The organism is Sphaerisporangium sp. NPDC049457, from assembly GCF_055586705.1.
Map to the genome: position 1 here is coordinate 339634 of NZ_JBVJHR010000004.1, position 41035 is coordinate 380668.

Annotated in this window: 38 protein-coding genes, 2 tRNA genes and 1 pseudogene (1 of these 41 cut by a window edge); 19 read left to right on the forward strand and 22 right to left on the reverse strand. The window is 69.8% G+C overall.

The features are described from left to right. The 8 genes from dnaN to ACZ6QO_RS09185 all read left to right on the forward strand — a co-directional run. Window positions 1-1019: the 3' portion of a DNA polymerase III subunit beta gene (dnaN, locus tag ACZ6QO_RS09150; protein ID WP_465849115.1), read on the forward strand. 118 nt of this gene lie to the left of the window's left edge; 1019 of the gene's 1137 nt are visible here — the last part of the coding sequence; its start codon lies off the left edge, out of view; it ends in the stop codon at window positions 1017-1019. A 117-nt stretch (window positions 1020-1136) separates the two neighbouring features. Further along, window positions 1137-2081, forward strand: coding sequence for a phosphogluconate dehydrogenase (NAD(+)-dependent, decarboxylating) (gene gnd / locus ACZ6QO_RS09155; protein ID WP_465849187.1), 945 nt, complete (start codon window positions 1137-1139; stop codon window positions 2079-2081). A gap of 186 nt (window positions 2082-2267) precedes the next feature. Further along, the gene (gene recF / locus ACZ6QO_RS09160) at window positions 2268-3512 is read left to right on the forward strand and encodes a DNA replication/repair protein RecF (RefSeq protein ID WP_465849117.1); all 1245 of its coding nucleotides are present in this window, start codon (window positions 2268-2270) and stop codon (window positions 3510-3512) included. Then, window positions 3502-4020: a DciA family protein gene (locus ACZ6QO_RS09165; RefSeq protein WP_465849119.1), complete on the forward strand. Its 519-nt coding sequence runs from the start codon at window positions 3502-3504 to the stop codon at window positions 4018-4020. The genes recF and ACZ6QO_RS09165 overlap by 11 nt, the downstream gene beginning before the upstream one ends. Before the next feature lie 345 nt (window positions 4021-4365). Continuing rightward, window positions 4366-6309 (forward strand): DNA topoisomerase (ATP-hydrolyzing) subunit B, encoded by a 1944-nt coding sequence (gene gyrB, locus ACZ6QO_RS09170; protein WP_465849120.1) that lies wholly within the window; start codon window positions 4366-4368, stop codon window positions 6307-6309. A 42-nt stretch (window positions 6310-6351) separates the two neighbouring features. Then, window positions 6352-8853: a DNA gyrase subunit A gene (gene gyrA / locus ACZ6QO_RS09175; RefSeq protein WP_465849122.1), complete on the forward strand. Its 2502-nt coding sequence runs from the start codon at window positions 6352-6354 to the stop codon at window positions 8851-8853. Between the two features lie 209 nt (window positions 8854-9062). Beyond that, window positions 9063-9941 carry a DUF3566 domain-containing protein gene (locus tag ACZ6QO_RS09180; protein ID WP_465849124.1) on the forward strand — a complete coding sequence of 293 codons (879 nt, stop codon included), beginning with the start codon at window positions 9063-9065 and terminating at the stop codon, window positions 9939-9941. A 229-nt stretch (window positions 9942-10170) separates the two neighbouring features. Beyond that, a tRNA-Ile gene (locus ACZ6QO_RS09185) sits at window positions 10171-10244 on the forward strand. 144 nt (window positions 10245-10388) lie between these two features. Here ACZ6QO_RS09185 and ACZ6QO_RS09190 read toward each other — a convergent pair. Continuing rightward, window positions 10389-11072, reverse strand: a complete 684-nt coding sequence (locus ACZ6QO_RS09190; RefSeq protein ID WP_465849125.1) for a hypothetical protein — start codon at window positions 11070-11072, stop codon at window positions 10389-10391. Window positions 11073-11208: 136 nt separating this feature from the next. Between ACZ6QO_RS09190 and ACZ6QO_RS09195 the strand changes: the two genes are divergently transcribed. After that, window positions 11209-11592, forward strand: coding sequence for a DUF4260 family protein (locus ACZ6QO_RS09195; RefSeq protein WP_465849127.1), 384 nt, complete (start codon window positions 11209-11211; stop codon window positions 11590-11592). Window positions 11593-12112: 520 nt separating this feature from the next. Next, complete coding sequence (locus ACZ6QO_RS09200; RefSeq protein WP_465849128.1) at window positions 12113-14215, forward strand: S9 family peptidase; 2103 nt, start codon at window positions 12113-12115, stop codon at window positions 14213-14215. A 25-nt stretch (window positions 14216-14240) separates the two neighbouring features. Here ACZ6QO_RS09200 and ACZ6QO_RS09205 read toward each other — a convergent pair whose 3' ends face one another. The 6 genes from ACZ6QO_RS09205 to ACZ6QO_RS09230 form a co-directional block, all read right to left on the reverse strand. Further along, entirely contained in the window at window positions 14241-14897 is a 657-nt protein-coding gene (locus ACZ6QO_RS09205; RefSeq protein WP_465849130.1) for a GAF domain-containing protein, read from the reverse strand. Then, window positions 14884-15759, reverse strand: a complete 876-nt coding sequence (locus tag ACZ6QO_RS09210) for a S8 family serine peptidase (protein ID WP_465849132.1) — start codon at window positions 15757-15759, stop codon at window positions 14884-14886. Before ACZ6QO_RS09210 ends, ACZ6QO_RS09205 begins: the two co-directional genes overlap by 14 nt. After that, on the reverse strand, window positions 15756-18833 hold the full coding sequence (locus ACZ6QO_RS09215; protein WP_465849134.1) for an AAA family ATPase: 3078 nt from the start codon (window positions 18831-18833) through the stop codon (window positions 15756-15758). The genes ACZ6QO_RS09210 and ACZ6QO_RS09215 overlap by 4 nt, the downstream gene beginning before the upstream one ends. Then, on the reverse strand, window positions 18830-19042 hold the full coding sequence (locus tag ACZ6QO_RS09220; RefSeq protein WP_465849135.1) for an aroma-sacti cluster domain-containing protein: 213 nt from the start codon (window positions 19040-19042) through the stop codon (window positions 18830-18832). Before ACZ6QO_RS09220 ends, ACZ6QO_RS09215 begins: the two co-directional genes overlap by 4 nt. Window positions 19043-19304: 262 nt before the next feature. After that, entirely contained in the window at window positions 19305-21119 is a 1815-nt protein-coding gene (locus tag ACZ6QO_RS09225; protein ID WP_465849136.1) for an AfsR/SARP family transcriptional regulator, read from the reverse strand. 35 nt (window positions 21120-21154) lie between these two features. Then, on the reverse strand, window positions 21155-22135 hold the full coding sequence (locus ACZ6QO_RS09230; RefSeq protein WP_465849138.1) for an ATP-grasp domain-containing protein: 981 nt from the start codon (window positions 22133-22135) through the stop codon (window positions 21155-21157). 1117 nt (window positions 22136-23252) lie between these two features. Between ACZ6QO_RS09230 and ACZ6QO_RS09235 the strand changes: the two genes are divergently transcribed. Continuing rightward, window positions 23253-24386, forward strand: a complete 1134-nt coding sequence (locus ACZ6QO_RS09235) for an endo-1,4-beta-xylanase (RefSeq protein WP_465849140.1) — start codon at window positions 23253-23255, stop codon at window positions 24384-24386. Between the two features lie 168 nt (window positions 24387-24554). Here ACZ6QO_RS09235 and ACZ6QO_RS09240 read toward each other — a convergent pair whose 3' ends face one another. From ACZ6QO_RS09240 to pobA, 3 genes are all read right to left on the reverse strand, one after another. After that, window positions 24555-25481 carry a DUF72 domain-containing protein gene (locus tag ACZ6QO_RS09240; RefSeq protein WP_465849141.1) on the reverse strand — a complete coding sequence of 309 codons (927 nt, stop codon included), beginning with the start codon at window positions 25479-25481 and terminating at the stop codon, window positions 24555-24557. A gap of 4 nt (window positions 25482-25485) precedes the next feature. Continuing rightward, window positions 25486-26316 carry an MBL fold metallo-hydrolase gene (locus tag ACZ6QO_RS09245; RefSeq protein ID WP_465849143.1) on the reverse strand — a complete coding sequence of 277 codons (831 nt, stop codon included), beginning with the start codon at window positions 26314-26316 and terminating at the stop codon, window positions 25486-25488. 66 nt (window positions 26317-26382) lie between these two features. After that, the gene (pobA, locus tag ACZ6QO_RS09250) at window positions 26383-27546 is read right to left on the reverse strand and encodes a 4-hydroxybenzoate 3-monooxygenase (protein ID WP_465849144.1); all 1164 of its coding nucleotides are present in this window, start codon (window positions 27544-27546) and stop codon (window positions 26383-26385) included. Between the two features lie 104 nt (window positions 27547-27650). Between pobA and ACZ6QO_RS09255 the strand changes: the two genes are divergently transcribed. Beyond that, window positions 27651-28448, forward strand: a complete 798-nt coding sequence (locus ACZ6QO_RS09255) for an IclR family transcriptional regulator (protein WP_465849146.1) — start codon at window positions 27651-27653, stop codon at window positions 28446-28448. Here the strand turns inward: ACZ6QO_RS09255 and ACZ6QO_RS09260 are convergent. Further along, a complete protein-coding gene (locus ACZ6QO_RS09260; RefSeq protein ID WP_465849147.1) occupies window positions 28418-29395 on the reverse strand; it encodes an acetylxylan esterase in 978 nt (325 codons plus the stop codon). The two genes, ACZ6QO_RS09255 and ACZ6QO_RS09260, sit on opposite strands and share 31 nt — an antisense overlap. A 227-nt stretch (window positions 29396-29622) precedes the next feature. On the opposite strand from ACZ6QO_RS09260, the gene ACZ6QO_RS09265 reads away from it, so the two are divergent. From ACZ6QO_RS09265 to ACZ6QO_RS09280, 4 genes are all read left to right on the forward strand, one after another. Then, a complete protein-coding gene (locus tag ACZ6QO_RS09265) occupies window positions 29623-30015 on the forward strand; it encodes a DUF3224 domain-containing protein (protein ID WP_465849149.1) in 393 nt (130 codons plus the stop codon). A 337-nt stretch (window positions 30016-30352) separates the two neighbouring features. Further along, window positions 30353-30472 carry a DLW-39 family protein gene (locus ACZ6QO_RS09270; RefSeq protein WP_211264163.1) on the forward strand — a complete coding sequence of 40 codons (120 nt, stop codon included), beginning with the start codon at window positions 30353-30355 and terminating at the stop codon, window positions 30470-30472. Window positions 30473-30530: 58 nt separating this feature from the next. Beyond that, entirely contained in the window at window positions 30531-31256 is a 726-nt protein-coding gene (locus ACZ6QO_RS09275) for an HAD-IA family hydrolase (RefSeq protein WP_465849150.1), read from the forward strand. Window positions 31257-31271: 15 nt separating this feature from the next. After that, window positions 31272-31347: transfer RNA gene (locus ACZ6QO_RS09280), tRNA-Ala, on the forward strand. Window positions 31348-31528: 181 nt separating this feature from the next. On the opposite strand, the gene ACZ6QO_RS09285 is transcribed toward ACZ6QO_RS09280, so the two are convergent. From ACZ6QO_RS09285 to ACZ6QO_RS09305, 5 genes are all read right to left on the reverse strand, one after another. After that, the gene (locus ACZ6QO_RS09285; protein WP_465849151.1) at window positions 31529-32158 is read right to left on the reverse strand and encodes a site-specific integrase; all 630 of its coding nucleotides are present in this window, start codon (window positions 32156-32158) and stop codon (window positions 31529-31531) included. Continuing rightward, window positions 32159-32353: a hypothetical protein gene (locus ACZ6QO_RS09290; protein WP_465849153.1), complete on the reverse strand. Its 195-nt coding sequence runs from the start codon at window positions 32351-32353 to the stop codon at window positions 32159-32161. A gap of 136 nt (window positions 32354-32489) precedes the next feature. Then, window positions 32490-33686, reverse strand: coding sequence for a hypothetical protein (locus tag ACZ6QO_RS09295; RefSeq protein WP_465849154.1), 1197 nt, complete (start codon window positions 33684-33686; stop codon window positions 32490-32492). Beyond that, window positions 33683-34204 (reverse strand): SigE family RNA polymerase sigma factor, encoded by a 522-nt coding sequence (locus tag ACZ6QO_RS09300; RefSeq protein WP_465849156.1) that lies wholly within the window; start codon window positions 34202-34204, stop codon window positions 33683-33685. The genes ACZ6QO_RS09295 and ACZ6QO_RS09300 overlap by 4 nt, the downstream gene beginning before the upstream one ends. Before the next feature lie 228 nt (window positions 34205-34432). Next, window positions 34433-34690: an integrase core domain-containing protein gene (locus ACZ6QO_RS09305; protein WP_465849158.1), complete on the reverse strand. Its 258-nt coding sequence runs from the start codon at window positions 34688-34690 to the stop codon at window positions 34433-34435. 78 nt (window positions 34691-34768) lie between these two features. Here ACZ6QO_RS09305 and ACZ6QO_RS09310 point away from each other — a divergent pair, with 78 nt between their 5' ends. Continuing rightward, window positions 34769-35284 (forward strand): P-loop nucleotide/nucleoside kinase family protein, encoded by a 516-nt coding sequence (locus tag ACZ6QO_RS09310; RefSeq protein WP_465849160.1) that lies wholly within the window; start codon window positions 34769-34771, stop codon window positions 35282-35284. Window positions 35285-35341: 57 nt separating this feature from the next. On the opposite strand, the gene ACZ6QO_RS09315 is transcribed toward ACZ6QO_RS09310, so the two are convergent. Continuing rightward, window positions 35342-35491 (reverse strand): hypothetical protein, encoded by a 150-nt coding sequence (locus ACZ6QO_RS09315; RefSeq protein WP_465849161.1) that lies wholly within the window; start codon window positions 35489-35491, stop codon window positions 35342-35344. Between the two features lie 110 nt (window positions 35492-35601). Continuing rightward, the gene (locus ACZ6QO_RS09320) at window positions 35602-36240 is read right to left on the reverse strand and encodes a FadR/GntR family transcriptional regulator (RefSeq protein ID WP_465849163.1); all 639 of its coding nucleotides are present in this window, start codon (window positions 36238-36240) and stop codon (window positions 35602-35604) included. A gap of 84 nt (window positions 36241-36324) precedes the next feature. Between ACZ6QO_RS09320 and ACZ6QO_RS09325 the strand changes: the two genes are divergently transcribed. After that, window positions 36325-37557 carry an MFS transporter gene (locus tag ACZ6QO_RS09325; protein WP_465849164.1) on the forward strand — a complete coding sequence of 411 codons (1233 nt, stop codon included), beginning with the start codon at window positions 36325-36327 and terminating at the stop codon, window positions 37555-37557. Between the two features lie 110 nt (window positions 37558-37667). Here the strand turns inward: ACZ6QO_RS09325 and ACZ6QO_RS09330 are convergent. After that, window positions 37668-37889, reverse strand: a pseudogene (locus ACZ6QO_RS09330) (Imm53 family immunity protein); the annotation flags it as partial. Window positions 37890-38076: 187 nt separating this feature from the next. Between ACZ6QO_RS09330 and ACZ6QO_RS09335 the strand changes: the two are divergent. Next, window positions 38077-38445 (forward strand): hypothetical protein, encoded by a 369-nt coding sequence (locus ACZ6QO_RS09335; RefSeq protein WP_465849166.1) that lies wholly within the window; start codon window positions 38077-38079, stop codon window positions 38443-38445. Between the two features lie 329 nt (window positions 38446-38774). On the opposite strand, the gene ACZ6QO_RS09340 is transcribed toward ACZ6QO_RS09335, so the two are convergent. The 3 genes from ACZ6QO_RS09340 to sigJ all read right to left on the reverse strand — a co-directional run bounded on the left by ACZ6QO_RS09340 (window position 38775) and on the right by sigJ (window position 40726). After that, window positions 38775-39185 carry a PIN domain-containing protein gene (locus ACZ6QO_RS09340; RefSeq protein WP_465849167.1) on the reverse strand — a complete coding sequence of 137 codons (411 nt, stop codon included), beginning with the start codon at window positions 39183-39185 and terminating at the stop codon, window positions 38775-38777. Then, window positions 39182-39502 (reverse strand): type II toxin-antitoxin system Phd/YefM family antitoxin, encoded by a 321-nt coding sequence (locus ACZ6QO_RS09345; RefSeq protein WP_465849169.1) that lies wholly within the window; start codon window positions 39500-39502, stop codon window positions 39182-39184. Before ACZ6QO_RS09345 ends, ACZ6QO_RS09340 begins: the two co-directional genes overlap by 4 nt. Before the next feature lie 330 nt (window positions 39503-39832). Next, entirely contained in the window at window positions 39833-40726 is an 894-nt protein-coding gene (gene sigJ / locus ACZ6QO_RS09350) for an RNA polymerase sigma factor SigJ (protein ID WP_465849171.1), read from the reverse strand. Window positions 40727-41035: the final 309 nt, after the last annotated feature.

Below are 41035 nucleotides of genomic sequence, written 5' to 3' on the forward strand. Positions count from 1 at the left end.
AGCAGCAGCTCAAGCTCTCGGGCTTCGACTACGAGGTCTCCGCCGAGGTGACCCTGGAGCTGCAGACCGGCGACCCGGGGCTGGTGCTGGTCTCCGGCCGCCTGCTCGCCGAGATCACGCGCGCGCTTCCCTCACAGCCTGTGGACTTCGTGGTGGAGGGCGCCAAGGCCGTCGTCACCTGTGGAAGCGCCAGGTTCACCCTGCTGACGATGCCCGCCGAGGACTACCCCTCGCTGCCCGCGATGCCTCCCGCCGCCGGCCGCGTCGGCAGCGACATCTTCTCCTCGGCCGTCGCCCAGGTCGCCGTCGCGGCCGGCAAGGACGACACGCTGCCCATGCTCACAGGCGTGCGCATGGAGATCGAGGGCGACACAGTGACCCTCGCGGCGACCGACCGCTACCGGCTGGCCGTCCGCGAGCTGAAGTGGCAGCCCGACCAGCCCGACTTCTCGGCCATCGCGATGATCCCGGGCAGGACGCTGGCCGACACCGCCAAGTCGCTGACCACGGGGGCCGAGGTCGAGATCGCCCTCAGCTCCTCCGGCGGCACCGGCGAAGGCATGATCGGCTTCTCCAGCGCCGGCCGGCGCACCACCACCCGGCTCCTGGACCCCGAGTTCCCGAAGTACCGCTCGCTGCTGCCGACGGAGTTCTCGGCGCACGCCGACATCACCACCTCGGCCTTCGTCGAGGCGGTCAAGCGCGTCGCCCTGGTCGCCGAGCGCAACACGCCGGTGCGCCTGGCCTTCCACGGCGGCGAGGTCGTGCTGGAGGCCGGCAGCGGCGACGAGGCGCAGGCGGTCGAGGTGCTCCCGGTCGACTTCGACGGCGACGAGATCAACATCGCCTTCAACCACCAGTTCCTGCTGGAAGGGCTCGGCGCGATCGACTCCGACGTGGCGCGCCTGCAGTTCACCACCTCGACCAAGCCCGCCATCCTCACCGGCGGCAAGCCTGTGGACGAGGGCGTCACTCCCGACTACCGGTACCTCATCATGCCCATCAGGCTCTCCAGCTAGGATCCCCTCGTCCACATCGATTGGACGGGGTGGGGCAGGGTAGGGCGGTGAGACGCATCGTCGATGATGGAGTTCTCAGAAAATCGATGATGGAGTTCTCGGCAAGGGGTGGCAGTGATGCAAATCGGCATGGTGGGGCTGGGCAAGATGGGCGGCAACATGGCCGAGAGGCTGCGCCGCGCCGGGCATGACGTGGTCGGCTACGACCGCCACCCAGAGAACAGCGACGTCGCCAGCCTCGACGAGCTCGTCCAGCGTCTTCAGGCGCCCAGAGTGGTGTGGGTCATGGTCCCGGCGGGTGACCCCACCAGGGCGACGATCGACAAGCTCTGCGCGGTGCTGTCGCCGGGCGACATCGTCGTGGACGGGGGCAACTCGCACTACCGCGACGACAAGAAGCACGCCGACCAGCTCGGCTCCCGGGGCATCGGCTTCGTCGACGTCGGCGTCAGCGGCGGCGTGTGGGGCCTGCAGAACGGCTACGCGCTGATGGTCGGCGGCGACGCCGAGCACGTCGGCCGGCTCATGCCGATCTTCGAGTCGCTCAAGCCCGAGGGCGAGGACGGCTACGTCCACGCGGGCACGGTGGGCGCGGGGCACTTCGCCAAGATGGTCCACAACGGCATCGAGTACGGCATCATGCAGGCCTTCGCCGAGGGCTGGGAGCTTCTGGAGGCCACCGACATCGTCACCGACGTGCCGGGCGCCTTCAAGAGCTGGCGCACCGGCACGGTGATCCGCTCCTGGCTGCTCGACCTGCTGGTGCGGGCGCTCGACGACGACCCCGACCTGTCGGAGCTCAAGGGCTACGCCGAGGACTCCGGAGAGGGCCGCTGGACGGTCCAGGCCGCCGTGGACCACGCCGTCCCCCTGCCGGCCATCACAGCGGCCCTGTACGCCCGTTTCTCCTCCCGCCAGGAGGACTCCCCGGCGATGAAGATGGTCGCCGCCCTGCGCAACCAGTTCGGCGGCCACGCGGTGGCCTCGGCCGAGGGCCAGCGCGCCAAGGGCGCCGACGCGCCGGGGGCCGACGTCACGCCTCCGGTCGAGGCGCAACGCTGACAGCGCCCATCGCCTTGCGGTGTCGGCGCGCCTGTCCGCGCCCGGCGGGCTCGCGGCGCCTCTGAGGCGGCACTTCGCCGGTCGGCGGGCACCGGTCGCGTGCAGCCGCTTCCGCGCCGGGTGCCCGGGAGCCGCCGTTGAACGAATGTGCGGATGTTGTCGTAGGGGCCCACTAACCTTCGTGGGGTGCATGTCGCCCACCTGTCGCTGACCGACTTCCGGTCCTACTCCTCCGTGGAGCTGGCCCTGGAGCCCGGCGTGACCGCGCTCGTGGGCCCGAACGGCCAGGGCAAGACCAACCTCGTCGAGGCCCTGGGGTATGTCGCCACGCTCGGCAGCTTCCGCGTCGCGACCGACGCGCCGCTCGTCCGCCAGGGCGCCACCCGGGCGATCGTCCGGTCCGTCGTGGTCCGCGAAGAGCGCCGCGCCCTGGTCGAGCTGGAGATCAACCCGGGCCGGGCCAACCGTGCGCGGCTCAACCGCGCGCCCGTGCCCCGGCCGCGCGACATCCTCGGCCTGCTCCGCACGGTGCTGTTCGCGCCCGAAGACCTAGCGCTGGTGAAGGGCGACCCCGCCGACCGGCGCAGGTTCCTGGACGACCTGCTGGTCGCGCGGGCACCCCGCTTCGCCGGCGTGCGGGCCGACTACGAGCGCGTGCTCAAGCAGCGAGGGGCCCTGCTCCGCAGCGCCATGCAGACGCGGCACGGCCGCAGGCAGAGCCCCCGCCGGCAGGAGGCCGAGGCCGGGTTCGCCGCGTCCGGCGCCGGCGACGCGCTCAGCACGCTGGAGGTCTGGGACGCCCACCTCGCCCGCCACGGCGCCGAGTTGCTCGCCGCCCGCCTCCAGCTCGTCGCGGCGCTGCGCCCGCTGGTCGCCCGCGCCTACGCCCTGCTCGCCCCCTCCTCCGCCCCCGCCGGCATGGAGTACCGCCACTCGTTGTCCACAGCGGTGGACGGCCTGCCCGCGGCGTCGCCGGAGCACCTCCCCGCGCCAGAGCCGTCCACAGAGCCGCGGACGGCGGTGCCCGGCCGTTCCGCCTTGGAGGAGGCCCTGCGCGCGAGCCTGCTGGAGGTCCGGCAGGCCGAGCTCGAACGAGGTGTCACCCTGGTCGGCCCGCATCGCGACGACCTGCTGCTGCGCCTCGGCGAGCTGCCTGCGCGCGGCTACGCCAGCCACGGCGAGTCCTGGTCGTTCGCCCTGGCGCTGCGCCTGGCCGCGTACGACCTGCTCAAGGCCGAGGGGGGCGACCCCGTGCTCATCCTCGACGACGTCTTCGCCGAGCTGGACGCGCGCAGGCGGCGCAGCCTGGCCGAGATCGTCGCGCCCGCCGAGCAGGTCCTGATCACCGCGGCGGTGCCCGAGGACGTCCCCGCACAACTGTCCGGCGCCCGGTTCGACGTCGCGGAAGGGAGCGTCACCCGTGTCAGGTGAGCCATCCGGAGTGCAGTCGCCCGACGTCGTCGCCGCGCGCGGCGCGGCCCTCGCGCGCGAGAAGCTCGCCCAGGCCAAGGCCGACGCCGCCAAGCGCGGGCAGCTTCCCCGGCGCGAGCCGCGCCGCCGCTCGGCGGCCCGGCGCGACGCCGGAGATCCACAGCTCTTCGGCCGGGCCATCCGCGACCTGCTGGCCGACCGGGGGTGGGAGGAGCCGCTCGCGGTCGGCGGCGTGTTCGGGCGCTGGCACGAGATCGTCGGCCCCGACCTGGCGGCGCACACCAAGCCCGAGACCTTCGCCGATGGCGAGGTGCTGGTCGTCGCCGACTCCACCGCGTGGGCCACGCAGGTGCGCCTGCTCGCTTCCACGCTGGTCAGACGGCTGAACGAGGAGCTCGGCGACAACACGGTCCAGCGGGTGAAGGTGCGCGGGCCGCAGAACGGTCCCCGGCCGTCAGGTGGGCTGCGCGTTACCGGCAGCCGGGGTCCACGTGACACATATGGTTGACGAAGGCCTCACAGCGTCGCCCGGAAGGCGGCCGCGAGGTGCTCATCCCCGGGGAAACCGATCAGAATCACGTTGGCGGCGGTGACCCCCCTCCCTCGTGGGGGGATGCTCACAAGGGCATCCAACGCCCGACAGGCCACCACAGCGGCCGTCAATGCCACCTGATGCGCTTCTGACCGGTAGAATGAACTCGGATTCCGGACACGTCCGCATGCGAGTCACCCCGGCCGCGCGCCGTTCCCCCATGGGTGGTCGCATCGAGGCACTCACGACGGTGACGGGCACGGCAGGGGCAGCCGCTTCATGGGCTCCCCGCCGCGTGTCCGCGGCAGGAGGATTTGGCACTTGTCCTACGACGCTAGCTCAATCACCGTTCTCGAAGGGCTTGAGGCGGTTCGTAAGCGCCCTGGCATGTACATCGGCTCCACCGGCGAGCGGGGTCTCCACCATCTGGTCTACGAGGTCGTGGACAACTCCGTCGACGAGGCGCTCGCCGGATACGCCGACCACATCGAGGTCACCCTCCTCGCCGACAACGGCGTCCGGGTAGTGGACAACGGCCGCGGCATCCCGGTCGGCATCGTCCCCGGCGAGCAGCGGCCCGCCGTCGAGGTGGTCCTCACCGTCCTGCACGCGGGCGGCAAGTTCGACAGCAAGTCCTACGCCGTCTCCGGCGGCCTGCACGGCGTGGGCGTCTCGGTGGTGAACGCGCTGTCCACCCGCCTGGAGGTCGAGATCAAGACGGACGGCCACCTCTGGCGGCAGTCCTACGCCGAGAGCAAGCCGACCGGCCCGCTGGTCAAGGGCGACGCGACCGACGAGACCGGCACCTCGATCACCTTCTGGGCCGACGAGGGCATCTTCGAGACCACCACGTGGAACTTCGAAACGCTGTCGCGCCGCTTCCAGGAGATGGCCTTCCTCAACAAGGGCCTGACGATCGTCATCCGCGACGAGCGGCCCGACCACGTGAACGGCGAGCCGCACGTGGTGACCTACCACTACGAGGGCGGCCTGTCCGACTTCGTGTCGCACATCAACTCCAAGAAGGAGCCGGTCCACAACTCGGTCATCGATTTCGAGGCCGAAGGCGACGGCATCTCGGTCGAGATCGCGATGCAGTGGAACGCCTCCTACAGTGAGTCGGTCTACACCTTCGCCAACACCATCAACACCGCGGAGGGCGGCACCCACGAGGAGGGCTTCCGCGCGGCGCTGACGACGATCGTCAACCGCTACGCCCGCGAGCAGAAGTTCCTCAAAGAGGGCAAGGACGACAACCTCACCGGTGACGACATCCGTGAGGGCCTCACCGCGATCATCTCGGTGAAGCTCGCCGACCCGCAGTTCGAGGGCCAGACCAAGACCAAGCTCGGCAACACCGAGGCGAAGTCGTTCGTGCAGAAGGCCTGCAACGACTTCCTGCGCGACTGGTTCGAGCGCAACCCCGGCGAGGCCAAAGAGATCATCAACAAGTCCCTGCAGGCCTCCCGCGCCCGCATCGCGGCCCGCCAGGCCCGCGACCTGACAAGGCGCAAGTCGCTGCTGGAGGCCGGGTCCGGGCTCCCCGGCAAGCTCGCCGACTGCCAGTGGACCGAGCCCGAGAAGTGCGAACTGTACATCGTCGAGGGCGACTCGGCGGGCGGCTCGGCCAAGGGCGGGCGTGATCCGAAGTTCCAGGCCATCCTGCCGATCCGCGGCAAGATCCTGAACGTCGAGAAGGCCCGCATCGACCGCGTGCTGAAGAACAACGAGGTGCAGGCGCTGATCACCGCGCTCGGCACCGGCGTGCACGCCGAGTTCGACATCAGCAAGCTGCGCTACCACAAGCTCATCCTCATGGCGGACGCCGACGTCGACGGTCAGCACATCACCACCCTGCTGCTGACGCTGCTGTTCCGCTTCATGAGGCCGCTGATCGAGGCCGGGCACGTCTACCTCTCCCAGCCCCCGCTGTACAAGATCAAGTGGGACAGGAAGGGCGAGGACGCCAGCTACGCCTACTCCGACCGCGAGCGGGACGCCATCATCGAGGGCGGCATCGCCCAGGGCCGGCGCGACCCGCGCATGCACGACGGCGTGCAGCGCTTCAAGGGTCTGGGCGAGATGAACGCCGCCCAGCTGTGGGACACCACGATGAACCCGGCGACCCGGGTTCTCCTTCAGGTCACGCTCGACGACGCCGCCCAGGCCGATGAGATGTTCACCGTGCTGATGGGCGAGGACGTCGAGGCGCGCAGGTCGTTCATCATCAGGAACGCGCGGGATGTCCGATTCCTTGACGTGTAGCGGCTGCCGTACAGACCCATCTCCGAAAAGGACGTACCACCCGTGACGGAAGTGAACACCCCGCCCGGTCCTCCCGCCGACCGCATCGAGCCCGTCGACATCCAGTCCGAGATGCAGCGCAGCTACATGGACTACGCGATGTCGGTCATCGTGTCCCGGGCGCTGCCCGACGTGCGCGACGGTCTCAAGCCCGTGCACCGGCGCGTGCTCTACGCGATGTACGACGGCGGATACCGGCCCGACCGCGGGTACTTCAAGTGCTCCCGCGTCGTCGGCGACGTGATGGGGTCCTACCACCCGCACGGCGACGCGTCGATCTACGACACGGTCGTACGGCTCGCGCAGCCGTGGGCGCTGCGCTACACGCTGGTCGACGGCCAGGGCAACTTCGGCTCCCCCGGCAACGACCCGGCCGCCGCCATGCGGTACACCGAGTGCCGGCTCGCGCCGATCGCCATGGAGATGCTCCGTGACATCGACAAAGAGACCGTCGACTTCCAGCCCAACTACGACGGCCGCTCGCAGGAGCCCGTCGTCCTGCCCTCCAGGTTCCCGAACCTCCTGGTGAACGGCGCGGCCGGCATCGCGGTCGGCATGGCGACCAACATCCCGCCGCACAACCTGCGCGAGGTCGCCTCCGGCGTCCACTGGTGCCTGGAGAACCCCGAGGCCTCCGACGAGGAACTGCTCGAGGCGCTGATCGCCCGCGTGAAGGGCCCCGACTTCCCCACCGGCGCGCTGATCGTCGGCCGCCGCGGCATCGACGACGCCTACCGCACCGGGCGCGGCTCGATCACCATGCGGGCCATCGTCGAGGTCGAGGAGGACCCCAAGGGCCGGCAGTGCCTGGTCGTCACCGAGCTGCCCTACCAGGTCAACCCGGACAACCTCGCGCTCACCATCGCCGAGCTGGTGAAGGACGGCAAGGTCAACGGCATCGCCGACGTCCGCGACGAGACCTCCTCGCGCACCGGCCAGCGCCTGGTGATCGTCCTCAAGCGCGACGCCGTCGCCAAGGTAGTGCTGAACAACCTGTACAAGCACACCCAGCTCCAGACCACGTTCGGCGCCAACATGCTCGCCCTGGTCGACGGCGTGCCGAGGACGCTGCGGCTGGACCAGTTCGTCAAGCACTATGTCGCCCACCAGGTCGAGGTCGTCGTCCGCCGCACGCGCTACCTGCTGCGCAAGGCCGAGGAACGCGCCCACATCCTGAGCGGCCTGCTCAAGGCGATGGACCGCATGGACGAGGTCATCGCCCTGATCCGCCGGTCGCCGTCGGCGGCGCAGGCGGTCGGCGGCCTGATGGAACTGCTGGAGATCGACGAGATCCAGGCGCAGGCCATCCTCGACATGCAGCTGCGCAAGCTGGCCGCGCTCGAGCGCCAGCAGATCATCGACGAGTACGAGTCGCTGATGACGCAGATCGCCGACTACCAGGAGATCCTGGCGTCGCCGAGCCGTCAGCGGCAGATCGTAGGCGACGAGCTCGGCGAGATCGTCAACAGGTACGGCGACGAGCGCAAGACCGAGATCATCGCCTACGACGGCGACATGTCCATCGAGGACCTCATCGCCGAAGAGGACATGGTCGTCACCATCACCCGCGGCGGCTACGCGAAGCGCACCAAGACCGACCTGTACCGCGCCCAGAAGCGCGGCGGCAAGGGCGTGCGCGGCGCCCAGCTGCGCCAGGACGACATCGTCGAGCACTTCTTCGTCACCACGACGCACCACTGGCTGCTGTTCTTCACCAACAAGGGCCGCGTCTACCGCATCAAGGCCTACGAGCTGCCCGACGCCGGCCGCGACGCGCGCGGCCAGCACCTGGCGAACCTCCTCGCCATGCAGCCGGACGAGCACGTCATGGAGGTCCTCGACCTGCGCGACTACCAGGTCTCCCCGTACCTGGTGCTCGCCACCCGCAGCGGCCTGGTGAAGAAGACCCGGCTGTCGGAGTACGACTCCCCAAGGTCCGGCGGCCTGATCGCCATCAACCTCCGCGAGGACGACGAGGTGATCGCCGCGCGGCTGGTCTCCGAGGACGACGACCTGCTGCTGATCTCCCGGGGCGCCAAGTCCATCAGGTTCACCGCCTCCGACGACACCCTGCGCCCGATGGGCCGCGCCACCAGCGGCGTCATCGGCATGCGATTCCTGGACGGAGACGAGCTGCTCGCGATGAACGTCGTCAGCGACGGCGCGGACGTGCTTATCGCGACCGAGGGAGGGTATGCGAAGCGGACACCGGCGGATCAATATCCTGTTCAAGGAAGAGGCGGGCAAGGTGTGCTGACTGCCAAGATTGTGAGTGCCCGTGGCAAGCTGGTCGGAGCAGTCATGGTGAGTCCCGAGGACGAGGTGTTCGCGATCACCTCGGCCGGCGGGGTGATCCGGACCAGCGCGGGTGAGATCAAGCAGTCCGGCCGCCAGACCATGGGAGTGCGCCTGATGAACCTCTCAGAGGGAGACAGCGTGGTTGCCCTCGCCCGCAACGCCGAAGCGCTGGACTCCGAGGACAACGGGGGAGATGACGAGGAATGAGCCCTCAGGCGAACTCCGGAGGTTCCGGGGGGTCGGGCAAACCGACCGGCACTTCGGCCAACCGCAAACGTGGCACCCCAAAGGCGGCCCGTCCGGCGTCCTCGGTGAACTCCTCGACGCGCAACCAGGTGACGGAGAGCGTGAACTCCTCGGAAAGTACGGGCAAGGTCCGTTCCCCGGCCGACCAGAGTGATGACAGGGTTGTCGTCGTGTCCAATGACGACGACGCGGCGGTCCCCGCCGCAGGTGGGGAGGGCGGAGACGCGACGCTGCGCATCCGCTCCTCCTCGGTGCCCGACAACTCCTGGTCGCCCGCCGCCGACGGCCAGGGCGCCGGCCCGACCAGGCCCTCGCCCAGGCCGCAGACCGCTCCGTCTCCGGGGCAGCCGGCGGGTCAGAACGCGCGTCCCGCGCCGGCCGCCGCCCCGACGGGCGCGCCCCGTCCGGGCGCGGCCTCGCCGAGCGCGCCCCGCCCCGGCGCCGCCTCGCCGGGCGCTCCCCGTCCCGGCGCCGGCCAGTCGGGAGCACCGCGCCCCGGTGCCGCCCCGGCCTCGGGCCCCGGCGGCCCCGGCACAGGCACCCGTCCCGCAGCGGGGTCCGGCGCCTCCGGTTCCCGGCAGGGCGGTTTCGGCGCCGTGTCGGCTCTGTCCACGCCTGAGCCGATCGTCAGCGCCCGCCCAGAGCAGCGCGACAGGCCCGCGGCGCCCAAGGCGCCCCGCAAGGCCCACCTGGTGCTCCGCCGCATCGAGCCCTGGTCGGCGATGAAGTTCAGCTTCGTCGTCTCCCTGGTCTGCTTCGTGGTGCTCTTCGTGGCCGTCGCGGTCCTGTACGGGGTGCTGTCGGCGCTCGGCGTCTTCGACTCCATCGTGAACACCGTGACGCAGCTCACCGTGCCCGACGGCAAGACCAGCGCCGGCATCGACATCAAGTCCTGGTTCGAGCCGGTGCGCATCCTCGGCTACACCGCCCTGCTCGGCGCGGTGAACGTCGTTCTGATCACCGCCCTGTCCACGCTGGGCTCGGTCATCTACAACGTCGCCTCCGACCTGGTCGGCGGCGTCGAGGTGACCTTCAGCGAGGCCGAGTGACCCCACCCGCGCTCACAGTCCCGGCCACGCCGGTGCCGCCGACAGCCGCCCGGCCCCAGGCCGGGCCCGACCCCCGTTGACGACATCGGCCGCCCGCCGTCCCCACCAGACCGGGCGATAACTGGAGAAAACTGTGGCGCGGGAGGGCTCCAGAGCACGGTAAGCTTTTCCCTGTCGGTGAGACGGTTCGCTTCCGCCCAGCGGAGGCGATAGTCTTCTCTCCGCCAGCGGGGCTATAGCTCAGACGGTTAGAGCGCTTCCCTGATAAGGAAGAGGTCCCAGGTTCAAGTCCTGGTAGCCCCACCCATCTGAACAGCAAAAGGCCGCTACCCGATCTTCGGAGAGCGGCCTTCGTGCTGTCTGCGTGACTACCGTTCCTTGGCGGAACCATCGAAGGGTCGGCGAGGGATCTTCTGACGCGTCAGAGTCGCGCAGAGTGGTTCGCCGCTATGCCTTGTGGTCGGTTACATATGGCGTCAGCGCAAGCAGGCCAGTTCCTCGCACCTGCGTCTTGTGGGTCAAGGTCAACGGACTGACGCCGTACGCGGCGGCGATCTCAGGGGCTAATTCGAAGGCGACCCATTTCCACTCATCGATCTGTTCGCTGCTTGCGGTTCGCAGGTCTCCGCCGGCCGGTAGCCCCAGTTCCAGGCGGCGTGCCTGCTCCAGGGCCAGCGGATCGCCGAGAGTGAAGAGTTCGTCATCGGGCTCGCCGGTGGCCGCGTACCGGCGCACGACGATGCCGTGCTCGGCTATCAGCCACGCCGAGCCGTCCCCTTGTGCGCCGTAATAGTAGGCCTGGGCCGTCCCGTATCTTGTGCTGAGCGCCTTGCACAGTTGAAGCACTTCCTCACGGCGCTCGCTGTCGTAAGGATCGCACCACGCGCCGAGAATCAGAGTCCAGCCGTCCACTTCTGGAGTGACAAAGACCCGTAACAGGTGCTCATGATCATCCACTTCGCTGTGTCCATCGGCGTCGAGCACTTCTTGCGCCTCAGCGAACGTGATCGGCCTGAGCGGGGACAAGCCCAAGATTTCCATGACACCTGTCTGATCACCGGTCGGGACCGCGATCCAGTAGTTCCAGCACGTCCATACCGGCTCCGGCCTGTCCTTCAGCTCTTCTCGCATGGGCCCACTGTGTCAGGGCTGCGAGACAGTCAGCACCAGCCGGCAGCGGCGCTGCTTCCGGGGCTCGCCAGGACCTGTGTCGATGTCGAGTGCGCGCGGTGGCGCGCTTTCCGATCTCTACTTCTACGCTGTAGGTGTGACGACCGAACGCACGCGTGATGACGTGTCGAAGTCCGGTCCGCCGGTGGGCGGTCGGGCGCGAAAGATCGGCTGGGGGGCGCTCGCGCTGTTTCTGGCGGCGTTCGCGGTCTTCGAGAGCGCCAAGTACGGCCTGCCCACCACCGCCGCCGCGTTGATGTTCTTCGCGCTGCCCGACCTGGCAAGGCTCGCGGGGGTTCGTCCGCCTGGCAGGCTCTACCAAGCCGTGCATCGCGTGTGGATTCCGCTCGTGGTGCTGATCGTCTACAGCTTCGGACCGATCCCCTGGCCGCCGTTGTTCACCGCCGCCCTCGCGTGGCTTACCCGCATCGCGGTCGATCGCGCTTCCGGTCGCGGATTGCCGTCCACCGGTAGCTCCTGACGCCCGTCCGATGCCCGGGGCATCGGTGCCTGTCAGCCTTCCTGTCCCTGGGCGAGGGGATGCGAACGCGGTCCGCGGGTGACCGGTCGGCGTACACGCGGAGCGTGCCGGCGGGCGCGCGGCCGTCGTGCTTCTCCGGGGGGAGCATAACTCCGTTGATCCGCGGGCGCGGCGCGGGAGATGATCCGAACTCACATCGCGAAAGAGAGACTGCTGTGAGCTGGACCAAGCACTCCACCGCCGAGCACGCGGCCATTGCCGACGAGCGGAAGCCGGACGGATTCCTGATCGGCCGGGGACGGGACGCCGTGCCCGGCCGGTCGGGTGGATGAAGATCCAGAGGGCGGGGGTGTGGTATGGTTTATGCAGATAAGGCCGCTTTCCCGGGTTCCGGGGGCGGCCATCCTGCTTTTCAGGTGTCCATCGGCGCGCACGCATCGCGCCGGTCGCGCGGCCGCCGTGGCGCGTCCTGTCCTGAGAGCGGGAACGCGGGCGGCCGGCGCCTCGACGAAGGAGAAGCATGGCCATGCCCTCGCTGCCGCGGCAGCTCGCCCGTACCCGGCGTTTCACGCTGGGAGTACCCGGTCACTTCACGGTGTCGCCCGACGGAGGCACGGTGTTCTTCCTGCGCGCCAAGGCGGGGGACGACCCGGTCTCCTGCCTGTGGGCGATGGAGGTCGCCACCGGGCGGGAGCGGCTGCTGGTAGACCCGCTGACCTTGCTGCGAGGCGAGGAGGAACGGCTGTCGCCGCAGGAACGGACCCGCCGCGAACGCGCACGCGAACTGTCGTCCGGCATCGTCTCCTACGCCGCGGACGACTCCTGCCAGGTACTGGCGTTCGCGCTGTCCGGCGCCCTGTACGTCTTCCGGCCCTCTGACGGCGTGGCGCGCCGGCTGCCCGCCGCCGAACCGGTGGTCGATCCCCGGCCGGACCCGACCGGGCGACGCGTCGCGTACGTCAGCGGCGGCGCGCTGCGGGTGATCGAGGCCGATGGCGGCCGCGACCGGGTGGTGGCCGCCCCGGACGGTCCTGAGGTCGGGTTCGGGCTCCCCGAGCACGTCGCGGCCGAGTCGATGGGCCGGCACCGCGGGTACTGGTGGGCGCCGGACGGGAGCAGGGTGCTGGTGGCGCGGGTGGACGACGCTCCCGTCCAGCGCTGGTACATCGCCGACCCCATGGACCCGTCGCGCCCGCCGGTCGCCTTCCCCTACGCGGCCGCCGGCACCGCCAACGCCGAGGTCGGCCTGTGGATCGCCGATGTGGACGGCCCGGAGGGCGAGGCGCTAACGGAGGTCCGCTGGGACGCCGGGCGGTTCGAGTACCTGACCGAGGCCGGCTGGGACGTCTCCGGACCCTACGCCGCCGTGCAGAGCCGCGACCAGCGCCATCTCCTGGTCCTCGGCGTCGACGCCGCCACCGGCCTGACCGAGGTGCTGGCCGAGCAGCGTGACGACGCCTGGGTGGAGCTCGTGCACGGCCTGCCGGCGCGCACCGCGCAGGGCGTCCTGCTGACCAGCGCCGACCGTGACGACACGCGCCGGCTGCTCGCCGGCGGGCGGCCCGTCACCCCGCCGGGGCTTCAGCTCGACGCGGTCCTCGCCGTGGACGGCGAGACGGTGCTGTTCACCGCCTCTGAGGACCCGACGCAGATCCATCTGTGGGCGTACGACCCGATCGAAGGGCTGCGGCGGGTGAGCGGCGAGCCGGGCGTGCACACCGGTACCCGCCGCGCCGGCACCACCGTCCTGGTCTCCCGCACCCTTGACCGTCCCGGCACACGCACGTCCGTGCTGCGCGACACCCCGGTGGAGATCACTTCGTCGGCCGCGCGTCCGGTGCTCGACCTGCGCGTCGAGATGCTGACGCTCGGGCCGCGCGAGCTGCGCGCCGCGCTTTTCCTGCCCTCGTGGCACCGCGACGGCCCACTGCCGGTGCTGATGGACCCCTACGGCGGGCCGGCGATGCGCAAGGTGACCGCCGAGCGGGCGTGGTGGACGTACGTGTCGCAGTGGTTCGCCGAGCAGGGCTTCGCGGTGCTCGCGGTGGACGGGCGGGGCACGCCCGGCCGGGGACCGGCCTGGGAGCGGGCCGTGCACCTGGACCTCGCGGGCCCGGTGCTGGAGGACCAGGTCGCGGCGCTGTGGGAGGCGGCGGAGCTGCGTCCGGTACTGGACCTCACCCGGGTCGCCGTGCGCGGCTGGTCCTTCGGCGGGTACCTCGCCGCTCTGGCGGTGCTGCGGCGCCCGCACGTCTTCCACGCGGCCGTGGCCGGCGCTCCGGTCACCGACCAGCGCCTGTACGACACCCACTGGCGCGAGCGGCACCTCGGCCACCCCGACGAGCACCCGGAGGCCTACGACCGCTGCTCGCCGATCCTGGAGGCGGCGTCCCTCAGCCGTCCGCTGCTGCTGGTGCACGGGCTGGCGGACGACAACGTGGTCGCGGCGCACACCCTGCGCTTCTCCGCGGCGCTCCTGGCGGCGGGACGGCCGCACGAGGTGCTGCCGCTGCCCCGGGCGACGCATCTGCCCTCCGACGAGGCGGTGCAGGAGAACCTCCTGCTCCACCAGCTGGACTTCCTGCGGCGCGCCCTGGGGTTGCCCCGCCCGGCGGCGCGCTGAGCAGGCCAGAAGACCTGGGGGAGCGTCAGAGGAGCTCTTCCGCGACCGCCAGGAGTTTCACGGCGGTCGGATGAGCCGTTCCCGCTCCCCTGGGCACCCGTGCCGAGATGCGCTGCAGCAGCACGTGCACGTCGTCGCCGGGGGAGGCGGAGGCGTTCGCGTCCCGCAACCGCAGCAGCAGCTCCAGCCCGTACGCGGCCTGCGCCGCGATCAGCCCGAGAAGGTGCACGTCGGCCAGCTCGCCGCGCGAGTCGCCGGACGCCCCGGCCGCGCCGGGGTGGCGCGGCGCGGACGCCCGGTCCAGTACCTCCAGCACCCCGATGCACCGCTCGTGCCGGACGAGCGGCGCCGCCATGATGCTGTTCGGGACGTACCCGGTGGACTCGGCCGCGTCGTGGGCGAAGTGCGGCGTCTCGGCCACGTCGTCGGCGATCATCGGCTGGCCGCTCACCGCGACCCAGCCGGCGATGCCCGTGCCCGGTGGGAAACGCGTGCCCAGCAGGTGCTCCTCCCCCGCGCCCGACACCGCTTCGAAGACCAGCTCGCCGGTGTCGGGATCGACGAGGAAGACCGACGCGGCGGCCGAGCCGAACACGTGCCGGGCGACCTCCACGATGGACTGCAGCAGCCGGCGCTCGGTGATCTCCCCGTCATCGGGGGGCCGATGGTCATACAGCGACATACGCATCTCCGTTGCGGGTGACGACATTGTCGGCGGCCAGGTACAGCACCGACTTCAGCTGGAACGGGGTCATCGACGGGTGCTTGCCGAGGATGAGCGCGCAGATGCCGGTGACATGCGGCGCGGCGAAGCTGTTGCCGCTGCTGCGGACGCTCCGGCCGCCCGGCCAGGCGACCGGGACGCGGACGCCGCGCGCGTAGAACTCGGCCGGCGGGGCGGGGTTGTAGTAGTACGTCATCGGATCGGGCTCGTCGTGGCTGGCCACCGAGATCACCGACGAGAACGTCCACGGGAAGCTCAGCACCGGCATGTTGTGCGCGGCGGCGACGAGCAGGCACCGCCGGAAGTACGCGCGGTCGGCCAGCTGGTGCAGCGCCGGCAGGAACTCGCTCCGCGTGGTGGACAGGCTGAGGTTGATCAGGTCGAACCCTTCGTCGACGGCCCAGCGCAGTCCCGCGAGCAGGGCGGCGCCGCTGCCGGACCGTCCGTCGGTCAGCACCCGCACCGACGTCAGGCGCACCGCGGGGGCGATCGACCGGATCACGCCCGCGCACGCCGTCCCGTGGCCCGCCGGGTCGACAGGGGGGCATTCGGTCACTTCCGGCCGCTCGCCGCCGCCGGTGACCACGAGCGATCGTTCGAGGCCGCCGACCATCGGGTGCGCGCCGTCGACGCCGGTGTCGAGCAGGCAGACGCGCACCCCGGCGCCCGTCGCGCCGCCCCACGCCCACTCCCTGGTGACCTGCTCGTGCCGGGTGACCCCGAAGTCCTCCAGGGCCAGCCGGGAGGTGGCGGCGCTCCAGGCGGGCAGGCCGGGGAACTGCTCGCGCCGCTCGCGGCGCCAGGGTGGTGGCTGCGTCACCGGGGTCCCTCCTGTTCGGCGATGAGGGCGCGGATCCGTCCGGCGGGCAGGTCGGCGCCCTTGGCCGTGTAGTCGTGCAGCGCGCGCCCGGCGGCTCCGGCGGCCTCGGCGGCGCGCCCGGCCGCGCGGTAGACGACGGCGAGGTCGGTCAGCACGTCGCCGCGCAGGCACGGGTCGTCGGTGCGGTCCAGCGTCCCCTCCGCCCTGGCCGCGAAGGCGAGGGCGGTGCCGTGGTCGCCGTCGAGGGACGCCAGCCGGGCGCGTACGGCGAGCAGGACCAGTTCGCCGCGGGTCTGCAGCCGGCCGCCGCCCGCCTCCAGCGGGTCCAGCGCCTCTCCGGCCTCGGCGGCCAGGCCCTGCCGCAGCAGCTCGCGCGCCGCGTACGCCTCCAGCGTCCTGGCGGGTTCGGCGTGCCCGGCGCGGTGCAGGGCGGACGCGCACCGCCGGAACAGCTTCTCCGCCGTCGCGTGGCGGCCGTCGAGCGACTCGGCGAGGCCGCGCACCTGGTTCACCGCGGTCGCCGCCATGTCCAGGTGGAGGTCGCTGGTGTGCTGTTCGGCGGTGGCCAGCACGGTGCGGGCGCCGGCGACGTCGCCGGCCAGGGCCAGCAGGCGGGCCTTGGTGAGCAGGACGGGGATGAGCAGCGCCCGGTCGCCGCCGAACCTGGCCGACAGCTCTGCGCACAGCGCCAGGCTCTCCGGCAGCGGCGTGGGGGACCACTGCGCCAGCTCGCACAACCCGCTGAGCAGGCGATCCTCCTCGTACCGGTCGCCGAGCGAGCGGGCACGGGCCAGGCCCTCGCGCAGGGCGGCCTCCGCGGCGCCGGACCGGCCCTCAAGAGTGCTCACCAGCCCCTCGAACTGGTGGAAGCGGCACCAGCCCAGGTCGTCGCCGGGGTCGACGGCGAGCAGGTCGCGCAGCGGTTCGGGCGCGGCGGGGCGGGTGCCGAAGCGCACCGCCAGCGTCTCACGCTGGATCTCGCAGGTGAGCCGGGCGCGCCGGTCGCCGGGCAGCATCCGCTCGGCGGTGTCCAGCGCGGCCGACGCGCGGACGCCGTCGCCGCAGGCCAGCCAGGCGTCGCAGATGCGCACCGCGAGAGGACGGTGCCCGGGGTCGCCGGCCGGCAGCAGGTCGCGGCCGCGTTCCAGCAGGGCGATGGCGGCGGGCAGGTCGTTGCGGTGCAGCGCCTGGGTGCCCTCGCCGATGAGGGCCCGCGCGGCGCGTTCGGTGAGCGCCGGCAGCAGCGGGTCGTCCGGGCGGACCTCCCGGCGGAGATGGCAGGCGGCCTCCAGGTGGTGGGTCAGGTCGCCGTGCGAGGACTCCTCGTACGCCCCGTCGGGCTGCGGCCGCGCGGTCGCGGCCGGGCCGGACAGCCGGTCGGCGAGCGCCAGGTGCCACTCGGCCCGCAGCTCCTTGCGGGTCATGGCGTAGACGGTGTCGCGGGTGAGGGTCTGGGTGAACTGGAACGAGCCGGGGGCGTCGCGCCTGCGGACCATGCGGCGCCGCAGCAGCCGGCGCAGCAGCTCCTCCATCGACGGCTGGCCGTCCAGGCCGTCCTGGCACAGCACGCGGAGCTGGTCCTCGGTGAAGACGTGGCCGATCGTCGCGGCCCGTTCCAGCACCTCGCGCTCGCCGTCGCCGAGGCGGTCCAGGCGGGCGCCGAGCAGGGCCTGGATGGTCGGCGGCAGCGGCGCGTCCTCCCCCTCCTCCAGCAGGGTCTCCAGCATCAGCTCCGCGAACAGCGGGTTGCCGTCGGAGCTCTCGGCGACCCGCGCGCACAGGCCGTCCAGGCCGTGCCCGACCACCTCGGCCTCCGGCGCCCGGCTCGCCGACAGCGCGGCGACCAGGTGCTCCATCTGGGCGGACTCCAGCGCGCCGAGCTCCAGCGACGAGGAGCACGCCATGCCTCCGCCCCAGGTCGGACGGGCTTCGAGCAGCTCGGGTCTGGCCACGCAGACCAGCAGGACCGACACGTCCACCAGCCACGTCGCGAGGTCGTCGATCAGGTCGAGGAGCGTCGGCTCCGCCCAGTGCAGGTCCTCCCAGACGACCACGAGCGGCCGGCGCCGCGCCAGCGCCTCGAAGAGGGTGCGCACCGCCCGCGCGACCTCCTCGACGCCGGCCACCTCGCCGTCCCGCGGCGTGCGGGAGGCGTCCGCGGTCATCAGGCCGCGCAGGGCCGGCACGCTCTCGGGCTCCACCGACGGGGTGATGTCCGCCCAGGCGCCGTTGAGGGATTCGAGCATCTCGGCCACCGGCCGGTAGGTGATGCCGGCCCCGTACGAGCGGCACCGGCCGATGAGCACGGTCACCTCCTCCGGCAGGGCGTTGACGAAGTCGCGCACGAGCCGTGACTTGCCGATGCCCGGCGTGCCGAGCAGCGTGACCACACAGCACCGGCGGCCCCGGGTGGCCCGCCGGTACGCCTGGCGGAGCTGCTCCATCTCGTCGTCGCGGCCGACGAGCGGTACGGCGTCGTCGCCGTGCCGCCCGGGGGCCGGTTCCAGCGACGCGAGCCGCCACGCCCGCACGGGTCCGCTCTTGCCCTTCAGCGTCAGCGGCGGCACCGCCTCAAGGCGCGCCTGCGTCCGCACCATGCGCGCGACCTCGTCCGCGACGAGGATCTCGCCGGTGCCCGCCGCCGACTGCAGCCGGGCCGCCGTGTTGACGGTGTCGCCGATGACGCGCAGGTCGGACCCGGGCATGTCGATGACCACGGCCTCGCCGGCGGAGACGCCGCAGTGCACCTCCAGCCGAAGTCCGTGCGTCAGGGCGAGCCCGTCGCTCAGCTCGCTCACCCGGGTGAGGGCCGTGTGCGCGGCGCGCACCGCGCGCAGGGCGTCATCCTCGCTGCTCAGGGGGATGCCGAACACGGCCATGATGGCGTCGCCGATGAACTTCTCCACGACGCCGCCGTGTTCGGCGATGCCCGACACGCACGCCTGGTAGTACCGGTCCAGGATGTGCCGCAGCAGTTCGGGGTCGAGGCGCTCGGCGAGCTCGGTCGAGCCGACCAGGTCGACGAACAGGACGACGACGTTGCGGCGCGCGGGGCGGGGCGCCCTGGCGCTCATACGAGCTTCAGTTCATGACCCTCGACCTCGGCCGCCACGGCGTCCAGGCGGGTTTTGATGGAGTTCAGCAGCTCGACCTCCGGCCGGCTCAACTCCGCGAAGACCTGTCGTTGCCGTTCGCTGAGCAGGTCGACCGGATGACCGGCCTCGCGCAGGGTGGTCAACGCGTCGAACGGCTGCTGCCCGGTCCGAATCTCGCGGCTGTCCATCGGCCACCTCCTGCTCGCGCCCCCCGCGGCCTGCGGGCCACTGGTGAACCAACACGCTAGACACGCCGGGTTTGGCGGCAGTATGGCGCCGCCATGCCGTCGCCATACTGGCCCCAAACTGGCCCGAAACTGGGCGCCTTTAGCGTGTGGTCCGCCGCTGGGCGGCGGTCTCCCCGGCCGGGGTGGACTGCCCGCCGTGACCAGGCCCGCGCTCAGAGACCCCGGTGCCCGTCCACAGCCTGTGGCCGCCGCGGAGCTCCGTTCAGAGCCCGTGGCCGCCGCGGAGCTCGGCCGCGTACCTGTGCGCGAGCGGTGACATGGTGTAGTAGGCCATGGAGTGGGCCATCACCTGGGCGCCGCTCATCGCCGGCTGCGGCACCGAGAGGATGTTCGCCTCCAGCAGCGACTCGATGGCCCGTTCGGCCGATCTGCAGGTGCCGTTCAGCGCCGCGACCAGCTCTTCGTGGCTGAACGGCGGCCCGGGCAGCGCGCCGAGGGCCAGGAACGCCGCGCGGTGCGGCCACGAGGGCTGGTTGTAGCACTCTTCGAACCGGCCGCGCAGGGAGGTCTCCCCCGCGACGAACTCGTCCAGCACGTTCTCCGAGCGCTCCAGCCGGTCGGCCAGACGTCCGACGGGCACGTGCCGGAGCCCGGCGAGCCTGCCGCCGAGCAGGCGAAGGACCAAGGGGGACAGTCCGTACTGGTCGAAGATCGCCATGACGGCGGGCAGGTCGCCGAGCACGCGGTCGCGTCCGATCAGCCTGCCGAGGAAGTCGATGCCCTCGTCGGGCGACAGCTCCGTCAACCCCACCCGGGTCACCGACTCCAGCCCGCTGAGCCGGCTCCGGCTGGTCACCAGTACCCTGCTGGCCGTCGTGCCGGGAAGCAGCGTGCGGACGCTGGACTCGTCGGGGGAGTCGTCCAGGACGAGCAGGACCTTCCGGTTGGCGAGCCAGGACCGCCAGACCGAGGCGAGCACGTCGTCGTCGTGGACCCCGGCGACGTGCAGGCCGACGGCCTCCAGGATCTCCCGCTGGAGGTCCACGGTGGCCCTCGGCGCGCCGCCCTGGCGGCGCAGCGCGACGACGAGCGCCCCGTCCGGGAAGCCGGGGGCCAGCATGTGCGCGACGTGCAGGGCCAGAGCGGTCTTGCCGATGCCCGGCTCACCGGTGATGAGCGTGACGGCGGCCGCCTCGTCGAGGATGCGCCGTATCTCCTGCTCCCGGCCGACGAAGTCGGCGACGTCGCGCGGCAGCTGGTTGGCGAGGGCCTGGATCGTCCGCGGGCGGGCGGCGACGGCGTTGCCCGCCGCGCCCGCGGGCCGCCGTCCGTCGCCCCGCAGAATCTCCTGGTACAGGTTCCTGAGCACCGGGCTCGGGTCGAGGCCCATCTCGGCGGCGAGATGGCGGCGCAGGACCTCGAAGTGCGACAGGGCCTCGGAGGTGCGCCCGCAGCGGTACAGCGCGGTCATCCTCGCCGCGGCGATGCGCTCGCGCGAGGGGAAGCGCGGGGCGAGGGCGTCCAGGGAGGCCAGGGCATCGACGTGGTGGTTCAGCTCGACCTCCAGCTCCACCCAGTCCTCGTAGACCGACAGGAACAGTTCGGTGGAGCGGCCGATCGCCTTGGCGACCAGCGGCACGTGGGAGAACTCGGCCAGCGGCGGGTCCTGCCACATGCGCACGGCCTCGCCGAGCAGCTCGGCCGCGACCGCGAGGTCGCCGGTGCGGATCGCGGCGCGGCCCGACTTCGCCAGTTCGAGGAACCGCAGCAGGTCCAGCTCCGAGGGGTCGGCGTACAGCCGGTAGCCCCAGCCCTCGAAGTTGAGCCGATCACCGAAGATCTTCCGCAGTCCCGAGACGTACACCTGCAGGTTCTTGCGGGCGGTCCGCGGCGGGCGCTCGCCCCAGAGCGCGTCGATCAGCTGGTCGGACGGGATGACGGCGTTGGCGTGGCAGAGCAGGATCGCCAGCAGGAGCCGCTGCTTGGGCGCGCCGATGACCGCCGTGCGATCGTCCACCCTGACCTCGAGCGGGCCGAGTATCGAACAGTGCAGTCGGAACGAAGCCGCGTTGTCCATACGCTTTCCTTGATTTCGCGCCGCTTCTGTGACGGTCATCGGGCACGGCCGCCGATCGGGGTGCCCAGCATGAGGAAGTCGACGATGTCGATCGGCGGGGGAGCGCCGGCGCTTCGCAGGGCGTCCAGATGCCGTCTTCTGATCATGAACGCGGCGGCGGAGGAGACCGCGGTCCCCCCGGCCCTGGTCTCGAACCAGCGCCAGTCGCCGTCCACGTTGACCTCCAGGAACACCACCTCCGTCCCGCGGAGCAGGAGGTCGAAGGCGCCGTAGGCCAGTCCCCACAGTTCCGCGAGCGTGCCCACGACCTCGGCCGCAGCCGCCGGGACGGCCACCGGCGTGACCGGCACCCGCGCCCCGTCGCGCCACGGCGCGTCCGGGGAGGGCTTGGCGACCGCGTACGCGTGCACGGCGCCGTCCACGTAGTAGACCCGGAGTTCGGCGTCGTGCTCGACGTGCTCCTGCACCATGACCGGGAAGTCGAGTACCGGTCGGCGGGCAAGGTCCTCGCGCGGCACGACCTGGGGGAATACGCCGACCAGGAGGCCGGGCGCCGTCTCGAAGAAGTGCTCGTCCACCACCTTGACCACGAACCGGCGGCCGGCCATCCGCGCGGCCGCCGCGGCGGGGTCGGTGGTGACCACCGTCTCGGGGACGCGGACCCCGGCCCGCGCGGCGCCGGCGAGTTGCTCCAGGTGGCCGGGCCCGTCCGCCGGCAGGCTCCAGGGCGCCAGCGCGGCCAGTTGGCGGACCAGAGCGGCCCAGGAGTCGGCGCGCACCATGGTCACGGCGGGGTCGCCGGCGCCGGGCATCGCGCGGGGGGAGAAGTGCCGCGCCCAGACGACGGTCGGAGCGACGCGGCGCCCGTCCAGCATGAGGGAGCGGTCGCCGACCTGCCAGGACAGGTCCAACGCCGCCACGCTCTCGGCGTCGATCCGCACGCTGGGGACGCCGAGGCGGCGCAACATGGTCTGCAGGACGGCGAACTCGCCGCATCCGGCCCGATCGGCGAGCACGACGCACGGTGCCGCTGTGACGGGTGCCGCTGTCACAGGCGCCGCCGTCACAGCGGCGTCCGGCCGCGGCGGGCACCATGACACCGTGCCGCGCGACGAGCGCAGATCGACGGTGACGGGAGGGCCGTGGAACCGGCTGGGAAGGCCGTCCCCCTGACCGCCGGCGGGGCCTAGCAACGTCCGTCCGCAACCCTGGGTAGGCGCGAAGCGTCACGGGCGTCCCCCGCCGATGCTCCATGTGAAATCACCATGCTGTTCACGTACACACCTCCACCAGTCGCGATGACGGCGAATTATTGACAAGAAGATGCATAAGTGGAAAATAGGCGGCTTTGATCTGCTATGGGGGGAGTTTGATGACTCAATGAGAGCACGAGCGAGCATGGTCCGCAAGCGGTGTTTCCGCAGGTAGACAAATTCGGTGTCCGAGTGGGGCGCGCCGTTCTTATCGGTGCGCCGAGGTCTTCGCCGGGGATTTTTGGGCGGCGCGCCGTGTCCGAAAATTGGGGCCGCCGACCGCTTTGACGGCGCGGTCGATTTCACCGTTGAGAGCGCCGCGGGTGATGGGCCCGGACCGCTCCATCGTCAGACCTGAGCATGGGTCATGTTCTCCCAGGCAGGGCGGGACGCTTAGGCGTGGTGGCCGGACCCACGGCGTCCCCGCCGTCGCCCGGCCGCGCTGACGGGGCGGCCATCGGCACTGGTTGTTCTAGCACATCCGTTATGGCGGAATGCGACAGTCCGAAAGCTTCCCATTTTTCGGGTGTCCGTCACGGGCCGTAGGTGGCGGTCCGGAACTCCTCGGCGTCGCGGCCCCGCGTGACCGCCCGGATGGGGCGGCCGCCCGGACGTCGCACCATCCGGCCGGGTGTCTCGCCGGCGAAAGTTTCACGAGCGCTCCGCGTCGCGACACGCCGACCCGCAGTCGGCGCGCTGTCCGGCCGCTGTCGGCCGGGTGTGCACTCCGGACCGTTGACGATCGCGTTCGTAACATCTACGTTTCAGGGCGTCATCTGAAACATCTCGGGAACAGTCCGAAAGTTTCGGGACACGGTCGACTCGGGACCGTCATCGGGGGGCTTGCGAGATCGTCATCGAAGACCACGAGTGAGGATCCATGAAACGTCTCCTGCTGGGAGTCATCGCCATCGCCGTCGCGCTGGCGCTGCCCACGTCGGCCTACGCCGGCACCCCGGGCGGCCCAGGCGGACCCGGCGGCCCAGGTGGTCCGGGCGGCCCGGGAATTCCGGGCCCGGGTGGCCCGGGCGGTCCGGGCGGCCGGACGCCGGACAATCTGCGCGAACTTGCGCACAAGCTCAAGGTGTACATCGGCTCGGCCGTCGACGTCGCGACCCTGGCGAACGAGCCCGACTACCGTAAGGTGCTCAACGAGGAGTTCTCCCACGTCACCGCCGAGAACGCGATGAAGTGGGAGTCGGTCGAGCCGCAGCGCGGCGTCTACACCTGGGACGACGCGGACGCCGTCGTCAAGAACGCGCAGCGCAACCGCCAGCACGTCCGCGGGCACACCCTCGTCTGGCACAACCAGCTTCCCGCCTGGCTCACCGAGGGCGTCGCCGACGGCAGCATCGACGCCAAGGAGCTGCGCAAGATCCTGCGCGAGCACATTCTGGCCGAGGTCGGGCGCTACCGGGGCAAGGTTCGCGCCTGGGACGTGGTCAACGAGGTCGTGGACGACGAGGGCAACCTCCGCCAGAGCATCTGGATGGCCAACCTCGGCCCCGACTACATCGCCGACGCCTTCCGCTGGGCGCACCAGGCCGACCCGCACGCCAAGCTCTACATCAACGACTACAACCTTGAGTGGAACACGGCCAAGATCAACACCACGCTGGGCATCGTCAAGGACCTCAAGGCCAAGCGCGTGCCCATCAACGGCATCGGCTTCCAGGGGCACCTGGGCATCCAGTACGACTACCCGGGCGACTTCCCCAACGTCATGCGCCAGTTCACCGACCTCGGCCTGGAGGCCGCGGTCACCGAGGCCGACGTGCGCATGGTGCTGCCCGTGACGCCGGAGAAGCTCGCGACCCAGGCCGACTACTACAAGCGCATGCTGTCCACCTGCGCGGGCAACCCGCGCTGCGTCGAGTTCACCGTCTGGGGCTTCACCGACCGCCACTCGTGGGTCCCCGGCTGGTTCGACGGTGAGGGCGCCGCCTGCATCATGGACGAGAACCTGGCGCACAAGCCCGCCTACGACGCCATGCTCGGCGTCCGCAGGACCTGACGGCCACGCGCGGCGGCCGCCCTGCACGTCCGGCGGCCGCCGCGCACGTCCGGCGGCCGCCGCGCACGTCCGGCGGCCCCGGCGCGTTCGGCGACCGCGGCGCGTCCGGACGGCCGTCGCGCGTCCGGGGCGCCGCCGTGCGCGTCCGGGCGGTCGCCGCGGCGGCGTCTATTCGGACGGCGCCGGCGGGGGACGCACCGGTGAGGCCGACATGCCTGCCAGCAGGCCCGCCAGTTGCCGGGCGTTGGTCTGGGCGTAGTCGCGGTAGCAGTTGTTCATCAGCACGTGCGTGCTGCCGGCCTCACCCGCGACCTCGCAGAGCCGCGGCGCCCACTCCCGCAGTTCCTCCTCCGAGTACAGATAGCCGAACTTCTCGTGGATGTCGTGACTCGTCCACTTCGCGCTGCGGCCGTGGAAGCGCACCACCTCCAGGTCGGAGGTCGCCGCCACGAGCGGCGGTATCGAGCACGGATGACCCTGCGGCATGTCCAGGCACACGTACGGGATGGCGTACGAACGCAGGAAGTCCAGCGTCTCCGCACGGTTCTCCTCGGTCATCCACGTCCCGTTGCGGAACTCCACCGAGATGCGCAACGGCTCGCAGCGTCGCTTGCACTCCAGGATGTACCGCTTGTTGCGCGCGCCGATGGGGAACCACCGCGGGAACTGGAACAGCACCGCGCCGAGCCTGCCCGCCTCCCGGAGCGGCAGCAGCGCGGAGACGAAACCCTCCCACACCTGCTCCACGACATCGGCGTCCAGGTCGCCGGGGTACAGGTGCTTCTTGCCGCCGCCCGCCTGGTCCTCGCCGGGCCGCAGCCGGCGCGGCAGTGCCGCCGGACGGGTGGGATGGCCGGTGAGCAGTGAAAACGCCTTCACGTCGAACACGAAGCCCGGCGGGGTTCGCTCCGCCCACAGCCGCGCCGTCTCCTCAGAAGGCGGTGCGTAGTAGGTCGAGTCGACCTCCACGAGCGGGAAGCGGCCCGCGTAGTAGCGCAGCCGCTCCTCGGCCGTGGTGACCTCCGGCGGATACCAGCCGGACGCCAGCAGCGTCTTGTCCGTCCACGACGCCGTGCCGACGAGGATCTCCCCCACCGGGTCAGCGGCTCTCGCGCCTGGCTCCCCGGCCGACGAGGTGGTAGGTCTCGCCGCGGGCCAGGCAGTGCACGCGGTCGGTGAGCCCCAGGCGGTTGACGTGCTGCCGGAAGTCGTCCAGCCCCGAGCTGAACGCCTCGTAGTCGTCGTAGTGGATCGGCACGTTGTGGGCGGCGCCCATCAGCTCCACCCAGTGGGCGCCCTGCATCCCGTCCATCGTCACCAGCAGGGTGCCGAGCAGCTTGGTGCCGCCCAGATGCACGATGGCCAGGTCGATGTCGGGGAACTGCCGGGGAATGGCGTTCAGCCGCTCGTCCAGCAGCGTGTCCCCGCTGATGTGCACGCGCAGGTCCACCTCGCCGCCGTCCCCGCCGAACTCCAGCATGCTGCCCATGACCGGCGGCAGGAACCGCTCGGCCGGGCCCGGCGCGTGCCGGGCCGGCAGCGAGGTGATCTTCAGGCGGCGGCCGTCCCTGAGCATCACCCGGTCCTGCCAGGTCGCGAGGCCGATCGCGTTGCCGAAGTCCTGGCGCCTGAGCCGCCCGGCCGCGTGCGGAGTGGTGAAGATCGGCAGACGCCTGTCCAGGCCCTTGCGCGTCACCCGGTCCCAGTGGTCGCCGTGCATGTGGGACAGCACGACGGCGTCGACGGCCGGCAGCCGCCCGAGCTCCATGGCCGGATCGGTGCGGCGGCGCGTGCTCAGCCCCCAGCCGAGATACGCGCGCTGCCCGCGGTGCAGGAAGTTCGGATCCGTCAGGAGCGTGAAGCCGTGACACCGGATAAGCGTCGTGGCGTTCCCGATGAAGTACACGCTCGCCTCGGTCGGATCAGACATCACGATCCCCCCGTTCCCTGGTATTTCAGGTTATGCAAAGAGGTGGAGACCGAGGCGAGCGGGGGTCTACTCGAAGGGCAGGCCCACGTAGTTCTCCGCCAGCGTCGTCGCCGCCGCCGCGGAGGAGGTCACGTAGTCCAGGTAGGAAAGCTGGAGCCGCTGCTCGTAGGAGTCGTTCGACTCGAAGGTGTGCAGCAGCGTGGTCATCCACCAGGAGAAGTGCTGCGCCCGCCACACCCGGCGCAGGCACGCCCGCGAATACCCCTCCAGCAGTTCGTCCGAACCGGTCTCGTACCACTGGGCGAGACCCTTGGTCAGTACCCGCACGTCCGCGACCGCCAGGTTCAGGCCCTTGGCGCCGGTCGGCGGGACGATGTGCGCGGCGTCACCGGCCAGGAACAGCCGCCCGTACTGCATGGGCTCGGCCACGAAGCTGCGCATGGGGGTCACGCTCTTCTCGGTGATCTCGCCGGTGGCCAGGACGAAGCCGGGGACGGTTTCGAGGCGGGCCTTCAGCTCGGCCCAGACGCGCTCGTCGGGCCAGGCGTCGAGGTCCTCGTCCGGGGCTACCTGCAGGTAGAAGCGGCTGACCTCCGGAGAGCGCATGCTGTGCAGGGCGAACCCGCGCTCGGTGCGCGCGTAGATGAGCTCGTCCGCCGACGGCTTGACCTTGGCCAGAATGCCCAGCCAGGCGAAGGGGTACTCGCGTTCGTACTCCGTCAGCACGCCCTCCGGGATCGACGGGCGCGAGACGCCGTGGAAGCCGTCGCACCCGGCGACGAAGTCGCAGTCGAGCCGCTCGCCGCCGAAGGTGATGTACGGCCGGTCGGTGTCCAGGTCGTGCAGGGCCACGTCGTCCACCTCGAAGCGGACATCCCCGCCGTCGGCGAGACGGGCCGCGACCAGGTCCTTGACGACCTCCTGCTGGCCGTACACGGTGATCGCCCGTCCGGGGACGAGCCGCTCGAAGGCGATGCGGTGGCCGGCGCCGCCGTACCTCAACTCGATGCCCTGGTGGGGAAGGCCCTCGCGGCGCAGCCGGTCGCCCACGTCGGCGGCGGTGAGGGTGTCGACCGTACCCTGCTCCAGCACGCCCGCCCGCACCCTCCTTTCGACGTAGTCACGGCTGTGACGCTCCAGCACGACCGACGAGATGCCGCGTAGATGAAGAAGATGGGACAGCAGCAGGCCCGCGGGACCCGCTCCGATGATGCCGACCTGAGTGCGCATGGGAGGAAGCATCCTGTGCCGGCGGCCCGGGCACGAGCCGATGCTTCCACTGAGCGGAACGATGGCAGAATATCCACAGCCTGTGGACAGCCAGGGGAGGATGTGTGGCCGGAGGGTCCCGCGAGCCGGGCCGATCAGTGACCTCCCGCGTGCTCGCCATCCTCGGGGCCTTCGACGCCGACCACCCCGAGCTGACGCTCACCGGCATCTCCCGGCGCAGCGGCGTCGCGCTCGCCACCGTCCACAGGCTGGTGGGCGAACTGGAAGCCGCTCGGATGCTCGGCCGCGACGGCCAGGGCCGCTACCACGTCGGAAGCCGGCTGTGGGAGCTCGGGCAACTCGCCCCGCGCCGCCTGCTGGAGGTGGCGCACCCCTGGATGCAGGAGCTGTACGCGAGCACCGGCGACAACGTCCACCTGGCCGTCCGCGACGGGCTCGAGGTGCTGTACGTGCACAAGGTGTACGGACGCCGCGCCGTGCCGATCGTCTCCCGCATCGGCGGGCGCCTGCCCATGCACCCGACCGGCGTCGGCAAGGTGCTCCTCGCCTACGAGGCCGAATGGTTCGTCACGTCCTATCTCGCCCGCAAGCTGGAGAGACCGACCCGGCACACCGTCACCGAGCCGGGCCGGCTCGTGCGCGAACTGGCCACCGTGCGCGCGCAGGGGCACGCCTTCACCTACGAGGAGATGACCCTGGGCTCCTGCTCCGTCGCGGCGCCGATCACCCCGCCCGCCGGCGACGGGCCCATCGCCGCCCTCGGCGTCGTCCTGTCCTCCCGCAGGGCCCGCGAGCTGCCCCGGCTGGCCGAGCCGCTGCTGGCGACGGTACGCGAGATCGCCCTCGCGTACGCGGCCGTCGGCGGCACGTCTCAGCCGACGGAGAGCAGCTCCCGCAGGTAACGCAGCTGCGCCTCGCGCTGGCGGCTGCCCCCGCCCTCGTGGCCGTTCCACGGCCACACCATGATGTCCTTCGGCCCCGTCCAGTGGTTGTACGCGGCGAACACCGTCGACGGCGGGCAGATGAGGTCCATCAGCGCCACCGAGTACAGCGCGGGCACCCGGCCGCGCGCGGCGAAGTTGACCCCGTCGAAGTACGACAGCGTGCGGAACACCTGCTCCTCGCTGTCGCGCAGCGAGGACATGAACTGCACGAGCTCCTGGTACGGGAAGCTGTCGGTGATCTCGACGGCCCGCCGGAAGTGCGTCAGGAAGGGCACGTCGATCAACGCGGCCTTGACCTTGGGCTGCAGCGCCGCGGTGGCCTGCGCGATGCCGCCGCCCTGGCTGCCGCCCGCGACCGCGATGCGCTCGGCGTCCACGGCGGGGTGCGCGGCCGCCACGTCGACCGCGCGCACGGCGTCGGTGAAGACCCGCCGGTAGTAGTACTGCTCAGGGTCCAGGATGCCCCTGGTCATCATGCCGGGCGCCTGCGGATGGTCGCCGCCGCGCGGGTCGCCGGTGGACCCCGGGTGGTGGATGTTCGCGCCGCCCTGGCCGCGCGTGTCCACCACCAGCACCGCGAAGCCGGCGGCCGGCCACACCGTGTGGTCGATGGGCAGCCCTCGCCCGCCGGAGTAGCCGATGTACTGCACCACGCACGGCACCCGCTCGGCGCCCTCCGGGACCAGCATCCACGCCTTGATGGGGTCACCGCCCCATCCGGCGAACGTGGTGTCCTGCACCCGCACACCGGTCAGCGGAGCGTCGAAGTCGGCGAACTGCGGCGCGAGGTCATGGGCCGCGGCCTCGTCGAGGGTCGCCTTCCAGAACGCGTCGAAGTCGGCGGGTTCGTCGCGCTCGGGGCGGTACTCCCGCAGCTCCGGCAACGGCAGGTCGAACAGGGCCATATACCTCTCCAGGGGTGAATGAGGTCACCGATCGAGCGTGCCGCTCGATGCGCGGGGGGCGGGACGCGCCGCGTTCGCATGCTATCGGCGAGGCGACGTACGGGTCGATGTCAGGACATAGACGCATTCGGGCGATTTGCTGCACAGGTGTGGGTGGCAAACCTGACGGAAGCTGGCAGATATACGCGGCACAGTGAACCGTCACCACATCAAGAAGGAGGTCGACTGTGCCACGAGCGAACGGCGCCTTCGATATCGACAGCTGGGAGCCGGAGACCTACGACGACCGCGAAGGGGCGGCGCTCTCTCGCGTTCACATCACCAAGACCTTCCTCGGAGACCTGGAAGGCACCAGCACCACCGACATCCTGACCGCGATGACGCAGGTCGAAGGATCCGCCGCGTACGTGGGGTTCGAGCGCTTCACCGGCACCCTCCACGGCCGGAAGGGGACGTTCGTCCTGCACCACAGCGCCACAGGGTCCGCCGGCGAGCAGTCGCTGAGCTGGACCATCGTTCCGGACTCCGGCACTGGGGAACTGCTCGGCATCCGCGGGGGCGGGCAGATCCACAACGACGACGGCGCCCACACCTACACCCTCGACTACGACCAGCCCTGACGCGTCGGCCCCACGTCCACGGCAGAACGTCACCCGCCAAGGCATCGGCGCGGGCACGGAACATACCCAGAGGAGGCCATGGAATCTCGCCGCGGACCGTGGCATCCTGACCTTGTACGGAGTAACCCCTGATCAAGCCGTTGGTCGGCTCTTACCTAAAGGGCCGATACTCGTAACAGATGCCGCGAAGACGGTTCCGTATCGGAAGATTGTGGACAACCGCTTCGCCGGTGAACAAGGGAGGTACCCGATCCCTTGCTAGGCTGCAAGCATCTGTTAGGAACCCGGCGCCGTCCCATCCCTGGCTGATGGGACCGTTGAGAAGTGGGGTCACACCGTGAAGAAGCTGCTCGTTCTCGCGCTCGTCGCCCTTGGGGGGCTGCTGGTCTGGCGCAAGGTGCAGGCCGACCGCGCCGAGCTCGACCTGTGGACTGAGGCCACCGGCAGCGAGAACTGACCACCCGGGCGGCCGAACGGGTGCGTGAATGGCTCCGGATCAAGGCGGAGGTGATGGCATGACCGACGCCTCACCCATCAAGCTCGCCTGCCTCGATCTGGCCGGCACCACGATCGGTGACATAGCCATGGTGGAGCGGGCGTTCGCCGAGGCGATCGCGACGCAGGGCATAGTCCCCGGGACCGGGGCATACGCGCGGGCCATGGTGCACGTGCATCGGTCCCGGGGATGTCCCAAGATCGAGGTCTTCCGCGGCATCTTCCCGGACAACGAGGCCCAGGCACAGGCGGCCAACCTCACCTTCGAGCGCTCCTACGAGGACGCCATCGACCGCGCGGGCCTCCTCCCGGTCCCCGGCACCGTCGAAGCGCTCGAGAAGCTCCGCGCCGCGGGCGTGAAGATCTGCCTCATCACCGGCTTCAGCCGCGCCACCCTCGGCCGCGTCCTCAGCGTCGTCGGCTGGATGGACAAGATCGACCTGGCCCTCTGCCCCGAGGACGCCGGCCGCGGCCGCCCCTGGCCCGACATGGTCCTCACGGCCCTCCTGCGGCTGCGCATCGACGACGTCCGCCAGGTGGCCGTCGTGGGCGACTCCGAGAGCGACATGCTCTGCGGCAGCCGAGCCGGCGCCTCCGTCGTGGCCGGGGTCCTGTCCGGCGTCCACAGCCGCGAACGCCTCCTCCGCGGCGGCGCCACCACCATCATCGACTCCATCGCCGACTTCCCCGCCCTCGTTCTCGACAGCGCCCTCGCCAACGCACCAGTAACCACCTCCTCCCGGTAAGCTGTCCTCCGACAAGGGGCCTTAGCTCAGTTGGCAGAGCGCCTGCTTTGCAAGCAGGATGTCAGGAGTTCGAATCTCCTAGGCTCCACCAGCCAAAACGCCGCTTCCCGCACCAGGGAAAGCGGCGTTCGTGCCATTAACGTGCCACTAGCCCGCAGGGACCAGGCCGCCGGCCACCCCGTCACCGTCGCCTTTCTTCCGCTCCGCCACCACCCGCGCGCTCAGCGCATCAGCGATCTTCTGGTCAGCGTCGCGCGTGGCGTGCTGGTAGATCAGCGCCGCCCGATCACTGTCGTGCCCCATCCGCGCCTTGAGATCGGCCAGACTCGCTCCCGACTGCGCAGCGAGGTGTTGCCCGTGTGGCGAAGATCGTGGAAGTGCAAGCCTTTGATGCCCATCTCTTTCAGCGCGTTCGCCCACTTGGCCTCACGCCGGAAGTCGCCGCCGCGCAGGAACCCGAAGGCGTCATCATCGTCCGCGACGAAGTCCCGAAGGTGAGCGGTCAGCGCCGGAACGATAGCCGCTGGGATGCCGACGGCGCGCTTGCCGGCCCGCGACTTGGGCGGACTCAGCACCATCTCTCCGCCGTCCAGTTCAAGGAGTTGTTCCCGGACGTGAACCGTGCGGGCCTTGAGACCAAGGGCCGCCCGGCGCAGCGCGATTACCTCACCCCATCGCAGACTGGCGAACGTGGCCAGCAGGATCAACGCCCGGAAGCGCCGATCGGCCATACGGTCGGCCAGTTCGAAGACCTGAGCCACGGTGAGGATCGGCCGCTCCGGGGTGTGCTCATTGTCGGCGCCCTTGATCCGGCACGGGTTGCGGGACAGCGTCTTGTCCTCCTCCGTCGCCGTCATCAGGACCGCCCGAAGCAGCCGATACGCCTTGGCCGTGGTGGACACCTAGACCCCGTTGTCCAGCAGGCCGGCCCGCCACGCCCGGATCAGGGGAGTAGATGGGTTCCCCACGGGCACACCGCCGAGGCCGGGCATGATGTGCCTGTTCAGGAGCCAGGTATAGCCCTCGATCGTCTTGGGACGCAGGCCCGGCCGTTCCTTGATCCAGGCACGCGCGTAGCCGCAACATCCCAAGATCATCAGATCCCGCGTTCTTGTCTAGTCCCATGAGATGCCTGACGTTTCTGTCCCAGAAGATGGGCGACAGGCGATCTCAGCGGTGCCGGGCGTTCGGGCCCGGGCAGGGCGAATACTTGCCGCAGACTGAGACCTGAGATCACAGCGCCCCAGGGGGCCCCGGCAGGACGATGCTGAAGAAGTCCTGTGCTCTATACGTGGCGAGCTTCCTGGCCTTACCGGTTCTGACGTTCACCGCGTAGGCGGTCATGGTCTGGTAGGGCGGGTCGATCACCGCGGGCTCGTCGTCCGCCACCTCGGACGCCGGCCTGCACCGCACGGACATGGTGAGAGCCGTGACCTCCTCAGCGCTGAGCCAGGTGCGCAGCGAGATCTGGGAGACATCAGAGGGCAGGCCGCTGATGACGGTCGTCTTCCGCTTCTCACCGGTGAGCGTGTCCATGAGGGCGAGGTTGCCGTGACGGCACGGCTTCTTGGCGGTGCTGCGGTTCTCGATTACTGCGACGGTCTTCCCATCGAGGGCGAGCGGGCTGAAGTGGTAGTCCGCCGGCAGGACAACCGATGTGCTGTCGCCCTTTGAGGAACTCGGCCACAGGTTTGAGATCGTCCGCAGCCGTGATCTTGGGGAGTATTCCGCGAGAGTGATGGTGGCGCCGTCCTGTGACAGGCCGATGGGGACCCAACGGTTCGGCAACTCGCGGACGCCCCCATCGCGCATGTCGATAAGCAACGCGGGATCCTTGAAATCTGGGACCTTGCTGAAGGCCACGAACCGCCCATCGTCCGACAGCATCAGACGCGAGATGCTGCCCAGCTGTGCCTTCGGCACTTTCGTCGCAGCCGTCGTCTTCTGGCCCGAGGCCAGGTCGCGGACCTGGAAGGTGCCTTCCTCGGCGCTGTAGTAGGCGATCTTCCAACCGTCCCGGCTGATCGCCAGCGGGCTGTCGCGCAGACCGGTGCGGCCGGGGGCGAGGCTGGGCAGCGCCTCCCGCACGTCGTAGGTCTTGTCGCTCCGGGTGACCACACGCCATCCGCCGTCCCGGCAGCCCGCCAGTGCCTTCCCGCTGCCGGGCTTGCAGAAGGTCTTGTACGCGTAACTCAACGGCCCCACTCCGCGCGCCGGCAGATCGCCTACGGAAGCGGCCTCCTGCGGCCCGTGCGGAAGCAGCCGGATGCCGGCCGTCACACCAAGAGCGATGACCATGACCATGGCCGCCGCGAGGTAGGAGATCGTAGTACGCCGCCTGCGGTGATGCACCGCGATCGTGCGCTCGGCCAGGTCCACCTGTGGAGAATCGTCGGCCAGATCGACCAGCACATTCCGCAGCCAGGTCATCGGTAGGCCTCCTCGGATTCGATATCGGCGAGCTTCGGCGCGAGTTCGGGCGCCAGTTCGCGTAAGCGGACCAGCGCATAGTGAGCCTGGCTCTTCACCGTGCCGATCGAGCAGCTCATCAGCTCGGCGGTCTCGCGTTCGGTCCGGTCCTCGTAGTAGCGCAGCACGATCACCGCCCGCTGCCGGGGCGGCAGCCGCATAAGAGCCCGGCGCATGACGAGCCGTACAACGGTGGAGTCCTCGCTCGAGTACGACCGGTCGGGCAGTTCGGCGGTCGGGAACTCGCTCCTGACGCGGCGCCTCCGCCAAGAGATGTGCTGGTTGACCAGCGCCTTACGCGCGTACGCCTCGGGAAGCTCGACGCGCGAGAGCCTGGACCAGCGTCCGAGCACTTTGAGCAGAACGCTCTGCAGCAGGTCCTCGGCCTGGTGGGCGTCTCCCGTGAGCAGGTACGCGGTGCGCATCAGCGCCTGCTGATGGCCCGCGACGAACTCGCGGAAGCTGTCATTGCGATCCAAGGCGACTCCTCTCGACCGTTACCGACTCCGGTGACCTATCGAAAGGTTCGATCCGCACGGCTACAACTTCGGGTTGCCTTCTCGCACGCCACCAGCCGCCAGCACAGCCCGATACCGCCGCTCCATGACGCTCAACTCCACCAGCGCCAACCCGACCTCCCAGATGACCGACATCGATCACCCAGAAACGCAGGTCAGCCGAAGGGGTGTGCGACCGACGTTGATCGTTTACGTCTGGGGCTGGATCTTCTGCTTGAGGCGTTCGCAGGGGGTTTGGCCGCGGAGGCCGCCGTGGGGTCGATGGTAGTTGTAGTAGTCCTCCCATTCGCGGAGCTTGTCGTTGAACACCTCGGCGTCGTCGATGAGCACGCCGTCCAGCATCCGGTAGAACTCCTCGGCGTCGATGCGGTGGGAGCGCTCGACCTTGCCGTTCAGCCGCGGGGTGCGGGGTTTGATGTAGGTGTGGGCGATGCCCTTGGCCAGCACGTGGGCGCAGGCTTATCGAAACGGTGGTGCGGCATTAGGTGTCTGGCATGAACCGGGGGCCGTCCAGGGCGATTGATCTTGCTGTGCGGGCTGCCAGGGGCAGGCAAGACAACTCTCGCGAAGCGACTGGCCGACCAGATCCCGGCCATTCGCCTGTGCCCTGACGAATGGTTGACCCGTTTGGGAATCGACCTCCACGACGCAGAGCCACGTGATCGGCTGGAAGGGCTGTTCCGGCAGCAATCGGAAGACCTCGTCCGGCTCGGTGTGAGTGTGATCCTGGAGTTCGGTTTCTGGGCTCGTGCCGAACGTGACGAGATGCGACTTCGTGCTCGCGCACTCGGAGCCGCAGTCGAGTTGCTCTACCTGGCGGTTCCCACTGACGAGTTATGGCGCCGACTGGAGGCACGCAACAGGCAGGAAGTGCCGGGAGTAGCGGTTATCAGCCGGAACATGATCGAGCAATGGGCCGAAGCCTTCGAGGCTCCCGACCGTGGCGAACTCGCCCTCTTCGATCACCCCTGGGAGCAGCAAGACGGGATAGCGGGTTCCAGCGCTTCTGGTGCCTCCGGCGAGGGCCTCGGCTCCGGGTGATCCACCCGGCACGGCAAGGGCGTAGGTGGCTGAGGTGGAAGCCTGATCGTCCCGCCATTACCCCGGGGGGACCAGACCCTGGGCCATCCCGTCACCGTCGCCCCTTCCCCGCTCTGCCTCCACCTCGGTCGTCTGCGCGGGCAGGCCGAGCTGGGGCCTGAGCATGGCGTAGTCGACGAACGCCGGGTGGTCCGTGCTCGCCACCATGATCCACTGCTTCTGGGCCTTCAGGCCGGGCCGGGAGTCCGGTCACGAGCGGTGCTTTCCGCTGAGCATGTGCAGTGCCGCCTCGCCCGAGCGGGGGCCGATTGCGTGGTTCAGCGCATGAAGGGTTTGAAGATGGAACCCACCTTCGCGGTAGCACGATCGGCGTCCCCGTCCGCGATCGCCTCGACCAGCTCGCGGTGGTGGCGGTGTGCGGCGTCGTCGTCCTCGCCCTTCTCGTCGCGCATGTGGGCGGCGAAGATGTCGAGCATGCTGGAGTACAGCTTGACGTAGAGAGGGTTGTGCGTCGCTGCCACGATCGCGTGGTGCAGGGCGAGGTCCGCGCTCGCTCGCAGGTCGAGATCATCGGTCGACCAGCTCGCTTCTCGACGGTCGCACAGCTCGCGCAGCAGCTCGACGTCGGCGTCTGATCGGTTCAATGCGGCCAGTGACGCCGCAGCGCTGTCAAGGGCAAGGCGTAGTTCCAGGTAGTGGCGACGGGTGCCACCGGCGAGCTGACGTTCAAGAGTGCCTGTCAGCTCGGAGTCGGAGATGACGAAGGTGCCGCGGCCCTGCTCACGGCGCAGTAGACCTGCGTGCACCAGCGACTGCAGCGCCTCGCGCACCGTGTTCCGGCCGATCCCGAATTCCGACACCAGTGCGGCCTCGGTCGGTATCCGCCCACCGACCGGCCAGCGTCCAGAGACCACCTCCTCGCGGAAGCGCTCGGCAGCCTGGTCGATGAGTCCCACTCGACGCATCGGCTGTCGCGTGCCAGAATCTTCGGAACTCATCCCATAATCCCATCATCTGCTGACCTTGCACCGGAGTATAACGTGACATCGCTCTCCCCATCGCTCATTCCCTTGCAACGTGGGCGCCTGATCTTGTGGGGCTGGCTCGCCATCGCCTTGACAGCGGTCAACCTGCGAACGGCCGTGACCGGGTTCACCCCGCTCCTGGAGATCATCGGATCCGATCTCGGCTTCGGGGTGACGCTGTCCGGCCTGCTCGGCACTGTGCCGGCGGCGTCCTTCGGCATCTTCGGGTTTCTCGCCCCGGCGGTGACGAGGAAGTTCGGACTCGAGCGCACGGCCACCGTGGCGCTGGGCCTGACGGCTCTGTCGCTCCTGATGCGCGCCTTGTCGCCAACGCCCTCGTTGCTGGTGCTTTCGACCGTGCTGGCCCTGGCCGGAATCGGAGCCGCGAACGTCGTCATCGTCCCGTTGGTGAAGGTCTGGTTCGCCGATCGACTGGCCCTGGGGACCTCGCTCTACCTGATCCTCCTGCAGACGGGCCAGTTCATCGCCCCGCTCCTCGCGGTCCCGGTGGCGGAAGCGGCGACGTGGCGGCTCTCGGTAGGCATCTGGGCGGGACCGGCTGCTGTGGCCGGTGTGGTCTGGCTCGTCCTGGCAGTCAGGCTGCCCGCCGATCACCACGCCCCCGCGGCCGTGACGGCGACCGATGCGGGCCCGAGGATCAGCCGATCATCAACCGTCTGGGGCCTGGTGATCCTCTTCGCGATGCTGTCGCTGTCCAACTACGGCATCATCACCTGGGTCCCGGCGGTGCTCACCGACGCAGGAGGCGGCGCGGCACTGGGCGGCTCCATGGTCGCGCTCTACTCGGTATGGGGCATGCTCGCGGCCTTGGTGGTCCCACAGCTGGCCACGCGCATGACGAACCCGTTCATCGTGGTCGTCGGGTGCGCGATCTTCCTTGTGGCGGGATATCTGGGCCTGCTCCTGTCCCCGCTCGACGGCACGCTGATATGGATGTGCGCGCTGGGAATCGGGGTGAGCACCTTCCCGCTCTGCATGACCCTCATCAACCGTCGGACCAAGAGCCCGCAGACAGCCTCTGCCGTGTCGGGCTTCGTTCAAGGCATCGGTTACGGGCTGGCGTGCTTCGGCCCGATCGGGTTGGGCCTTCTGCGCGAAGCGACCGGATCATGGTCGATCCCGCTCCTGGTGCTCGCTGTGACCGCCATCCCAGGGTTGATCGCCGGCTGGTTCGCTTGTCGTCCTCGCTTCGTGGAGGACTCTGCGCCACAGCTCGACAAAGCGTGACGCTGACCAGCAGCGCCCGTGACCGTCAGGCCGCGGACGGCGTCGCCGGCGAAGTCTCGGAACGCTTCCAGCATCTCGCCGAGGTTGAGGGGGCCGCAGGCTCCTTCGAAGTGGGTGCCATCGCTCCAGACGTGGAGCCAGTCATCCTCGGTCCGCTCCACTGCCAGGCGTTCCAGCGCGGTGCCGGCGAGGGGCGTATCGACAAGGTTGATCTTCAGGTGCCACCCGGGGTTGTCCAGGGTTTGGATCGTCACGCCGTAGTCATGTTCCCAGTCGTCGTTGCAGCAGGAGGCGTACCACGACTGAAGGAAGGCGAACGCGTCGGCGACCATGCGGCGAGTCTGTCAGGCGCGCCTGGAACACGTGAAGCCATTCTGGACAGAACCCGTCTGACAGTCCCGGAGGGCAGTTAGCGGGAGCAGGGGACGTGTGGAGCATCCGGCCAGCAGGACAGAAGGTCTGCGGCCTTGGTTCCTGACGATGTCGACAGCCGACCTCGCTGCGTCAGATCATGAAGACATGTCGGAACAGATCCCCGCCCACCTTGACGGCATCGGCCCGGGCTGGCATCCCCTGGTGCTACGCCTGCATGAGGAGCTGCTGGCCGTAAGCCCCGGCTACAGCGTCCAGCAGGTCAAGGAGAAATACGGCACCTTGCGTGTCTACCTCCGAACCGGCCTGTTGCGTCACCTGAACCAGGGGGGCGACATGTGGCCCGAACCCCACGAGGCGGAACGGTACAAGCAGGAGGACGAAGCGGCGACACTCCTCGTACGCGCTGCTGAACAGGAGTCGGCAAGCATCTGTGAGTACTGCGGTAATCCCGGTCAGGCCAGGGAACGCCCCTGGATCAAAACCCTGTGCGACGATTGCAACGCCTGTCGCTAAGTAGGACGCGGAACCCCGTCGCGTGCCCCAGATCTCCTGGGTCCACCAGCCAGAACGGCGCTTCCCGCACCTGGGAAAGCGGCGTTCGTGCAGCCATTACTCCACGGGGAGCTGTGCGGCGCGGACGCCGGTGCCGGCGAGGGCGGGATGTGGGGCGCCGGCTGTACTCGATCCGTCGGTACATTGCCGGCGAGGTGGGCGATCTGGAGGCGGGGAGACACTTCGCGAGGAAAACCTGACTCCTCAACTGATCAAGTCTGTGGGTGGAGCAGAAGAAGCGGCGATGTTCTCTCTGTCTCGCCGGGGCGAGGCACTTTCGTACGGGTGATTCACCATGGCCGTGTGACCGGGACCACGGTGAGTAGGTGGTCCAAGCCTTTGAAGTCCTTCGGGTTGCAGGTGTACAAGGGGAGCCGGTTCGCGATCGCCACGCAGGCGATCATCAGGTCCGCTGTTCGGGGACGGGGTTTGCGGCCGGTGGCGATGACGGCGGTCCACAGTTGGCCGTACTCGCGGGCGGCGGTGTCGTCGAAGGGCAGGGGGTCGAACTCGGCCTCGGTGGTCTGCAGGATCTTCATACGCTGGGCGAGTTCTCGCGCTCCGGTGGCCACCAGAACGCCGACCGACAGCTCTGCGGTGGTGATGGAGCTGATCATCATCTCGTCCGGTAGTTCGTCGGGGTCGATTCCGGCACGCAAGATGAGGATGTTGGTGTCGAGCAACCCTTGACTGGGGGTCATTCCCCGTCCTGTGCGAACTCGCCTCTGCCGTAGGCGTGGTCGTAAGGGTCGTAGAGGTCGTCATTGACATGGCGGTCCATGTCCTCACGGTACTTTCGGTCGTCAAGGCGCGGCATGCCGCGGGACACGGCGGCGAACTCGGCCCGTGAGACGGCCCGGCGCCGCCGGCGGATGGGCACCAGATCGCCGATGTGGTGGCCGTTACGTGTGACGGCGTACCGCTCTCCGCGTTCCAGTCCATCCATGATCTCGGCTGACCGGTTGCGCAGGTCACGTTGAGAGATCTGGTGGCTGTGGTCGGGCTCAGGAGTGCTCACTCGTCAACTCTATCTCTGCGTGCCATCCGGTGCTACGAGGTGCCACTTGGGTGTCGGTGTCATGAGGGCCCTCGCGCATCGTAAGACGGTCGGCACGTAAGGCTGTCCGTGCGTGGCCGTCGAATTGTGGATCACCACACGATGAAACACCTAGGTCCTGCCCGTGTCAGCGCGCGCGGTGCTGGCCAGGCGTGAGAAGCTACTGCGCGATAGATGATCGGGGCGGCCGGCCTTGCCGCCCGGGGGCCATCCCTCGCATAGCTCGATTACGGGCATCAAGTCCGGACGCGTACGCCGTCGTGCTTTCCGTGATCAATGCCGGAGGCCGGGTTAATCCTGGTGGGTCCAAGACCGGAGCTTTTCGGGGTTGCGTACTGCCCAGATGCGGCTGATTCGGTTGCCTGTCGTGTCGAGTGCCGCCACCGTGACGGTGACGCCGTCCTGCTGAGCCACCAGGCCGGGCCGGCCGTTGACCGTGCGCTCCAAGATCGTCAGGGTGGGTGCCATGCCGGCGACGGCGACCAGGTAGCGGGCGATCTGCTCGCCGCCTTCGATCGGGTGGAGTCCGGTGCGAGCCAGGCCGCCGCCGTCGGCGATCATCGTGGCGTCGGGGGTGAGGAGGCCGATGAGGGCGGCGATGTCCTTGGCCTCCCATGCCTGCTTGAAGTCCCTGACCAGGCCGGCCTGCTGGGCGGTCGGCGCCGTGGGAGCCTGCGAGGTGCGAATACGACGGCGGGCCGAGGAGGCCAGCTGGCGACAGGCCGCCGGGGTACGGCCGACGATCTCGGCCACTTCGGCGAAGGTGTAGCGGAAGACGTCGTGCAGGATGAACACGACGCGCTCGGCCGGGGTCATCGAGTCGAGTACGACCAGGAAGGCCATGTTGACCGATTCGTCGAGGGTGACCCGGTCGGCCGGGTCGACCGTGGTGCCGCCCCACTCCGTACGGCTGGGCAGCGGCTCGGGGATCCATTCACCCACGTAGCGCTCCCGCCGGGCCCGCGCCGAGCCGAGTAGGTCAAGGCAGATGCGACTGGCGACCTTGGTCAGCCAGGCGCCGGGGGATTCGATGGTGTCCTGCCGCTGCCGGGACATGGCGTACCAGCGGGTGTAGGTCTCCTGTACGACATCCTCGGCATCGGTCAGGGAGCCGAGGAGACGGTAGGCGAGGTTGATCAGCTGCCGCCGCTCGCGCATGACCGCGCTCAGGCTTGGATCGGACATGGTTTCGATGACTTCCTCGGTCGCAGTTGCCCTCACCGGTTCGACGAAACGGGGCACCGAACTGTGACGTCGGCGGTTCGCCTCACACTTCCCGCGGCTGCGTCGTCGGACTACTGCTACGCCGCTGAGCCTCAGAAGGGAAGACCTCGCCATGTCCACGGTTACCAAGCCGGGAAATCTCATGTTCTTGCGTGTCGCGATCACAGTGCAGACCTCTCGACGACGGCTGAATCCGGACCCCGTGGCGGCGGCTGAAATCTGACCCCTGCGTGTTGATTGTTACTGGTCGCTGCTGGTGTCTGCTGCTGG

What these genes read in the sequence shown, in the direction of transcription:
- ACZ6QO_RS09340 (WP_465849167.1), bottom strand. Translation starts at nt 39,185, where the DNA reads ATGACCCCCAGTCAAGGGTTGCTCGACACCAACATCCTCATCTTGCGT.
- ACZ6QO_RS09275 (WP_465849150.1), top strand. Translation starts at nt 30,531, where the DNA reads ATGACCGACGCCTCACCCATCAAGCTCGCCTGCCTCGATCTGGCCGGC.
- ACZ6QO_RS09205 (WP_465849130.1), bottom strand. Translation starts at nt 14,897, where the DNA reads ATGTCGCTGTATGACCATCGGCCCCCCGATGACGGGGAGATCACCGAG.
- ACZ6QO_RS09245 (WP_465849143.1), bottom strand. Translation starts at nt 26,316, where the DNA reads ATGTCTGATCCGACCGAGGCGAGCGTGTACTTCATCGGGAACGCCACG.
- ACZ6QO_RS09235 (WP_465849140.1), top strand. Translation starts at nt 23,253, where the DNA reads ATGAAACGTCTCCTGCTGGGAGTCATCGCCATCGCCGTCGCGCTGGCG.
- pobA (WP_465849144.1), bottom strand. Translation starts at nt 27,546, where the DNA reads ATGCGCACTCAGGTCGGCATCATCGGAGCGGGTCCCGCGGGCCTGCTG.
- sigJ (WP_465849171.1), bottom strand. Translation starts at nt 40,726, where the DNA reads ATGTCCGATCCAAGCCTGAGCGCGGTCATGCGCGAGCGGCGGCAGCTG.
- ACZ6QO_RS09295 (WP_465849154.1), bottom strand. Translation starts at nt 33,686, where the DNA reads ATGACCTGGCTGCGGAATGTGCTGGTCGATCTGGCCGACGATTCTCCA.
- ACZ6QO_RS09200 (WP_465849128.1), top strand. Translation starts at nt 12,113, where the DNA reads ATGGCCATGCCCTCGCTGCCGCGGCAGCTCGCCCGTACCCGGCGTTTC.
- ACZ6QO_RS09190 (WP_465849125.1), bottom strand. Translation starts at nt 11,072, where the DNA reads ATGCGAGAAGAGCTGAAGGACAGGCCGGAGCCGGTATGGACGTGCTGG.
- ACZ6QO_RS09225 (WP_465849136.1), bottom strand. Translation starts at nt 21,119, where the DNA reads ATGGACAACGCGGCTTCGTTCCGACTGCACTGTTCGATACTCGGCCCG.
- ACZ6QO_RS09215 (WP_465849134.1), bottom strand. Translation starts at nt 18,833, where the DNA reads ATGAGCGCCAGGGCGCCCCGCCCCGCGCGCCGCAACGTCGTCGTCCTG.
- ACZ6QO_RS09290 (WP_465849153.1), bottom strand. Translation starts at nt 32,353, where the DNA reads ATGATCTTGGGATGTTGCGGCTACGCGCGTGCCTGGATCAAGGAACGG.
- ACZ6QO_RS09220 (WP_465849135.1), bottom strand. Translation starts at nt 19,042, where the DNA reads ATGGACAGCCGCGAGATTCGGACCGGGCAGCAGCCGTTCGACGCGTTG.
- ACZ6QO_RS09315 (WP_465849161.1), bottom strand. Translation starts at nt 35,491, where the DNA reads ATGGTGGCGAGCACGGACCACCCGGCGTTCGTCGACTACGCCATGCTC.
- ACZ6QO_RS09260 (WP_465849147.1), bottom strand. Translation starts at nt 29,395, where the DNA reads ATGGCCCTGTTCGACCTGCCGTTGCCGGAGCTGCGGGAGTACCGCCCC.
- gnd (WP_465849187.1), top strand. Translation starts at nt 1,137, where the DNA reads ATGCAAATCGGCATGGTGGGGCTGGGCAAGATGGGCGGCAACATGGCC.
- ACZ6QO_RS09335 (WP_465849166.1), top strand. Translation starts at nt 38,077, where the DNA reads ATGTCGGAACAGATCCCCGCCCACCTTGACGGCATCGGCCCGGGCTGG.